Origin of the sequence: Spirosoma endbachense (assembly GCF_010233585.1) — a bacterium.
In the GTDB taxonomy this organism is placed as follows: domain Bacteria; phylum Bacteroidota; class Bacteroidia; order Cytophagales; family Spirosomataceae; genus Spirosoma; species Spirosoma endbachense.
Genome location: NZ_CP045997.1, coordinates 6,556,689 through 6,614,359, shown reverse-complemented (window position 1 = coordinate 6,614,359; position 57,671 = coordinate 6,556,689). Strand labels below are relative to the sequence as shown.

General features: G+C 47.6%; 40 protein-coding genes and 1 tRNA gene (2 of these 41 cut by a window edge). 18 read left to right on the top strand and 23 right to left on the bottom strand.

Annotation, left to right across the window (positions count from 1 at the left end):
* Together GJR95_RS27005 and GJR95_RS27000 are read left to right on the top strand one after the other, a co-directional pair.
* Nucleotides 1-276 carry the end of a TonB-dependent receptor gene (locus GJR95_RS27005; protein ID WP_162388813.1) on the top strand. The gene continues 2,742 nt to the left of window position 1, outside the view, so 276 of the gene's 3,018 nt are visible here — the last part of the coding sequence; its start codon lies off the left edge, out of view; the stop codon is at nt 274-276.
* Between the two features lie 260 nt (nt 277-536).
* Complete coding sequence (locus GJR95_RS27000) at nt 537-1,967, top strand: APC family permease (protein WP_232540875.1); 1,431 nt, start codon at nt 537-539, stop codon at nt 1,965-1,967.
* Here GJR95_RS27000 and GJR95_RS26995 read toward each other — a convergent pair.
* Both GJR95_RS26995 and GJR95_RS26990 read right to left on the bottom strand, forming a co-directional pair.
* The gene (locus GJR95_RS26995) at nt 1,936-4,482 is read right to left on the bottom strand and encodes a GEVED domain-containing protein (protein ID WP_162388812.1); all 2,547 of its coding nucleotides are present in this window, start codon (nt 4,480-4,482) and stop codon (nt 1,936-1,938) included. The genes GJR95_RS27000 and GJR95_RS26995 overlap by 32 nt on opposite strands.
* Nucleotides 4,483-4,737: 255 nt before the next feature.
* Nucleotides 4,738-7,695 carry an FAD-binding and (Fe-S)-binding domain-containing protein gene (locus GJR95_RS26990; RefSeq protein ID WP_162388811.1) on the bottom strand — a complete coding sequence of 986 codons (2,958 nt, stop codon included), beginning with the start codon at nt 7,693-7,695 and terminating at the stop codon, nt 4,738-4,740.
* Between the two features lie 474 nt (nt 7,696-8,169).
* Between GJR95_RS26990 and GJR95_RS26985 the strand changes: the two genes are divergently transcribed.
* The 7 genes from GJR95_RS26985 to GJR95_RS26955 all read left to right on the top strand — a co-directional run bounded on the left by GJR95_RS26985 (nt 8,170) and on the right by GJR95_RS26955 (nt 24,525).
* On the top strand, nt 8,170-11,235 hold the full coding sequence (locus GJR95_RS26985) for a SusC/RagA family TonB-linked outer membrane protein (RefSeq protein WP_162388810.1): 3,066 nt from the start codon (nt 8,170-8,172) through the stop codon (nt 11,233-11,235).
* 105 nt (nt 11,236-11,340) lie between these two features.
* Nucleotides 11,341-12,906 carry a RagB/SusD family nutrient uptake outer membrane protein gene (locus GJR95_RS26980; protein ID WP_162388809.1) on the top strand — a complete coding sequence of 522 codons (1,566 nt, stop codon included), beginning with the start codon at nt 11,341-11,343 and terminating at the stop codon, nt 12,904-12,906.
* Nucleotides 12,907-13,327: 421 nt separating this feature from the next.
* Nucleotides 13,328-16,687: a VCBS repeat-containing protein gene (locus tag GJR95_RS26975; RefSeq protein WP_162388808.1), complete on the top strand. Its 3,360-nt coding sequence runs from the start codon at nt 13,328-13,330 to the stop codon at nt 16,685-16,687.
* Nucleotides 16,684-20,034 (top strand): VCBS repeat-containing protein, encoded by a 3,351-nt coding sequence (locus GJR95_RS26970; RefSeq protein ID WP_162388807.1) that lies wholly within the window; start codon nt 16,684-16,686, stop codon nt 20,032-20,034. The genes GJR95_RS26975 and GJR95_RS26970 overlap by 4 nt, the downstream gene beginning before the upstream one ends.
* 111 nt (nt 20,035-20,145) lie before the next feature.
* A complete protein-coding gene (locus GJR95_RS26965; protein ID WP_162388806.1) occupies nt 20,146-21,501 on the top strand; it encodes a vanadium-dependent haloperoxidase in 1,356 nt (451 codons plus the stop codon).
* Between the two features lie 95 nt (nt 21,502-21,596).
* Entirely contained in the window at nt 21,597-22,262 is a 666-nt protein-coding gene (locus GJR95_RS26960; protein ID WP_232540874.1) for a hypothetical protein, read from the top strand.
* Between the two features lie 208 nt (nt 22,263-22,470).
* Entirely contained in the window at nt 22,471-24,525 is a 2,055-nt protein-coding gene (locus GJR95_RS26955) for a glycoside hydrolase family 65 protein (RefSeq protein ID WP_162388805.1), read from the top strand.
* Nucleotides 24,526-24,607: 82 nt separating this feature from the next.
* On the opposite strand, the gene GJR95_RS26950 is transcribed toward GJR95_RS26955, so the two are convergent.
* The 3 genes from GJR95_RS26950 to fabD all read right to left on the bottom strand — a co-directional run bounded on the left by GJR95_RS26950 (nt 24,608) and on the right by fabD (nt 26,723).
* Nucleotides 24,608-25,285, bottom strand: coding sequence for a TetR/AcrR family transcriptional regulator (locus tag GJR95_RS26950; protein WP_162388804.1), 678 nt, complete (start codon nt 25,283-25,285; stop codon nt 24,608-24,610).
* Between the two features lie 375 nt (nt 25,286-25,660).
* Nucleotides 25,661-25,731: transfer RNA gene (locus tag GJR95_RS26945), tRNA-Gln, on the bottom strand.
* A gap of 116 nt (nt 25,732-25,847) precedes the next feature.
* Complete coding sequence (fabD, locus tag GJR95_RS26940) at nt 25,848-26,723, bottom strand: ACP S-malonyltransferase (protein ID WP_162388803.1); 876 nt, start codon at nt 26,721-26,723, stop codon at nt 25,848-25,850.
* A 415-nt stretch (nt 26,724-27,138) separates the two neighbouring features.
* On the opposite strand from fabD, the gene GJR95_RS26935 reads away from it, so the two are divergent.
* The 3 genes from GJR95_RS26935 (at nt 27,139) to GJR95_RS26925 (ending at nt 30,708) form a co-directional block, all read left to right on the top strand.
* Nucleotides 27,139-27,834 carry a succinate dehydrogenase cytochrome b subunit gene (locus GJR95_RS26935; RefSeq protein WP_162388802.1) on the top strand — a complete coding sequence of 232 codons (696 nt, stop codon included), beginning with the start codon at nt 27,139-27,141 and terminating at the stop codon, nt 27,832-27,834.
* A gap of 93 nt (nt 27,835-27,927) precedes the next feature.
* Nucleotides 27,928-29,865: a fumarate reductase/succinate dehydrogenase flavoprotein subunit gene (locus tag GJR95_RS26930; RefSeq protein ID WP_162388801.1), complete on the top strand. Its 1,938-nt coding sequence runs from the start codon at nt 27,928-27,930 to the stop codon at nt 29,863-29,865.
* A gap of 90 nt (nt 29,866-29,955) precedes the next feature.
* On the top strand, nt 29,956-30,708 hold the full coding sequence (locus GJR95_RS26925; RefSeq protein WP_162388800.1) for a succinate dehydrogenase/fumarate reductase iron-sulfur subunit: 753 nt from the start codon (nt 29,956-29,958) through the stop codon (nt 30,706-30,708).
* A 116-nt stretch (nt 30,709-30,824) separates the two neighbouring features.
* Here GJR95_RS26925 and GJR95_RS26920 read toward each other — a convergent pair whose 3' ends face one another.
* The 11 genes from GJR95_RS26920 to prfA form a co-directional block, all read right to left on the bottom strand.
* The gene (locus tag GJR95_RS26920) at nt 30,825-32,129 is read right to left on the bottom strand and encodes an enolase C-terminal domain-like protein (protein WP_162388799.1); all 1,305 of its coding nucleotides are present in this window, start codon (nt 32,127-32,129) and stop codon (nt 30,825-30,827) included.
* Between the two features lie 14 nt (nt 32,130-32,143).
* Nucleotides 32,144-33,259, bottom strand: coding sequence for a mannonate dehydratase (locus tag GJR95_RS26915; RefSeq protein WP_162391881.1), 1,116 nt, complete (start codon nt 33,257-33,259; stop codon nt 32,144-32,146).
* Between the two features lie 135 nt (nt 33,260-33,394).
* Nucleotides 33,395-34,261 carry a 2-hydroxy-3-oxopropionate reductase gene (locus GJR95_RS26910; RefSeq protein WP_162391880.1) on the bottom strand — a complete coding sequence of 289 codons (867 nt, stop codon included), beginning with the start codon at nt 34,259-34,261 and terminating at the stop codon, nt 33,395-33,397.
* A gap of 82 nt (nt 34,262-34,343) precedes the next feature.
* On the bottom strand, nt 34,344-35,789 hold the full coding sequence (locus GJR95_RS26905; RefSeq protein WP_162388798.1) for a GntP family permease: 1,446 nt from the start codon (nt 35,787-35,789) through the stop codon (nt 34,344-34,346).
* Between the two features lie 71 nt (nt 35,790-35,860).
* Nucleotides 35,861-36,640, bottom strand: coding sequence for an HpcH/HpaI aldolase family protein (locus GJR95_RS26900; protein WP_162388797.1), 780 nt, complete (start codon nt 36,638-36,640; stop codon nt 35,861-35,863).
* A 116-nt stretch (nt 36,641-36,756) separates the two neighbouring features.
* Nucleotides 36,757-38,286, bottom strand: coding sequence for a SusD/RagB family nutrient-binding outer membrane lipoprotein (locus GJR95_RS26895; RefSeq protein ID WP_162388796.1), 1,530 nt, complete (start codon nt 38,284-38,286; stop codon nt 36,757-36,759).
* Between the two features lie 44 nt (nt 38,287-38,330).
* Nucleotides 38,331-41,828: a SusC/RagA family TonB-linked outer membrane protein gene (locus GJR95_RS26890; RefSeq protein ID WP_162388795.1), complete on the bottom strand. Its 3,498-nt coding sequence runs from the start codon at nt 41,826-41,828 to the stop codon at nt 38,331-38,333.
* 136 nt (nt 41,829-41,964) lie between these two features.
* Entirely contained in the window at nt 41,965-43,095 is a 1,131-nt protein-coding gene (locus GJR95_RS26885) for a FecR family protein (RefSeq protein WP_162388794.1), read from the bottom strand.
* 24 nt (nt 43,096-43,119) lie between these two features.
* Complete coding sequence (locus GJR95_RS26880; protein ID WP_162388793.1) at nt 43,120-43,719, bottom strand: RNA polymerase sigma factor; 600 nt, start codon at nt 43,717-43,719, stop codon at nt 43,120-43,122.
* Nucleotides 43,720-44,011: 292 nt separating this feature from the next.
* Nucleotides 44,012-44,194: a hypothetical protein gene (locus tag GJR95_RS26875; protein WP_162383930.1), complete on the bottom strand. Its 183-nt coding sequence runs from the start codon at nt 44,192-44,194 to the stop codon at nt 44,012-44,014.
* 92 nt (nt 44,195-44,286) lie between these two features.
* A complete protein-coding gene (prfA, locus tag GJR95_RS26870; protein ID WP_162388792.1) occupies nt 44,287-45,360 on the bottom strand; it encodes a peptide chain release factor 1 in 1,074 nt (357 codons plus the stop codon).
* A gap of 207 nt (nt 45,361-45,567) precedes the next feature.
* Between prfA and GJR95_RS26865 the strand changes: the two genes are divergently transcribed.
* Nucleotides 45,568-46,149, top strand: a complete 582-nt coding sequence (locus GJR95_RS26865) for a hypothetical protein (protein WP_174260235.1) — start codon at nt 45,568-45,570, stop codon at nt 46,147-46,149.
* Nucleotide 46,150: 1 nt separating this feature from the next.
* Here GJR95_RS26865 and mnmH read toward each other — a convergent pair whose 3' ends face one another.
* Nucleotides 46,151-47,179, bottom strand: a complete 1,029-nt coding sequence (mnmH, locus tag GJR95_RS26860; protein WP_162388790.1) for a tRNA 2-selenouridine(34) synthase MnmH — start codon at nt 47,177-47,179, stop codon at nt 46,151-46,153.
* 102 nt (nt 47,180-47,281) lie between these two features.
* Nucleotides 47,282-48,019, bottom strand: coding sequence for a pyridoxine 5'-phosphate synthase (locus GJR95_RS26855; RefSeq protein WP_162388789.1), 738 nt, complete (start codon nt 48,017-48,019; stop codon nt 47,282-47,284).
* Between the two features lie 144 nt (nt 48,020-48,163).
* On the opposite strand from GJR95_RS26855, the gene GJR95_RS26850 reads away from it, so the two are divergent.
* The 4 genes from GJR95_RS26850 to GJR95_RS26835 all read left to right on the top strand — a co-directional run bounded on the left by GJR95_RS26850 (nt 48,164) and on the right by GJR95_RS26835 (nt 52,013).
* Nucleotides 48,164-48,613 carry a GatB/YqeY domain-containing protein gene (locus GJR95_RS26850; protein ID WP_162388788.1) on the top strand — a complete coding sequence of 150 codons (450 nt, stop codon included), beginning with the start codon at nt 48,164-48,166 and terminating at the stop codon, nt 48,611-48,613.
* Between the two features lie 98 nt (nt 48,614-48,711).
* On the top strand, nt 48,712-49,221 hold the full coding sequence (locus tag GJR95_RS26845; RefSeq protein WP_162391879.1) for a CvpA family protein: 510 nt from the start codon (nt 48,712-48,714) through the stop codon (nt 49,219-49,221).
* 99 nt (nt 49,222-49,320) lie between these two features.
* A complete protein-coding gene (gene rlmN, locus GJR95_RS26840; protein ID WP_162388787.1) occupies nt 49,321-50,370 on the top strand; it encodes a 23S rRNA (adenine(2503)-C(2))-methyltransferase RlmN in 1,050 nt (349 codons plus the stop codon).
* A 221-nt stretch (nt 50,371-50,591) separates the two neighbouring features.
* A complete protein-coding gene (locus GJR95_RS26835) occupies nt 50,592-52,013 on the top strand; it encodes an inorganic phosphate transporter (protein WP_162388786.1) in 1,422 nt (473 codons plus the stop codon).
* A 92-nt stretch (nt 52,014-52,105) separates the two neighbouring features.
* Here GJR95_RS26835 and GJR95_RS26830 read toward each other — a convergent pair whose 3' ends face one another.
* Both GJR95_RS26830 and GJR95_RS26825 read right to left on the bottom strand, forming a co-directional pair.
* On the bottom strand, nt 52,106-52,909 hold the full coding sequence (locus GJR95_RS26830) for a lysophospholipid acyltransferase family protein (protein WP_162391878.1): 804 nt from the start codon (nt 52,907-52,909) through the stop codon (nt 52,106-52,108).
* A 210-nt stretch (nt 52,910-53,119) separates the two neighbouring features.
* Nucleotides 53,120-53,902, bottom strand: coding sequence for a DUF3050 domain-containing protein (locus GJR95_RS26825; protein ID WP_162388785.1), 783 nt, complete (start codon nt 53,900-53,902; stop codon nt 53,120-53,122).
* A gap of 155 nt (nt 53,903-54,057) precedes the next feature.
* Here GJR95_RS26825 and GJR95_RS26820 point away from each other — a divergent pair, with 155 nt between their 5' ends.
* Entirely contained in the window at nt 54,058-54,756 is a 699-nt protein-coding gene (locus GJR95_RS26820; RefSeq protein ID WP_162388784.1) for a porin family protein, read from the top strand.
* Nucleotides 54,757-54,889: 133 nt separating this feature from the next.
* Here GJR95_RS26820 and GJR95_RS26815 read toward each other — a convergent pair whose 3' ends face one another.
* The 3 genes from GJR95_RS26815 to GJR95_RS26805 all read right to left on the bottom strand — a co-directional run.
* On the bottom strand, nt 54,890-55,636 hold the full coding sequence (locus GJR95_RS26815; protein WP_162388783.1) for an RluA family pseudouridine synthase: 747 nt from the start codon (nt 55,634-55,636) through the stop codon (nt 54,890-54,892).
* A 71-nt stretch (nt 55,637-55,707) separates the two neighbouring features.
* Nucleotides 55,708-56,526 carry a 3-methyl-2-oxobutanoate hydroxymethyltransferase gene (gene panB, locus GJR95_RS26810; protein ID WP_162388782.1) on the bottom strand — a complete coding sequence of 273 codons (819 nt, stop codon included), beginning with the start codon at nt 56,524-56,526 and terminating at the stop codon, nt 55,708-55,710.
* A gap of 90 nt (nt 56,527-56,616) precedes the next feature.
* On the bottom strand, nt 56,617-57,671 hold the 3' portion of the coding sequence (locus GJR95_RS26805) for a murein hydrolase activator EnvC family protein (RefSeq protein WP_162388781.1). 367 nt of this gene lie beyond the right edge of the window; 1,055 of the gene's 1,422 nt are visible here — the last part of the coding sequence; its start codon lies beyond the right edge, outside the window — the gene reads right to left on this strand; the stop codon is at nt 56,617-56,619.

Sequence of the window (57,671 nt, the reverse complement as noted above, 5' to 3'; positions counted from 1 at the left end):
AGTAACTTCGGATTTAACGTTGTATGGCGGGCACAGGATTCATTCCGGTGGGAGTCAAGCTTTGCCAATACTGAAGCTACAGGCCGTCAGCAGACAATTATACCGGCATACAGTACGCTGGATGCTCAGATTAGCAAAAAAATACCTGGTGTTAAGTCTATTCTGAAAATTGGAGGCACCAACCTCATCGGGAAGCTGTATCAGCAGTCATGGGGTAATCCAAGTGTTGGTTCGATGTACTACATCAGCCTAACCTTTGATCAACTGATGAATTAAACCGGGTAAACGCTAAAAAAGCGTCGCTGCCATAAGATCTGGCAGCGACGCTTTTTTGTTTTATGTGGTTTCCATACTAATTGGCTGGCATTATAAAGATTGTATGCCCTTTATTGATGGATCAACGGGCCTCGCTTGAACTCATTTACGAGTTATCCGGACACAAGCTCCCAAAAATACGGGTGAGAAATCGAACTTTTACGCTTCGAATGACCGTTGCCTGATCGTTTGGTAGATCATTCTCTTTTTCCATTACGCTATTGATTGATTCTACACCTTCCAATCCTTCAGAGCCACCGGTACCCCCATTATCGGATACGGATTCAGCGTTACCACGCCGACTAAATCTGCTTCAGGGCACAGCCCTGAACATGATTGATATGGTCGGAATCGGCCCGTTTGTCGTGTTACCTCTGGTTATTAAAACGCTGGGTGGGCCTCAGTTTCTGTGGGCCTGGATATTAGGAGCGTTCGTTTCGGTGATCGATGCGTTTGTCTGGGCAGAATTGGGCGCTGCGTTTCCGCAGGCGGGGGGAAGCTATAATTTTCTGAAAATTTCGTACGGCGAAAAACGCTGGGGGCGTTTGCTATCCTTTTTATATGTCTGGCAAACACTCATTCAGGCTCCTTTAGTAATGGCTTCTGGTGCGATTGGTTTTGCGCAGTATATGTCTTACCTGATGCCGCTGGAAGAGTGGCAGCGTAAAGCGGTTTCTGGCGGAGTTGTCCTGGTTATTATCGTATTACTATACCGGAAAATCGACTCGATTGGGAAAATCGGGTTGATTATGTGGGGAGCAGTGCTGGTAACCCTGGGCTGGATTATTATCGGCGGATTAAGCAATGCCAGAATTCCGTTGTCCGACACGTTTGAGTCGATGAGTTCAGTTAGTGGTGGATTGCTGGCAGCTGGTCTTGGTCATGCGTCCGTGAAAACAATTTATTGCTATCTGGGCTATTATAACGTTTGCCATTTAGGTGGTGAAATTCAGCGGCCAACTCGTAATATTCCTGCCAGTATGTTTATTTCCATTGCTGGGATTGCTGCTCTTTACTTACTCATGAATCTCAGCGTAGTCAGTGTGGTGCCTTGGCAGGAAGCCCAAAACAGTGATTTCATCGTTAGCCTCTTTATCGAAACGCTCTATGGACCAAAAGTGGCTCAATTTGCTACAATCTTGGTGTTGCTAGTGGCTTTTTCGTCTTTATTTGCGGTCTTACTCGGATACTCACGGGTGCCTTATGCCGCTGCTGTTGATGGGCAGTTTTTTCCGATCTTCGCCCGTTTACACCCGACCCGCCAATTCCCTTATGTTTCGTTGCTGTTTTTGGGCGGATTAGGTTTCGTCTTTAGCTTACTTTTTCGCCTTGGTGATGTTATTACGGCCATTCTGGCTATGCGGATCATTGTGCAGTTTGTCGGACAGGCCATTGGTTTATTACTCCTCCACCGCCGACGGGCAATTACCGAATTTCCGTTTCGGATGCCGCTTTATCCATTGCCGGTGCTTTTAGCGATCAGCGTATGGCTCTTTATTTTCTTTTCAACGGGCCTGACATTCATGCTCTCCGGGCTCATTGTCATTAGTGTCGGCATAGTAGCGTTCCTGATCTCAGCCGGTTTGCGTCAGCAATGGCCGTTCAATCGGAGCGATACGGCTATGGGACTACACGAAGATCAATCCAGCTAACATCGTCTTCCCCATTGAGGTTATTGCCGGTAGGATTTGCTGACCCTGGCGTTGAGTCAGGATCCAGCGTAGAAACTGACCAGATCTGAGCCGCGTTCATAATAGAACCGGTTGTATTGGGTATTGCTGTAAACACCATCTGGGCCGATCCGCCTGCGGATAGTGAATTGATCGTTCCTTCGATAATTGTGTAGTTAGCTCCTGTTGCTACTACAATAGCGCCTGTGGGCGAATTGGTTAGGGTCAGCCCTCGTAATGTATCGCGTACCACAATAGTATTCGCTGATAATCCCCCGGCATTTGTAACTGTGACGGTAAACGTAACTGGCTGACCATTTGCTGGAGTACGGGTATTCACGCTCATAAGCACAGACAGATCAGCTTTTGCGGGGTCAGGAGTTGGCTGACCGGAAATAACGGTAGGGAGAGGTGTCTGATTCGGATTGGGCGAAGCATACACTATTGAGCTGCTGAGTGAGGTACGAATATCTACTGTTGCTGCATCGTCCTGGCCGTCACCGGTTCCTGATCCCGGTTGTGAATTAGGGTCGTATAGACTGCTGGTTACTATCTGGGCCGAATTGACATAGACACCCGGTTGAGTAGGCATTAACTGATACACAAATGTAGCCGAGGCCCCACTGTTGAGCGCTATGCCGCTGCCACTTACGGCTGTGCCCGAACTTGATACACCAGCATCACTACTGACAAAGCTAAGATTGGGCGGCAGCTTGTTTTGCCAGCTAATGCCTGTTGCATTAGAAGGACCTCTATTCTGTAGAGTTACCGAAAAGCTGACCGGTTGATTCGTGGCTGGCGTTCGGGTATTCGTTTGCATACTTAACCTAAGGTCTGCCGAAGGTAGAGCAACAACTTGTATCTGATAATCTTCCGTTTCGCCGTAGAGATAGATTCCGCACGGATCGGTAGGAATGGTATTGTATGCGTCAACTACTCGTAACGCCAAATTACCGCCCGTTAAATTGGCCGGGAATGTGATGCTTCCCGAAAATTGCCCTGTAAGTATGGCAGGCGTCTGGTAGAGGAGTTCGTTACTTTCATACGAACCATTCCGGTTCAAATCTGCCCATATTGTAACTCCCTGCTTATAGTTTGACGGTATTAACGTCACGGTGAATGATGACGATTGCCCGGCCACTATCGTTGTAGAAACTACTGTGCTGGAGTTATACCCTCCTAATGAACAACCAGAATTTTGGCTCAGTATACTGCTATTCAGTACAAAACCATTTAAGCCGTCACCTTCTGTGCAGGTATAGGAACTGTAGATCGGATGGCAGGTCGGCGTCGTAACACTGGCCGTTGGGCTGATTCCCTGCGTAGTGGCGTTTGATGGTTTGATACGATAATAATAGGTGGTTAAAGGGGCCGTTTTTGTGTCTGTGTAACTGGTACTGTTGGGAGCTACACCGCCAATGGACACGAAACCAGTGTTAGGCAAGGTAGACCGTTCAATGAAATAGCCCATTTCATTGGCTCCATTATCCTGCCAGGCTATAAATACGTTACCATTATTGATAGTAGCCACGACGTTACTGGGTGCTGAAACGCTCGTAGGCGGGCAATCCAGTGAATAAGCGGTGTGTGTTTGGCGCAATGCCAGCCCTGCCTGCATTCGATCATACTGCCCCTGCGTGAAATCATGCGTGCAGGGAAAGTAGTACGACATAATGTTAGTCGTTGATGGTGCAAAAGAAGCCCCTTGCGAATCTTTAGCGGTGCCATTATACGTTTCGCAGCCATTGATATAAATTGTGGTTGCACCCGGTAAGCCATACGGGTCGGCAGGGGTGTCGCACAACTCGTCGCCCGCCAATGCGCAGTTAGCGCCTGCACCTCTGGTTACCAATTCGTCGGTACCAGTGCTCAGGTTGCCAAACGTATGAAATAAACCAAAATTATGGCCAAGCTCGTGCGGAAGTAAGCGGTTACCCAGATCGACCTCATCCGACTCATTCAAAATAAATGAACGCGTTGCCTGAATTGTGTTGTCCGGGAAATACGCATAGCCTCCTAATCCACTCTGGCTAAAGGCATTGACATAATATTGATTTAAGGCATTGGTAGCATCGTGTCCATTAACGGATGTTTCATTAAAGGCCGGGAAGCTGTTATAGAGATTATCGTTATCTATATATTCGGGTGAAGTGCCGCAAAAATAAAATTGAATGCCACTACCATTGAGCAGGTAGTAGCTATTCGTAGTAGCTATAATATTATTCATTTTGGCCAGCGTTATGCCACCAGTACCATCGCTACGGCGGTAAATGTGAGGGCGAATTGGCACATAGGTAAGGCTGGCCAGCGGCTGGCCCGAAGCCTGCTTCATACTTAAAGCGAATGCTGCCAGACTAGTAAGTGTATGGCGTTCTTTGGCAGATAAATCGGGTGTAGCACACACTAGCGAAACGCTGGACGGAGCACGTTGAGCCGACGAAAAAAATGGAAGCAGAAAGCCAAGGCAAACAGTCCATACCCGTAAATAATATACCATTCCTATGAAATCGTAGTTAGAAAGGCGGCATTTGTTTATCAAATCTCAATTATTGTAGCTCCAATAACAACAGGCCATGCTACTTTTTACTAGTGTTTTGATTATATGGGTAAATGAGCTGGGAGCGAAGGTTTAAAAGTACAAGATTTAACCTATCTAAATAATATAGTGAATAAAAAGTCCTATAGCCGACATTGAAATAGCTATACTGTCTCTGCATAGCGCTCAGTTAAGCAGAGACAGTATAGCTATTAGCTATTTCAATGCCTCAAATAAAATCTCGGCAGGGTGCTTAGCTTTACGGGCTGTACCATCTTTAATCTGGTGACGGCAGGAGGTGCCGGGGGCGGCAATAATCACATCGTCGGGCTGCTGACGAACAGCTGGGAACAGGACAAGTTCTCCAATCTGCATGGAAACCTCGTAGTGTTCAGCTTCGTATCCGAATGAACCAGCCATGCCGCAACAGCCCGAAGGAATCAGTTGTGTCGTGTAGTTCTGAGGTAATGACAACGCCTTTTTTCCGGGCACCAACGATGATACTGCTTTTTGCTGACAATGCCCATGCAGTTTAATAAGCCGTTTTTCATCCGTGAACTGCTCCGTTCGGATGCGCCCGGCGTCTGATTCGCGAGCGATAAATTCTTCAAAGGTTAACGCATTTTGAGCCAGATGCTTAGCATCGGCCACCAGTGATTCATCAACTAGATCAGGATATTCGTCGCGGAAGGTCAGAATGGCCGAAGGCTCCAGTCCAACTAATGGAGTTTCGGCTGTAACGACATCCTTCAACAATCGGATATTACGTTCGGCCAGCGTTTTTGCGTATTTAAGCATCCCTTTCGACAGGGCAGCACGACCGCTTTCGCCATGCTCAGGAATGACGACGGTATAACCCAGCCGTTCAAATAACAGAATCGCTTTCTGACCAACTTCAACGTCATTATAGTTTGTGAACTCGTCGCAGAACAAAAAGAGTTTCTGGGTTGTAACGGTTCGTTTCGGGTCTTTATCCGAGCGACCGGATGCCCAGCTCTTTAACGTTGTATTACTCAGTAAAGGCATTGTTCGGTCGGGGTGAAAACCAACCACTCTGTTGGCAATGCGCCGGAGCGATGGTGTTCCTAATACGCCGTTCCATGCCCAGGGAACAAGTGCCGCCACACTCGACAGCCGGGCAAAGTTAGCGATCAGCCTCGACCGGATGGGTACACCGTTTGTGTCGTAGTATTGTTGCAAAAATTCGGCTTTTAACTTTGCCACGTCCACATTCGATGGGCATTCGTTCTTGCAGCCTTTGCAGGACAGGCATAAGTCGTATACCTCTTTAATTTCTTCGTGATCAAAGCGATTTTCCTTCGGTGAGCGCGTCAGCATCTCCCGCAGAATATTAGCCCGCGCCCGCGTCGTATCCTTCTCATTACGGGTTGCCATGTAACTAGGACACATTGTTCCGCCAGATACCTGCGTTTTTCGACAATCGCCCGAACCATTGCACTGCTCAGCATGCTGTAGAACATTTTGGTCTTTATAGCGAAAATAAGTCTTAAACTCGGGTGTTTGCTGGCCTGCTTCATACCGCAGGAACGTGTCCATCGGGGGCGTTTCAATAATTTTGCCAGGATTAAAAATACCATCGGGGTCCCAGGTATGTTTAATCTGCCGCATTAGTTCATAATTATGCGGTCCAACCATTTGCGGGATAAATTCTCCCCGCAATCGCCCGTCGCCGTGTTCACCGGAAAGCGAACCATCGTATTTTTTTACCAGCGTTGCAATTTCTTCGGCAATCATTCGGTATTGCCGGTGTCCTTCTTCCGTTTTGAGATTGATGATCGGGCGAAGGTGTAATTCTCCCGACCCTGCGTGAGCATAGTGCACGGAATGCATGTTATGCTTTTTCAGAATCTCGTTAAAATCGTGAATGTAGTCGGGCAGATCGTGGACATCTACGGCCGTATCTTCAATGACGGCTACCGCTTTTTCGTCGCCGGGGAGGTTACCAAGCAGGCCGAGTCCGGCTTTGCGGAGTGTCCAGATCTTTTTTGTATCCTCGCCAAATAGTAAAGGGTAATGGTAGCCTAAGTTTGCCGCCCGTAGCTCAGCTTCCATTTCGGCTGCCAGCGACTCAATTTCGGCACGGGTATCGCGCGAAAGGTCTACAACCAGAATGATCGGAAAATGGTCTGTGGGTGTTTTTTGGACAAAAAAGCTGTTTTTTCGTTGTTCAGGATTAGAATCAGCCCGTTCCAGAATAATGTCATCAATTAATTCAACGGCGTAGGGCTTATAATGAAGCGATACCAGGGTAGCCCGGAGTGCCTCATCAATCGAATGACAATGGATACAGACTAACCCGCTTTCTTTAGGCGGGAGCGGAACAAGGTTTAGTTTAATTTCTGTCAGAAAACAAAGCGTTCCTTCTGAACCGGCAATGAATTTGGCCAGATTAAATGGCTCTCCACCCGGTGTAAATGGTTCCATATCGAGCAATGCGTCTAAAGCATAGCCCGTATTCCGTCGTTCGATGGTCTTTTTGGGGAAGTTCCGGCGGATTTCCACCTGATTTCCCGGATCAGACAAAATCGCGTTTGTCTTCAGTATTATGTTATCGGCCACCGTTGCGGAGCCATTCTTACGGCTTGCTTCACTGACCTGTTTTGTAAAATCCCAGCTACTCAAACTACTAAACTCTACTTCTTCTCCATCGGCCAGTAGCGCTTTTACGGATAAGGTATGCTCGCGGGTTGCCCGGTAGACGACCGAGTTCGATCCGCAGGAATTATTGCCGACCATACCACCAATCATAGCTCGGTTTGCCGTGGAGGTTTCGGGCCCAAAATATAGGCCATATGGTTTTAGAAACAGATTCAACTCGTCTCTGACAACACCTGGCTGGACACGTACCCAATGCTCTTCGGGATTGACTTCCAGAATTTTTGTAAAGTGTTTGGATACGTCGACAACGATGCCGCTGCCGACAACCTGCCCCGCCAGAGATGTTCCGGCTGTGCGTGGAATGAGCGATGTTTTATGCTGTCGGGCAAAGGCAATCAGTGTCTTTAAATCATCAATTGTTTTGGGCACAGCAACAGCCGTTGGTACTTCACGATAGGCCGACGCATCTGTCGCATAAAGTGTACGATAGGTACGGTCGTCGTAGACATTGCCGGACAGTTTTTCAGACAAACGGCGTATAACTTCTGAATCCATAATACTAAAACAGTGGCATCTGCCAGAATTTAAGCAAAATTAGCTGTTAATACGCCAAAATTATCAACCGGACCTGTGAAATTCATAAGTCTGTTTAACAGGAAATAGTTATAATAATTTGACGCATTCATATTAATTATCTACTTGATTATAAAGAAGATATATTCTAAATAAGTAATTAGTAAAATATAATCGATCAGATTCAATTCATGGTTTTTAACAATAATTATGATACAATATTGACTTTAGTTAATCCGATTTTAACTATAGTCGTTGTATTTTAAGGATGAGATTTAGTAATTTGCCATCTGGTTCAGGTATATGTTCTATAAAATCTAACCAAGTTACCAAAATAATCGAGGATGGGTGCAGCCCTGTTCGGCGGTGAGTATTTTGGGAAACGAAGCGGATAAATAGCATACCATCTTTAACCTAAATCAACATACCATATTTTAAACTTTTTACTGTAAACCTATGATGGACAAATCCTACACTAGTAGCCACTTTGGTGGTTACGTAGGTCAGGTTGGGACTACTCAACCCCAGCTATTTGCGCGGAAAACGGCTTTTGGTTTTCTGTCGATGCTGGTAATGATTATGCTACTTGGTAATTCGGTAGCATGGGCGCAGGGACGTACCGTAACAGGTAAAGTAACAGACCCTACTGGGTTTGGTTTACCAGGGGTAAGCGTTCAGTTAAAAGGGACACAGCGGGGAGCAACAACTAATGGAGATGGTGTATACTCTTTAGCGAATGTACCAGATAATGCCACACTTGTATTGAGTTTTATCGGTTACGTAACGCAAGAGGTAGCAGTAGGCGATCGTTCAACCATAGATGTAAAACTGGTTGACGATACCAAAGCTCTTCAGGAAGTGGTTGTAGTCGGCTATGGTACGCAGAAAGTAAAAGATGCTACTGGATCAGTGGCATCGTTAGGTACCAAAGACTTCAATAAAGGGGTTATATCTTCGCCAGAACAATTATTACAAGGCCGTGTGTCGGGCGTTCAGATTACCCCTTCCAGTGGTGAACCAGGTGCAGGTATCAATGTCTCAATTCGGGGTGCGGTTTCTCTGCGTGCTGGCAACAACCCATTGTTTGTTATTGATGGTGTGCCTCTCGATGGTGGTGATACGGGCGTAACGACGGATTTTGGTGGTGGTACATCGCCCCCACGTAACCCCTTGAGCTTCCTGAATCCATCTGATATCGAAAATATTTCGGTACTTAAAGATGCTTCAGCTTCCGCGATTTATGGCGCTCGAGGTGCCAATGGTGTGGTGTTGATTACAACAAAAAAAGGAAGAGTTGGTCAGAGCGACCTTACATTCTCGGCCTCGGCCAGTGTAGCCTCGGCCTACAAGCGGTATGATCTTCTGAATGCACAGCAATTTCTGGCTGGTGTAACAGCGGCTGGTGGTGATCTTAGCCAGGTTGACAAAAAAGCCTCTACGGATTGGCAGGACCAGATTTTACGGACGGGTGTTACCCAGAACTATAACGTCGGTTTTGGCGGTGGTAACGAAAATACCCGCTATCGGTTCTCTGTTGGTTATCAGGACCAGGAAGGTATAGTCAGAAATTCGGGTCAGAAGCGGATAACCGGCCGTATCAATGCCAGTCATGACTTGTTTGATCACAAAGTAACGCTGGCATTAAATGCAACGACTTCGAACCTTCAGGACCAGTATGTTCTGAATACCACGAATGCGGGTGCTCAGGGGAATTTGATTGGAGCAGCCATTCAGGCTAACCCAACCTATCCGGTTACCAACCCTGATGGGACATTCTATCAACCTGGTGGTGACTTCCGTAATCCGGCTGCTATTCTTGCCTATGATCGCGACCGGGGCGAAACCAACCGGACGCTGGCAAACGCGAGTTTAACCTGGCAGATCCTGGAAGGATTACAGTTCAAAGCTAACTTTGGTATTGATAATGCAACCGCAGTACGTCGTACGGAACTCGATTCGCGTCTGGGAGGTAACTTTAACCTGGCGATCAGTAATAACCAGGTTTCCGTTCAGGGCAATGGGGCTGCTATTATCAATAATAAGTACCGCACCTCAAAGCTGGTTGAATACACACTGAATTATAATACGAAGATAGCTGGAAATAGCCTGGAAGCTCTGGCTGGCTTTTCATATCAGAAATTCAACAACCAGCAAAACACAGCCCTGGCTAGCTATTTTGGCTATAACCTGGATGTAATTAGCTATACAGACAATCTGGGCGGAGCGAACGGACTAACCTATAAGGCATTTGGTGCAACATCCGATCACTCGCAGAATGATCTCCAGTCCTATTTTGGCCGTGTTAACTATAGCATTCAGGATAAATACCTGATAACCGCTACGTTACGGGCTGATGGTTCGTCCCGGTTTGGGATAAATAATAAATATGGGTATTTCCCCTCACTGGCAGGAGCGTGGCGTTTGTCGCAGGAAAGCTTTGTGCCAAAGAGTATTTTTGATGACCTCAAACTACGGGTTAACTACGGTGTTACGGGGAATCAGGACTTTGCAGGGGGCGTATCGAAGATCATCTTTACCCGGAACTCAGATGGGTCAACTGTGCAGGATAACAACCCGAACCCCAATATCAAGTGGGAGCAGAATACAACCTATGGCGCTGGTCTTGATTTCACCGTGTTGAAAGGTCGGTTAAGTGGTTCTGTCGATTATTTCAACAAATCGACTACCAACCTGCTATTTCAGGTGTTTTATGCACAGCCGGCTCCTGTTACTTACAAATGGGTGAACCTGCCCGGTGAAGTTATCAACAAGGGAGTTGAAGTTTCGCTGAATTTCCAGGCCGTTCAAAAACAAAAGTTCAGCTGGGAAGTCGCAGCGAATGCTACATTCCTGAAACCTGTTGTGCAGGGGATTGGCACATCTATACCAACAGGGCCAATTGACGGACAGGGCCTTTCGGGTGCTTTTGGGCAGACCATTCGGGACGGCTATGCGCCATTCTCGTTCATTATGCAGACCTATACTGGCCTCGATGCCAATGGGCTGGGTACGTATGCTGATGGTGGTGCATCGAAAATTCAGGGTGATCCATTTCCCCGGATGCGGTTTGGCTTAACGAACAATTTTACGTTTGGCAAATTCAACGCCAGTCTGTTCTTCAACAGCCAGTTTGGGGGCTATGTTTATAACAATACCGCAAACGCGCTCTTCCTGAAAGGATCTCTGAAAAACGGCCGCAATGTAACGCAGGATGTAGCCAGCAGTAGCGAAAGTCCCTTGAACTCAGGTTCAGTATCGACTCGTTTCCTTGAAAAGAGCGATTTTGTTCGGTTAGCCAATGCCTCGGTTAGCTATGCGTTTACGTTGCCACAGGGTGGTTTTGCAAAAACATTGAGCCTGTCGCTGTCTGGGCAAAATTTGTTGCTTATTACGAGCTACACAGGCCTTGATCCAGAGGTGAACACGATCAAAACGCTCAATAATATTCCGTCGCTGGCGATTGACTACACACCTTTCCCATCGCCACGTACAGTTACGCTGGGATTAAATGTTGGATTTTAAAAACTAATTGTATGAATTTTTCGTATTTCCAATACGTAAGCAAACTGGTTTTCTTGGAGATATGAAGGGCTCGAATTAGGCAAAAACCATTTAATAAAACTATTCATGGAGTTTACTAAATATCAAACAATCACGTTATTGAGCGCCACGCTGTTGCTTGGTACAGCGGGTTGTTCTAAACTGGATGATACTGTTCTGGGAAAACTATCTTCAGAAACAGCTAGTTCTACTTCCGTTCCCATCGATCCAGCCAGTTCGTTGCAGGGGGCTATTTCAGCTCTTAATGCGTTGGCTAATGGTCAGGGTGGAACTTATGCAATGGAAGAACATCCGACTGACGAAATGCAGGGCCCTACGCGGGGAACAGACTGGGATGACTTCGGTACCTGGCGCAAGCTGCATCAGCATACCTGGACACCTGAACACGTTGAGATCAACAATGCCTGGGACAATTTGAACAGCGGTGCTTTTAAGGCTACGCAGACAATTTCAGTAGCTGGGAGCGATGCCGCTATTAAAGCGCAGGCGCAGTTTTTGCGGGCGTTCTTTATGTTCTATGTCGTTGATTTATACGGACAGGTTCCGGTTCGTGAAGCAACAGATGCCGCTGATGCAAACCCTAAAGTGCTTGATCGTTCAGCAGCTACTGACTATATAGTCGCAGATTTAACAGCGGCTATACCGAATCTGCCAACTGTAACGGCAGCTACCAACAATAGAGGGTCTAAAGAAGCAGCTCAGTTCCTATTGGCTAAAATACTGCTAAACAAAGCTGTATATAAGCAACCAGCCGCTTCGCCAGCCGGTCCGTTTACGTTTGCAAAGGCTGATATGGATGCTGTCATTGCAGCCTGTAATACGGTTATTGCATCGGGTAAGTTCTCATTACAACCGAAAGGCGCGTATTTTGATAACTTCTCGCCCAGCAACTCAACAGCATCCAAAGAGAACATATATGTCATCGCGAATGACAATTCTGCTCAGCCAGGAAACGTGCGTAACCGTTATTACATGACGTTGCACTATAACCAGCAACCAAGTAGCTGGAACGGTTTCACAACACTGGCTGATTTCTATAATAGCTTTGATAAGGCTGATGAGCGTTTAGGCAAAGCTGTTACGGGCATAACGGACAGTATAGGCGTGCGGGCTGGTTTTCTGGTGGGTCAGCAATTTGATAAGAAAGGTGCCCCGCTGAAAGATCGAAGTGGTAACCCACTCGTTTTTACGCCTGATGTTAATCTCTCTTATGCGCTGGAGGCTAAAGGAATACGGGTAGTTAAATACCTCCCTCAGCCAGGCTTTCTGGACAATCCTGCGAACGACTATGTATTCTTTCGTTATGCTGATTTGCTGCTAATGAAAGCAGAAGCCATTCTGCGCGGTGGGACCGATCCATCCGGACAGACAGCTGAACAGATTGTAAACAATTTGCGCACAACGCGTGGTGTCGCTGCTAAGACGCCAATTGATGCAAAGGCTCTTTTGGCCGAGCGTGGATTTGAATTGTACTGGGAAGGCTGGCGTCGGAATGACCAGATTCGTTTTGGTACCTTCCTCGATCCGGTAGATAACCGCCCTTCGAAATCGGCTGATACGAAAGTATTATTCCCAATTCCACAACGTGCCGTTGATAGTAATCCGAATCTGAAACAGAATCCCGGATACTAGGCTATCTTAACTAGATTGATTAAACAGCAGCCTGATAGTGGGCTGCTGTTTTGTTTCTTGTCAACTGGGATACCTGACAGTTAGTAAGCCATGACTTTTGCAAAACGCCGTGCTACCGCTGGCAGACTATGGCTTTATGAAAGTCATGCAAATCAGAAAGATACACCAACGCATTCGTTAAAAACGTATTGAAACTGCTTCTACTAAAATCATTAGGGCTTTCGCTTAGATGCGTGCCACCGCAGCCGCGGACGGTCGCAACGGCGGACCGTGGTTATCAGTTCGCCATCAGTAACCACCGTCCGCGGCTGCGGTGGCACGCATCTAAGCGAAAACCCTATATCATCTAAGCAAACAATCGATGCCTTGCCGTAATAACAGGCGATTCAGTGGAATGTAACTTGATTAATTGAGTTAGATAATGACAAAAAAATTGGGTCTATTGGCTGCTAGTCTACTTGGACTATTATCGTGCCATAGCAATACTAATACCCTTTTCGAGGCATTACCCGCGAGTGAAACGGGTATAAACTTTGTAAACAGGAGCCTCGATAAAAAGGATTTTAACATTTTCAGCTATCGTAATTTCTATAATGGGGGCGGAGTTGCTATTGGAGACGTTAACAATGACGGCCTGCCTGACCTGTTTCTAACGTCCAATTTTGAAGAAAATAAGCTTTATCTCAACAAAGGCGGGATGAAGTTTGACGATATTACCCGGAAAGCAGGGATTCTGAGTAAGAAGTTCTGGTCAACGGGCATCACGTTTGCGGATGTGAACGGCGACGGACTACTCGATATTTATGTGTGTAACTCCGGTAGCCGCGATGAGCGGGGAAACCAATTATATATTAATCAGGGCGTAAGACAGGGTGTGCCTACATTTGTAGAAAAAGCGAAGGAGTATGGTCTGGTTGATGGCGGTTTCTCGACCCACGCAGCTTTTTTCGACTACGATCGTGACGGTGATCTGGATATGTACCTGCTGAATAACAGTTTCACGCCAATGGATCGCCTGGGTTACCAGAATATGCGCGACACACGCGATAAACTGGGGGGCGATAAATTGTTTCGGAACGAAGGACCTGATAAGCCATTTAAGGATGTTAGCCAACAGGCCGGTATTTATGGCAGCCTGATTGGTTTTGGGTTAGGTATTACCATTGGCGATGTTAACAACGATAACTGGCCTGATATTTATATTTCTAATGATTTTTACGAGCGGGATTATCTGTACATCAACCAGAAAAACGGTTCGTTTAAAGAGGACGTTGAAAACGAAATGGGCCACATCAGTCTTTCCTCAATGGGGGCTGATATTGCTGATGTCAATAACGACGGTAATCTTGATATTTTCGTAACCGATATGTTGCCCGACGATGATTACCGCCTTAAAACGACAACATCCTTCGAAAGCTACGAGTTGGGGCAATTGAAAGAGTCACGCGATTTTTTTTATCAGGATCCACGCAATATGCTTCACCTCAACAATGGTGATGGTACATTCTCTGAAATCGGTCGAATGGCTGGAACGGCAGCTACCGACTGGAGTTGGGGAGCCTTGTTGTTCGATATGGACATGGATGGCAAAAAAGATATTTTCGTCGCGAATGGCATCCTCAAAGATCTTACTGATCAGGATTATGTAGCCTTTCTGGCCGACAATCCCGATTTGCAGTCGATGATTGAAGGCACTAAAAAATTCGACTATAAAGAATACGTAGATAAAATGGGATCTAGTCCCCTGCCTAATTACGCATTCCGGAATGTAGGTAACGGCATGCAGTTTGAAAACAAAGCAGCCGAATGGGGGCTTGGTACCCCATCCTTCTCGAATGGCTCGGCCTATGGTGACCTGGACAATGATGGCGATCTGGACTTAGTTGTCAATAACAACAACTTACCGGTGTCAATCTATAAAAACACGGCTGTTGACAAAAACCATAAGAACTTCCTACGGGTAAAGCTTACCGGAAATGGACATAACCTGAATGCGATTGGCGCTAAAGTGTATGTCTATCAAAAATCGACTGATGGCCAGGTGCAGACCCAATACCTGCAACAAATGCCGAACCGGGGTTTTGAGTCGTCGGTGGATTTGACTATGGTATTCGGTCTGGGTGATAATCCGGCAATTGATTCCCTGACTGTCATCTGGCCCGATGATAAAAAGCAGGTTATTCGGCAATTAAAGGCCAATACAACGCTTAATCTGACGCATAAAGAGGCAGACCAGACAGCCATATTTTCTAATCAGCCAACGACTGGGCCACGCCTTTTTACGGACGTAACAGGTGTATCTGGCCTGGATTACAGGCATAAAGAAAATGAGTTCGTTGATTATAACCGCGATGGTTTATTAAAAGAAATGCTCTCGCGGGAAGGGCCTGCCTTAGCCATTGGCGATGTAAATGGGGATGGGCTCGACGATGTATTTTTGGGCGGTGCCGCCAATATGCCGCGTTCTTTGTATATGCAGCAGCCAACAGGAACGTTTAGCCTTGACAAACAGCCATTTTTGCTTGATGCGCTGTATACAGAAGATATTGGGGCAACCTTTTTTGATGCCGATGGCGACAAGGATCTGGATTTGTATATCGCTACGGGAGGAAACGAGTTTGATGAGCCCGATTATCTGGCCGATCGACTTTATCGAAATGATGGTAAAGGCAATTTTACCTGGGATAAAAGCTTACCCCGCAGCCTGGAAAATAATTCATGCGTTGTTGCGGCTGACTTTGATCGCGATGGTGATCAGGATTTGTTCGTTGGTGGGCGTATGGTGTCGGGGCAATATGGTAAAAGCCCGGATCAACTGCTACTTGTCAATGATGGCCGAGGAAACTTTCGGAAGGCAACTGCTGAATTACTACCTTTTTCGAAAGAAATCGGCATGGTAAAGGATGCTGTCTGGTCAGATATTGACAACGATCATTACCCTGATCTAATTTTGGTTGGCGACTGGATGCCAATTACGATCCTGAAAAATAAACAGGGTAAAGGGTTCGAGCGGTTCGATAACGAAACGTTGGCTGCTACGGGTGGCTGGTGGAACGCCATTCGGGCGGCTGATCTTGATCAGGATGGCGATATTGATTTTGTCGTTGGTAATCTTGGTTTGAACAGCCGTATGGTTGCCTCAAAAGAAGAACCAGCTCATTTATACAGCAATGATTTCGATCGTAACGGATCTTACGAGCAGGTAGTTACCTGTTTTCGCCCTGTTTCAGATGGAGAACGTCGCGAGTGCGTCATGGTTCAGAAACCTGATCTGCAAAAGCGTATTCCGTCAATAAAAACGAAATACATTAAGCACTCCGACTATGCCAGGGCTAGTTATGAGGATATTTTTTCAGCTCAGCAGCGGGAAGGAACGAGCATTAAAATGGTTCAGGAAGCCGAAACGTCGGTAATGATTAATGATGGTAAAGGCAATTTTACCCTTAAAGCGCTTCCTATACAGGCTCAGACGTCGCCGATTCATGCCATTCTGACGGATGACTACGACAATGATGGTAAAATGGACATTCTACTGGCTGGCAATTTCTTCGATGTGCTGACTGAGTTAGGGCGTTACGATGCTAACTATGGACTCTTGTTAACAGGTAATGGTAAAGGCGAGTTTACGGCGAGGAAGCCCAGGGATACGGGCTTTTTTGTTCGCGGACAAGTGCGTAGAATGCAGACTGGACATGGAGCTAATGGAAAACCGTTCATCATCCTGGCCAAAAATAACGATCGGGCGCAGGTCTTTTCGCTAACGAAAGGACCCCGGCAATGAGGGTTTTATTGGGGCTTTTTATAGTGGTAACAGGCTTATTAACCGGTTGCTCGGGAAACCAGCCTGCCGCCGAGAAGCCATTGTTTCAATTACTTGATTCGACGAAAACCGGCATTGGCTTTGTCAATCAGCTGCACAATACCGACAGCCTATCCATTTTGGATTATCTATACTTCTACAATGGTGGCGGTGTAGCGGCTGGCGATTTGAATAACGACGGCCTGACTGATCTTTATTTTATTTCCAATCAGGAAACCAACAAACTGTACCTGAACAAAGGGAATTTTACATTCGCAGACGCGACAGCTAAAGCTGGTATGGCTGGTCAGGCAGATTGGCAGACTGGTGTTACGATGGCCGATGTTAATAGCGATGGCTTGCTGGATGTATATGTTTGTGCAGTTAGCAAATTCAACGGTCTACGAGGCCATAATGAATTGTACATCAACAATGGCCCTGGTTCAGATGGTGTGCCAACGTTTACGGAGCGAGCAACTGAATATGGACTTTCGTTTTCCGGGTTCTCGACCCAGGCCGCTTTTTTCGACTATGATCATGACGGCGATTTAGACTGTTTTCTACTGAATCATGCTGTTCATACGTCCCGAAGCTTTGATCGTGTAACGACTCGTAACGACCGAAACCAGGAGTCGGGCGATTACCTGTTTCGAAACGACAAAGGGCACTTTATTGATGTTAGTGAACAGGCTGGCATTTTTGGGGCTGCAATGGGTTATGGGCTAGGTATCTCGATCGCCGACCTGAATGCCGACGGTTGGGAAGATTTATACGTCTCTAATGATTTTCACGAAGATGACTATTACTACGTTAATAACCACAAAGGCGGTTTTGTAGAAAGTATCCGGCAGGCGTTCCAGCATACCAGCCGCTTTTCGATGGGCAACGACATTGCGGATGTAAACAACGACGGGTATCCTGATGTAATGACACTGGACATGTACCCCGCCGACGAAGCGGTCGAAAAAGCCTCACAGGGCGAAGATCCACTGGATATTTACCGGTATAAACTCTCATACGGTTACATGAATCAATACAGCCGTAATTGTTTGCAGATTAGCCTGTCGGGGCAAAAATTCATGGATGTAGGCGTAATGGCAGGTGTAGCAGCTACCGACTGGAGCTGGTCGCCCTTGTTGGCCGATTATGACAATGATGGTATCAAAGACCTCTTCGTTGCGAATGGAATTGCCCGACGGCCTAACAACCTGGACTACGTCAAATATATTTCTAATGAGTCGTTACAGAGTGAGCTTGGTGCATCGTCGAAACTCGATGAAAAGGCCATTCAGTCCATGCCTGAAGGCAAAATAGCGAACTATCTGTATCGGGGAACCGCCAGACTCCAGTTCGATGATAAATCGGCCGCCTGGGGTTTTTCGCAACCAACGCTGTCGTGCGGGGCCGTATACGCTGATCTGGACAATGACGGCGATCTGGATATAGTAACCAATAATGTCAATGATCCTGCCGGGCTGTACCGCAATGAAGCCAATTCACTATTTCCTGACAACAAATACCTGACGGTTAAATTGAAAGGTGATTCTCCGAATACGTTTGGGATTGGTGCGAAGGTCATTTTGAAATATAGAGATTCGCAGCAGGGAAACGCTCTGCAGATGCAGCAGCTGATGCCAACACGGGGTTTTGAGTCGTCAGTAGCTCCTGAATTATTATTTGGTCTTGGCCATCATGACAGCATTGACTCGCTGATCGTGATCTGGCCAACTCAGCGCATGGAAGTTCGCAAAAACGTGAAAAGCAACCAGCCGATCATTCTGAATCAAGCCGATGCGAAACTCGATGGAACAACCTTTCGGTATACAGCGCCCGCTATGCAAGCACGCTTTGCCGATGTTACAAAAGTAGATTCAATTCCCTATCGTCATCTCGAAAATAGTGACTATTTCGATTTCGTCCGCGAGTCATTAATGCCATTTAAAGTATCGACGGAAGGGCCGCATCTGGCCATTGGTGATGTAAATGGCGATGGTTTAGCTGATGTATATGCAGGCGGAGCCAAATGGCAGGCGGGAAGTTTATTGGTCCAGCAACCTAGTGGTCGATTTATTCCATCGAATCAACCGGACTTTATTCGTGACTCAACGTACGAAGACGTAGATGCCGTTTTCTTCGATGCCGATGGCGACAAAGACCTGGATTTATATGTCGTATCGGGAGGAAACGAGTTCTACGGCCAGATGACCGAGCAGTTTGATCGACTTTATCTGAACGATGGGCGGGGGCGTTTCAGCCGTTCGGCCAATGCGTTACCGACCATGTACGATAATAAAAGTTGTGTTCGGCCATTTGATATTGACCGCGATGGTGATCTGGACTTGTTTGTTGGCGGGCGAGTTGTGGGATTCAATTACGGGAAATCACCTGGTTCGTATCTGCTCATTAATGATGGGAAAGGTAAGTTTTCAGATCAGACCGATAAGCTTGCTACCGGATTGCGTAAAGCCGGAATGATTACGGATGCTGTTTGGGCCGATTACGACGGCGATAAAGATCAGGATCTGATTTTGGCCGGTGACTGGATGCCTATCCGCATTTTTGCCAATGACAAAGGCAGGTTTTCTGAAGTCAAACCGATCACGACAGACGAGATTCCCTTAAACGGATTCTACCAGCGAGTCATTGCTGCGGATTTTGATCGCGATGGCGATATTGATCTGATGGCGGGTAATCTTGGAACGAATACCAAATTTCGAAAGGCGCCCGATTCGCAGTTACGCATGTGGGTGAAAGATATAGACGGAAATCAAAGTACGGAGCAAATCATAGCCTATAATCGTGGAAAGGACTGGTATCCATTGGCGTTTAAAGATGAGTTGGGTAAGCAGATGCCCGGCATTATTAATAAGCGATTCACCGATTATGTGTCATTTGCGGGCAAGACCCTGGATAATGTCTTGAAAGCCGATGATTTAAAAGGGGCTGAGGAGTATTCCGTTAATCAATTCGCGTCGATTTATCTGGAAAACCAAAATGGTAAGTTTATTATCCATGAACTACCCTTGATGGCGCAGGTATCGAAGCTATTTGCGCTACAGGCTATAGATATTGACAACGACGGCGATCTCGACGTGTTAGGCGGTGGGAACTTCTATGGTGTTAGTATGTATCAGGGGCGTTACGATGCGAGTTATGGATTAGTATTGAAGAACGATGGAAAAGGGAATTTTATCGCGTTGTCGCCTGTAGATTCTGGATTTCTGCTCAATGGTGAAATTCGCGATATTCGCCCCATTCAGACCCCAAAAGGGTTACTGATTGCCGTTGCTCGGAATGGAATGGGAATACAGCTCTTCAAACCGTTGTAATTAGGCAGAATCAGTAGTTAACTCCGTTTTGTCCGATATTTTCCCTTAATTTTGTAACAATTGGTTAATCAATAACTGAGCTGATTCCGTATTAACTTGTCAAACTAGAGTATGAACTTTTCGCGTCGATTCAGTCTTCTACTGGCCATCCTGCTGGTAACAGTTGCCAGTTGTCAGAAGCCTGCTTCTCCAGCCGAATACAAGGCCAGGGCTGCTAATCCAGAAAACTATAATGTGGCATTAAACAAACTGACACAGGTCATTATTCACGATATCTTTTCACCACCAGTTGCCAGTCGGATTTATGCGTATGCCAACCTGGCGGGTTATGAAGCACTTGTGCCTGACGATGCTCAATATGAGTCATTAGGTGGGAAATTGAAACGATTTCAGGCAAGCCCGAAGCCCCAGGCTGGGAAGGAGTATTGTTTTCCACTCGCCAGTATACATGCATTACTGACCGTTGCGCGTGCACTCACGTTCACTGTTGAATACTATGACGAATTTGAAAAGCCATTTTACCAACAGTATAAAAAAGATGGCCTTCCTGATGACGTTTACGATCGTTCGATGGCTTACGGAGAAACGATTGCCAAGCATATTCTGGATTATGCAGCGAAGGATAACTACAAGCAAACCCGCGGTTTTAAGCATACCGTTACCAACGAAGAAGGAACTTGGGTACCAACGCCCCCAGCCTATATGGATGCTGCCGAACCGCAATGGAACAAAATACGCTGTTGGGCAATGGATACCTGCAATCAGTTCATGCCACCACGCCCTTTACCGTATAGTTTAAAAAAGGGAAGTCCTTATGAAAAAGAACTGGATGAAGTGTATCAAACCGGAAAAACCCTCGATAAACAGAAGCAGGACATTGCCTATTTCTGGGACGATAATGCCTTTGTAATGAATGTAGCTGGCCATGTTATGTATGCCAGTAAGAAAATGACTCCCGGCGGCCATTGGCTGGGAATTGCCCAAACTGTGGCCCGGCAGAAAAAGCTGACTATGATACAAACTGTTGAGGCATATGCTCTTACTTCATTTGCGTTGACCGATGGTTTCATTTCCTGCTGGGACGAAAAATACCGGAGTAAAACGGTTCGGCCCGAAACAGTTATCAACAAGTCTATTGACCCTAAATGGACGCCCTTTCTTCAAACACCGCCCTTTCCCGAATATCCCAGCGGCCACAGTGTGATTTCAACCGCAGCGGCTACGGTATTGACAAGCCTCATGGGCGACAATGTTGCCTTTACTGACTCAACCGAGTTTCAATATGGGCATGGTGTCCGGTCGTTTAAGTCGTTCCGGGATGCTGCCGATGAAGCGTCGATTAGCCGGATGTATGGTGGCATTCACTATAGATCGGCACTAGTGAATGGACAGATTGAAGGGGAGCAGGTCGGCAAGTGGGTTATCCAAAAAATTCATACCAGGAGATCGGCCGTAGCCAGTCGGTAGCAATTAAAAGATGCTTAAAAAAGAACCGCTCGTTAAAGGCGGTTCTTTTTTTTAGTAATTGGCAAGTTATACGCTCATAACGCACTTTGTCTGCTATGGTAATACGTTTTCTGGCATTGTTTAGCATCATTTTATCGGCGCAGACAACAAAACTGCAAGCGCAGTCATCAGCAGATTCGACAAAAACGCGAGCCGATCAAAATAGAGATACTTATCGTACCCTTAGCCGTTCGCCGGAAGATTCAACGCGCTCGGTTTTTAATTTTAAAGCAGCTCCATGGTATGTGCGTTCTTCGCCATTTTTGATTTATACAGGGGCCGGAAAGCCCAAAGATCGTATTGCACAGAGTATTGAGATTGGTAAAACATTCAATGTAATTGACCTGGGTATTGTTTTTGGGCGAAATTCACTGCGTCCGGATTCTACGCTGTTCGTTGAAGGCCGGGTAACGATGGATGTTGCCAATTACGGTGTCTTTGCCAATGAGATGACAATTGGAGCTGGCCGGGTCTTCGATCAGCAGGGAAGCCTGATGCTGGAGCTTACCTACAATATTATCGCTCAGGTTGCCCCTCGCCTGGGAATTGGCCTGACAACAGGCTACTACGACTTTAGCAACGAAACCACCGACGCATCGAAAACATTCTACGGAATTTGCATCCGTTATGGACTGATGCGTACCGATTCCGGGGCGCTAATTCGTGTGGGTAGACCTCGGGTAGGCCGAACCGGCCGATCGGGACATGCGCACGGCCGATAAGCGAATAAGCCGAGATTATTGCTGGAAATTCGGTCTTTTATCAACTTAAGTGTCCTTCGAAAGATGAACGAAATCCTGGTCAACGATTTCGGCATTGTCCATCGGAAATATCCGTAGCGAATTGACCTTAACGTTCGAATTCTCCGAAGCCGATCGAATAAGCCATTTATCCTGAAAAATGGTATTATTTTTAGCTATTATTTAATTGATGGCATTTATGGATAGAAAACTAATTGTGAGCGGCTTCCTGCTGGCAGCTTATACGCTTTCTCTAACGGCAACTGCGCAAGTCGACAATGCGGGCTGGCAGATTGTAGGTCAGAATATCAATCCTGCTAACTATTACGGCATAACAGTGGCCAATGGAATGATTGGCCTTGTGTCGTCGCCGGAGCCAATGAAAGTGAAAGACGTGGTATTAAATGGCGCTTTTGATACCTATGGCCGTGGTCGTGTCTCGAATATCCTGAAAGTGTTCAATTTTGCCAATATGAACCTCGATGTAGATGGGCAGCGGCTTGGGTCGAAAGACATCAGTAATTACCGCCAAACGCTTGATATGCAGAAGGCGGCCTTAACAACTACGTTTGATTTTAAAGATAAAGTAAGTGTTCGGCAAACGATGATGGCATTGCGTCATCTGCCATTTTCGCAATTGACAATGGTCGAAATTACGGCCAGAAAAGATTGTGAAATTAGCCCGATGAGTGTGATCGAAACCCCCGAGAACCTTAAAGAAGTAAAGAATTTTTATTCGGAGATCGACCGCTCACACGTCACGATTCGGTTACTGACCTCAGTGGCTAAAAGCCCTTCCGGACGGCATACCGTTGCTGCTTCCAATAGCTTCATTTTTGAGGAGCCTCATGGCCAGGAACCCGATGTGATTCATGAAGACTGGGATTACAACATGCATCTGGCCAAGTTCAAAAAACGCCTGAAAGCCGGAACAACGTATCGGTTCAGTGTAGTGGGTTCTGTATCATCGACGGCACACACCGCCGATCCGCATAACGAAGCGGAAAGGCTTACGCTCTTTGCCGCTCTGGAACGTACGGAGCGATTGCTTATTCGTCACAACGCAGAATGGGCTAAGCTCTGGCGAAGCGACATTATTATAGACGGTGATCCGGATGCCCAGCGCGCTGTTCGCTCAGCACTGTATCACCTGTATTCATTTGTCCGGGAGGGAACCGGTTATAGCCTGTCGCCAATGGGGTTATCGGGGCTTGGCTATAATGGTCACGTCTTCTGGGATACGGAATTGTGGATGTATCCGCCCATTTTAACCCTAAAGCCCGAAATCGCGAGATCAATGCTGGAATATCGCTTTGAACGGATGTCGATGGCCAGGCAAAATGCATTCAGTCATGGCTATGCGGGCGTTATGTTCCCCTGGGAGTCGGATACTGATGGGCAGGAAGCTACGCCCGTATGGGCGCTGACAGGCCCCTTTCAGCAACATATTACGGGTTGTGTTGGCTGGTCTTTCTGGAAGTATTACCAGGTAACGAAAGACAAAGAATGGCTTCGTACGCGTGGCTACCCAATGCTAAAAGAAGTGGCAGCTTTCTGGAGTAGCCGTGTAGAGCGTGAAGGCCCAGGCAAGTTTCACATTAACAACGTCATTGGCGCAAATGAGTGGCAGGAAAACATCGACGACAACGCGTTCACGAACGGTATGGCTAAAACGTCGCTGGAGTATGCCATACAAGCGGCTCAGGAGTTAGGAGTAACGCCGGATCCAGACTGGAAACTTGTTGCCGACAATCTACCAATTCTGAAATTTCCGGATGGTGTAACGAAGGAAAATCGCACGTACGACGGAGTTATGATCAAACAGGCTGATGTCAATCTGCTGGCTTATCCGCTTCATATCATAGCCGATGAAAATTCGATTAAAAAAGATCTTGCCTACTATGAACCCCGCTATTCACCCGATGGTCCGGCTATGGGCTGGTCGGTTTTATCGACGCTACACGCTCGTCTTGGTAATCCCGATAAAGCTTATGATTGGTTTGTGAAGAGCTATAAACCGAATGAAGTACCACCGTTTAATGTATTGGCCGAAACCGCTGGTGGAACAAACCCTTATTTTGCAACAGGAGCGGGTGGTATGCTGCAAGCGGTGCTGAATGGGTTTGGTGGGCTTGAAATTTCAGACAGCGGTATTACACAACTTAAAACAAAGTTGCCAAAAAAATGGAAATCGCTAACGATAAAAGGAATTGGGCCTGACTTAAAAACTGTACAGGTGCAGTAAATCGTTTTAAACAAGTTGAGCTTTCAAGTTACAGATTAGTGCTAATCTGTAACTTGAAAGCTCAACTTGTTTAAACTAAAACTTACCACTGAGCCATTGGCAGATGAGCCGACTGTAACTCCAGATTAACCTCTTTTGATTGAATCGCCATTTTATTCAGAGCGATATAAATGGTTTTAACGGCATTTTCGATGCGTTTCCATCCTTCTTCGCTCCGAAGATCAATACTGATCATGGTACGATCGTTCTGAGCCATGATCGTTAGGTAGGTCATAGCACCAAGAACAATTGCCGAAATGGCTTGTGTATCGGCCCCCTTAACGAATGAAAGCTGCTCGACAAGACGTGTCATTTCTTCGTCTTGTGCTCTTGCTGTTGTTTCTGCAATCGAATCATTTTCGATAACAGTTGCTTTCAGGATTTCACGGGCTGCTTTAAACGTACGGAAGTAACGGTAGGTCTGGATAACCTGGCGATACCAGATACGAGCCACATCAGACTCTTGTAAAGGACGAATTTGGTCTAAGACAGCTGGATTGAATACTGGGAATAATTTGCCCATTTTTACATAGTATTCCAGAAGCCCTTCCATACCGCCGAAGTAGCGATAAATCAGCACTTTACTGACATTAGCCTTTTCTGCAACCCGATTGACTCCAACTCCTTCCAGACCCCGCTCTGCAATGACTTCTTCTAACGCTTCTACGATGCGCTGAGTTGTTTTAGCGCGGTTGCGTCTGACCTTCTCGTCCTTCTCCATGTATCTAAAATGCATTAAAATTCAAAACATTATATCAATCTGACGTAAACAGAAAGGCACGGTCACATTGAGATTGTGTGTACGGCAAAATTGTAACGATAAATTATCAGTATTAACACGAATTATATCACCTATTATTCTGTATGAACAAAACGAATTTTGTTAAATGATCTTATAATCAATTATAAATTCGCTTTGTTACAAACCAGCAGCTATTGTCACTTCTGGTTACTACCTTGGCAATAATAATCATTTCTTGCACAATTAGCAAATTAAATAGTATTTATAATGCAACAAATTGAAGTATCCATTTTTGGTTTTTTGACAACTAATAAATGAAAAAAGCCGCCTAATTTACATTAAGCGGCTTTTTTGTTGCCCGAGAAGGATTCGAACCTCCACAAACAGAACCAAAATCTGTCGTCCTACCCTTAGACGATCGGGCAATTGCGAGTGCAAAGATAACAGGCTGAATGTGTCAAAAACAAGTACCTGCCTCAAAAAAATCTGATTTTTGCTTCGCTCTCCCGGCTTTGTGCTGACTATCAGCCAGTATTTTTGCTTATATGGATGCTACTGCGGCAGTTGATACTATTTTTTTTATTAGTCCCTGTAAAACTTTTCCCGGACCGCATTCAATAAATTCAGTTGCGCCATCGGCTGCCATTTGTTCAACCGACTGGGTCCACCGGACCGGCGCCGTTAACTGGGCAATCAGGTTCGCTTTTATTGTGCTCGGATCTTTCGTTGGCTGAGCGTTTACGTTCTGATAAACTGGGCAGCTGGCCTCGCTAAATGACATCGCTTCGACGGCGTTTGCAAATTCTTCGCGGGCGGGCTCCATAAAGGGAGAATGAAATGCGCCACCTACTGCCAGGGGTAAAACACGTTTAGCCCCGGCGGCCTTAAGTTGCTCAGCGGCCAGTTCAATACCCGCAATACTGCCCGAAATCACAACCTGTCCGGGACAGTTGTAATTGGCAGGTACTATAATTTCACTGGTAATTCCAGCACAAATTTGCTCTATCACATCATCGGCTAAACCCAATACGGCGGCCATGCTGGACGGCGCCAGTTCACAGGCTTTCTGCATGGCCGTTGCCCGAATAGAAGCCAGTTTCAGGCCATTTTCGAACGATAATGCACCAGCCGCCGTCAGGGCAGATAGTTCACCAAGTGAGTGCCCTGCTACCATGTCAGGAGCAAACGATTCCGCAGTAAGGGCCAACACAACGCCATGAAGTAACACTGCTGGCTGTGTGTAAATGGTTTGTTTTAGCTCTTCGTCTGTTCCTTCGAACATAATCCGGGTCAAATCATAGCCCAATAGTTGATTCGCCTGGTCGAAGAGTTTACGAGCTGCTTCGGAGTTTTGGTAGATGTCGCGACCCATACCCCGAAACTGGGAGCCCTGGCCAGGAAATACGTATGCTTTCATAAGATAGGAGACAAACTAATGACAGGTGATTGCGTGAAAAATGGCTGTTAATTAGTACCCATGTGATCGGCAAAATAACATGACTTCCTGCGTTTATTCAAGAAATAGACTCTTCTTGCGAATAAACGATTGATTATCAGTAGTCTCGGCTGTTGGCACTAATAGTCTGTTTAATGGATAGGATACATTCGACTCATTCGCCTGTTTTTCGCCTGTGGAAGCAAACAAAAATTTGGCACACTCTGTTATGAAAGTAGCCCGTTTGTCTAATTTTTACCGGCTCTATATTAGACAGAAGTTCGTTGAAAATGGGCCGTAAAGTTGTTTGCATGGGGTTTGTGCTTTAGCTTTGATGCGCCGTTTAAATCGGCTTTTTTTCAATAGTTTACCACTAAATTTTCGTGTCATTTACCATATGGCTTGGGTAATACAAACACTATCCAGCTCCCTCGGCCGAAAGGTTATCATGTCGCTGACGGGGCTTTTTCTCAGTACCTTTCTGATAGTTCACATGGCTGGTAATTTACAGCTTTTCAAAGGGGATAATGGACGGGCTTTTAATGAGTACACGTACTTCATGACCCACAATCCGCTTATCCTTACTGTCTCTTATCTGCTGTATACGTCCATTCTGGTACACGCACTTATGGCCTGGATACTAACCCGCCATAATCAGGCATCGCGACCGGTGAAATATGCATACAGTAAGCCCGAATCGAACAGTGACTGGTCGTCACGTAACATGGGTATTCTGGGCACAATCCTGTTGCTGTTTATTATCATTCACATGCGGACATTCTGGTACGAGATGCACTTTGGATCTGTTCCGATGGCCGAATATGATGGTAAGCAGTACAAAGACTTGTATGCAGTTGTGAAAGTAGCTTTTAGCCAGTGGTGGTACGTACTCCTCTATGTCGTTTGCATGGTTGCCATAGGCTATCACCTGGCGCACGGTTTTCAGAGCGGCTTTCAAACGCTTGGTCTTCGGCATAAGAAATACACCCCCCTGATTGAATTTGTGGGCAAATACTTTTTTGCGATAATCATTCCTGCCGCTTTTGCAGCGATGCCGATCTACGTGTTTTTACAGGTTCATGGAATTATTTAATGAGTGAAAGAGCGAATGAGCGAAAGGGCGACCGGTAATCTTCCAGTCATCCTTCCACTCTTCCACTCTTTCGCCTTTTACTTTTTAGAAGGAATGAAACTGGAGTCTAAAATTCCCGAAGGCCCTTTAGCCGAAAAGTGGGCACGGCAGAAATTCGGCTTGAAACTGGTAAATCCGGCCAACAAGCGGAAATACGATATTATTGTCGTTGGTACAGGTCTGGCAGGCGCATCGGCTGCTGCATCGCTGGCCGAACTAGGTTATAATGTTAAAGCATTTTGCTTTCAGGATAGTCCGCGCCGGGCGCACTCTATTGCGGCTCAGGGCGGTATAAATGCCGCTAAGAACTACCAGAATGATGGTGATAGCGTGTTTCGGCTGTTTTATGATACGATTAAAGGGGGCGACTACCGCGCTCGCGAAGGAAACGTCCATCGGCTTGCCGAAGTCAGTGTCAATATTATTGATCAGTGCGTAGCTCAGGGAGTGCCGTTTGCCCGAGAGTACGGCGGTCTACTGGCAAACCGGTCATTCGGGGGCTCGCAGGTGTCTCGTACGTTCTACGCTCGTGGCCAGACCGGGCAGCAGTTGCTGTTAGGTGCCTACTCGGCCTTGAGCCGTCAGGTGGCCAATGGGAAGGTGAAATTGTTTCCCCGTACCGAAATGCTTGACCTTGTCGTTGAAGGCGGCAAAGCGAGAGGCATTATCACCCGGAACCTGATTACTGGTAAAATTGAGTCACATTCGGGCCACGCCGTTCTCCTTTGCACAGGAGGCTATGGCAACGTATTCTACCTGTCGACCAATGCGATGGGGTCGAATGCCACGGCTGCATGGCGTGCTCACAAAAAAGGAGCTCTGTTCGGTAATCCTTGTTTCACACAGATTCACCCAACCTGTATTCCGGTATCGGGCCATTATCAGTCGAAACTGACGCTGATGTCGGAGTCGCTACGGAATGATGGTCGGGTTTGGGCACCCAAATCAAAAGAAGACGCGCAAAAAATTCAGAAAGGTCAGCTAAAAGCCACTGATCTGGCAGAAGATGCCCGTGATTACTTCCTCGAACGCCGTTATCCTTCATTCGGTAACCTCGTGCCGCGCGATGTCGCATCGCGTAATGCCAAATACGTCTGTGATGAAGGCCGTGGCGTGAGTAAAACCGGTTTGGCAGTATACCTGGACTTTGCCGATGCGATCAAACGCGATGGCCAAAAGACCATTGAAGCCAAATACGGCAACCTCTTCGAGATGTACGAAAAAATCACTGGCGAAAACCCGTACGAAACGCCGATGATGATCTATCCGGCCGTTCACTACACGATGGGTGGCTTGTGGGTAGATTATAACTTAATGACCACGATTCCTGGCCTATATGCACTTGGTGAGGCAAACTTCTCCGATCACGGTGCGAACCGACTAGGCGCTTCAGCATTGATGCAGGGGCTGGCCGATGGTTATTTCGTGATTCCCTACACTGTCGGTGATTATCTGGCGACGATCGGTCCTGCCGACAAACTGCCTGTTGATGCGCCAGTCTTTAAGGAAGCGGAAAAGAAAATACATGACCAGATCGATCGCTTATTAGCTATCAAAGGTGAGCGGCCTGTTGATGATTTGCATAAGGAGCTGGGCCACATCATGTGGGAGTACTGCGGAATGGGGCGTACTGCCGAAGGACTGACAATAGCCCGTGAGAAAATCAAGGCGCTCAAAAAAGAATTCTGGACGAATGTAAAAGTGCTGGGCGAGTCGCAGGAAATGAACCAGGCTCTGGAGCAGGCATCACGCGTAGCAGACTTTATCGAATTAGGCGCATTAATGGTTGAGGATGCTCTCAATCGGAATGAGTCCTGTGGTGGACACTTCCGCGAGGAATACCAGACCCCCGATGGTGAAGCCCTCCGCGATGATGCCAATTATGCCTATGTTGCTGCCTGGGAATATCAGGGAGACGACAAGCCTGAAGTGCTTAACAAAGAAGAACTGGTGTTCGAGAACGTGAAACTGACCCAGCGGAGTTATAAATAAGTTTTCAGCGACGAGTTTTCAGCTTTCAGTTAGCGGTTGGCGTAATGACCAACTGAAAACTGAAAACTGAAAACGGAAGACTCTCAAACAATGAAAATTAACCTAAAAGTCTGGAGACAGAAAAATAGCAATACAGAAGGTAAACTAGTCGAATACCATCTCGATAATGTATCGGAAGATATGTCGTTTCTGGAAATGTTCGACGTATTGAACGATTCCCTTACCCGAAAAGGTGAAGACCCCGTAACGTTCGATCACGACTGTCGCGAAGGTATCTGCGGCACCTGTTCCATGTACATCAACGGGCGCGCACATGGTCCACAGACGGGGGCAACAACCTGCCAGCTGCACATGCGTTCGTTCAACGATGGCGATACGATTGTGGTGGAACCCTGGCGGGCGCGGGCATTCCCGGTAATCAAAGACCTGATGGTCGATCGCTCGGCATTTGACCGGATCATTCAATCGGGTGGCTATGTATCGGTTAACACAGGATCGGCGCGTGATGCGAATGAGATTCTTATTCCCCGGACTATTGCCGATGAAGCGATGGATGCCGCTGCCTGTATTGGTTGTGGAGCCTGTGTAGCTGCCTGCAAAAATGCATCGGCTATGCTATTTGTTTCGGCTAAAGTATCGCAGTTGGCCATCCTGCCACAGGGGCAGGCAGAACATAAAGAGCGGGCCGAGCGTATGGTTGCGCAAATGGACGCCGAAGGTTTTGGCGCGTGTTCGTTTACAGGTGCCTGCTCGGTAGAGTGTCCCAAATCAATTTCGCTTGATCACATTGCCCGCATGAATCGCGAGTATCTTGGCGCGAAACTGACCTCGAACAACGCCTAGTAAACGTATAATCGGTATCTATAAAAAGTCCGGACTTTTTCGTGGAAGTCCGGACATTTTCATTTAATAGCAACGGCACAGCTGTATTTTGTGGGTTTTTAGTCAAATTGACTGGATTACCAGCGTACCGATTTAAATGTCCAGCCCGGTTGTACTTTCTGCATTTCCACCTGATCATCACGTTTCGTCAATCCACAGTCCAGATAATTCTGGTGAAGTTTTGCCAGTGCGTCCCGGTCCAATTCAACACCCAGACCTGGCTCCTGCGGAACCGCTACCGACCCATCTTCGAATTTAAAACGGCCTGAGGTAACGATTTCATCGGATTGCCAGGGGTAGTGTGTATCCAGCGCGTAAGGTACATCGCGCAGGGCACCACCCAGATGGACCATAGCCGCTAATGAAATTCCTAGATGGCTATTGGAGTGCATCGACAATCCTCGCCCAAACGTTTCGCATATACCCGCCAGGGTGATGGATGCCCGCAAACCGCCCCAAAAATGGTGATCGCTTAGAATGATGTCTTCCGATCCAATAGCAATACTGTTCGGAATGTCTTCAAACGAGGTCGTACACATGTTTGTAGCCAGTGGCGTTTTAATCGCTTTTCTAACCTTTGCCATGTTTTCCTGGCCTCGGGTCGGATCTTCCAGGTATTCAAGAATTGGCTCCATCTGTCGGCCATATTGAATAGAGGTTTCGACCGTCCAGAGTGCATTTGGATCAACCCGTAACGGTACGCCGGGGCCAAAAGCTTCGTGTAACGCAAACATCGCATCGACCTCCTGCTGGGGTTCAAAGACACCACCTTTCAGCTTGATCGACTGGAAGCCAAACTCGGCACACATGGCTTTGGCCTGGGCCACAATTTCGGCAGGATTCAGAGCACTGGCTTGCCGGGCGGCTGCCCATCCCTGCGCAGCCGGATCAGTTTTGAACGCCAGTTCTCCACCAGCCCCTTCGTATTTATAAAACAGATAAGCCGAAAAAGGAACCCGATCACGCATTTTTCCACCCAAAAGATCAACAACCGGGCGACCCGTAACTTTCCCGATAATATCGAGACAGGCGACTTCAATGGCACTAAAAATATGAACCAGTTTTCGTTGATCCCAGGGTGTTTCTCCCCGGTCTGCTGCGGTTTCGATTCCAAACTGATTGACCAGCACCTGCCTGATGTCATTAAGCTGGAATACGTCTTTCCCAATCAGCAAACTTCTGGATGCTTCGAGCGCGGCATCGATATCTTTGTTGCCCGGAATTTCACTGATGCCCGAAATGTTGTCATCCGTTACCAGTTCGACTATTGTGCGCAAGGCATAGGGCGCATGTAAACCCGCAGCATTCAGCAGGGGAGGGTCAACAATGGCAATGGGAGTAATGTGGATTTGAGCAATTCGGGGCCCTGTTTTGTACTGCATAGTGGTTTTATTGCTTATGATACTTCGTCTGCTACCGTCTGAAGAAGGCCTTTTATATAACCATAGCAGAACGAAAAGGCTTGTAAATCAGCGGCACTATCGGCATGGTGTGGCACATGATCAGGCATAACCATGCCCGAATAGCCAACATCGCGTAAAGCCCTGACAACATGCAGAAAATTCATGTCGCCGTTATCGGGATAAACCTCCTGGAAATTGTTCCAGCCACCCTTAATGTTGCGCAAATGAACGTTAAAAATCTGGTTTCGCTCGCCAACCCATTTGATGATCGGCATAATTTCCGTTTTGGGGTCATTCAGCCCTTCGGCAATTGATCCGATGCAAAAATTGAAACCATGATATTCACTATCGTAGAGCTTGGCAAATCGCTGAATACCCTTAAAAACATCCGGGCTATTCCACCGGGTTATTCCCCGAAACCCAACGGGCGTTGGGGGATCGGCAATGTGATTGGCTAGCTTGACCTTATACTCTTTGGCAACCGGAAGAATTCGGTCGAGGAGGTAAGTAATGCGCTCAAACATCTGCTCGATCGATACATCCCCTGCTATGGTTTTGGGCGCATTTTGTTTGACGGCCTCTTCGTAATTCCAGGTGCTATAGATGGCATTGCCGCGTTTTGGGTCGACTGTTTTTCCCGTCCGTAAAACCGGGAGAATTGTTGTGTTGTAATTCAGTACCTTAATGCCTGATTTCCCGGCAACCTGAATCATCTGCTGAAGGATCTCGATTTCACGATCGCGTTCCGGACTCTTTCCAAGCATTACATTCGGATATTCGGCCTTATCGATTCCAGAGGAAGCTAAGGGAAAGTGGTAGGCGTCAAGACTAATGCCGTATTTTTCACAGGCTTCTTTCTTTCTCAGCGAATCGTCCAGATCCCAGCCTTTGCCGGGAATCGTTTTAGGAGCACCTCCATCCAGATTATACACCCCATGTCGGGCTTTGAACTCCAGATTTTCGGTTGATGTGCCGCCCGATTGACAGCCCACTTTCATGAGTACTTTTTTGGGTTTGGCCTTGCTGTTGGCTTTTGCCAGCTCGGGGCTCCACGCGGCTGCTCCCACGGAACCAGCGGCAATGACTCTAATAAAATTCTTACGTTTCATCATGTTAAGGTTCGTTAAGGGTTTTGGTTTTAAAGCATTCATTGAGCCAGGATTTTCGAAAAAAACAGACTAGGCCTTAAATTGGTACAGGATGAATATGGGTCTGGTTTTAACGAAAATCCTGAGTACGATAAACTATTGGTCGTCACTTAGCAGTAACACGAGCGAACTATGGTCTAATTCGCCGTTTCCCTGAGCTACGGCAGCCTCCATTTGAGCGGCTACCAGAGCAGTACCTTTGAGAGGTACCGAAAATTCTTCGCCAGCCTGTAGGGCAATGCCCATATCTTTCTTGTGTAATTTGATCTTGAAACCCGGCTTGAAATTGTGATCGATCATGCGCTTTCCATGCAGGTCGAGAATGCGGCTTTGCGCAAAACCACCCAGCAGGACCTCCCGCATTTTTTCAAGATCTACGCCCGCTTTTTGAGCCAGTGCAAACGCTTCGGCAACGGCCTGAATCGTAATGCCAACAATCATCTGGTTGCAGGTTTTGGTCGTTTGTCCGGCCCCTGGTTCGCCGATGTGAACAATGTTTTTCCCCATTGCCTGAAATAGAGGCAGGGCACGCTGAAAGGCAGATTCACTACCGCCCACCATAATAGACAGCGATGCGGCTTCGGCACCTACCTGACCTCCCGAAACCGGCGCGTCCAGAGCATCGGCTCCTTTTTCCTGCATTAAGCCGTAAATGTTCCGCGCGGTTGAGGGCGCAATGGTCGACATGTCAATAAATAAGGCTCCTGCCTGAATACCTTCGAGCACCCCGTCAGGACCAGACACTACCTGTTCGACGTCGGGCGAATCGGGCAGCATCGTAATGATAATATCATTCTGTTGAGCCAGTTCTTTACTCGTCGCGAACGATTGTGCACCCGCTTCAATTAGTTCGCTGGCTGCTTTACTTTGACCCAGTACCGAAAGCGAATAGCCAGCCTTAATCAAGTTCAACGCCATGGGCTTGCCCATGATACCCAAACCAATAAATCCTACTTTTTCCATTTTATAGAGGTATTTTTCCTGCAAATACGGACCGTATCGGCGAGAAACAAATGTCATTTAATAACAATGTCGTTTCAGCGCATTAAACCAGTGGGAATAATTGAGCCGCAATCATGATAACGACCAGACCTGTCAGACCCATCACCACCAGTAAGGGTGAAATGGTTTTAAGGGCCTCACGTTCCGTTAAGTTGCTTAGTTTGCAAATGATCCAGAACCCTGCATCATTCATCCAGGGCACTAATTTTGACCCGCAGCCAATCGCCAGACCCAAATACAGTGGGTGAAATTCCAGGTGTGCATTGCTGGCCATTCCCGATAGAATGCCCGAAGCCGTGATCAGCGCTACCGTGGCAGAGCCCTGGGCGGTTCGGACAACGGCGGCAATGAAAAACGCCATCGGAATCAAGGCCATCTGGTAATCCTTCGTCATGTCGGCAATACGCGCGCTAATGCCGGTTTGCTGTAACATACCGCCGAAAGCGCCACCCGCTGCCGTGATCAGAATAATACCTCCTCCGCTCATCAGAGCCGCCTGCACGAACGGGGTTAGCCCTTCTTTGCTGCCCTTTTTTTCTTTGGCCAGTACAAGCAGTGCCGCAATACCACCCGTAACGATCGCGATATTCTTATCGCCAAAGAACTTGATCAGGCTTATCAGCTTCCCTAAAAAAGGCGACTGAGTAAGCGGTGTACCGGGCGTAGCCATCGCTGTGAGGGCTGTATCCGCACAGATAAAGACCAGAGGAATCAAAACGGGCAAAAGCGACAGTCCCAGCGCGGGAAGATGAATGGTCTCTTTGGCGGCTATTAGTTTGATGTCTTCCAGTTTTGCATCCAGCGAATCGCGCAGCGGAATCGGCCATTTCCGATTGGCCCAAAGGGCAAAAAAATACCCGGCCGTTATGGTAAAAAGCCCAACAATAGTGCCACCTATCATCATCATTCCAATGGGAATATGCATTTCGCCCACCAGAAATAGGGGTCCGGGCGCGGGTGGAACCAGCGAGTTGGCCATAGCTGCTCCGGCCATGATGCAGAGTACCAGCAGGAGGTAGTTTTTGCCGATTCGCAGAGTCATGGCCTTCGCCAGCGGCATCATCAGAAAAATGACCGTATCGAAAAATACGGGTATTCCCAAAAAGAAACTGCTGACCAGAAACGCAATGGGCGCTTTTTCGATGCCTGTCAACCGCAGCATAGAGCGTATAATTCGTTCGGCGGCTCCACTCTCCAGCATGCATTTTCCAATGATTGCGGCCATTGCAATCAGGATGCCTATTTTGCCGCATGTATTCCCGAATTCAGTGGCAATTCGTTCGCCGATTCCCTTTTTCGCCAGGGCCAGGGCAGCGGCCGGTGCCGTGCCTTTCGATAAAGCAAATTGTTCGATGGCAGAAGCTGGTGTCATTAATGCTACCACAAAAGCGCCAAGTAACAAGGCCAGAAATGGATGCAGCTTCAGGCCAATTATGCCACCTACTACGATAACTACGCCTACAGCTAAGATTATGAGCGGATCAGTCATTAAACAAAGGTTTATGAGAATAGTGAGTGGGCAGTCTGCTAGCACGAACAGACGAGGATAGACTTTATTGGTTAGCTGGTTTTTGAGACTGATCTAAATGCATCCAGTTTGTTCGCCAGGTTTCGGGCACCATCGGCAACAAACGTGGCATCGGCCCCGCAGGCAATCAGCCGGATGCCGAGGTCATGGTAGGTTTTATAATCATCGGGATTAAAGAACAGAATGCCAGTAGCCTTCCCCGCTTTTTGGGCCGCATTGATCGTTTCTTTTAAGGCTTCTTTAAATCGGGGATGGTCAAATTGCCCGAAAATGCCCAGTTCCATAGATAGATCGGCGGGGCCAATAAATAACACATCGACACCGTCGATAGCTGCTACTTCGTCGAGGTGATTGAGGACTTCAACGGTTTCGATCTGAACTACGCCCAAAATCGTATCTCTGGATTCCTGATAATACTGGTTGAAATTCTGAGCGAAGCCAGTAGCCCGTACCATCTTGGCAACGCCCCGGCTGCCATGCGGAGGATAATGTAAGCCGTTTACAACCTTCTGGGCATCTGCCGGATTGGTAATTTTGGGGCACATGATTCCTTCGGCTCCCATGTCGAGCACCCGGTGAATACGTTGACTTTCGGCACTTTCTACCCGTACGATAGCGCCAGCAGACGTATGTTCGAGAGCCTGTAACTGATACAGCACATCTTTCTCCGATCCGGCACCATGTTCGAGATCAATCAGCACCCAGTCGAATCCAGCCTGGCCAACAATCTCGGCTGTAAGTGAACTCCCAAGGTTTAACCAACACCCGTTGAGTGTATCGCCTTGCTTAAGTCGTTTTTTTAGATTCTTCATTTAAAAGAAAGGTGGAATAAGGAAGGCTTTACTTTATCAGGATTTTGTTAAAAGCCATGCCGGGTTTCTGACCATGTGCTTACTAACCGTGGCACGGCTCTTAACAAAACGCCTTTCTATTTTTTATCCCACCAGATTCGGGTATCGAGCAGATTAGGGCCCTGTCGGCCAATCGCCTGTTGTACATTGGTTTTATTAACGTTCAGCTCGGCATCCGTATAGGTCAATCGACGAATAAACGGCTCTGTTTTCAGATCACTGCCCGGATACGGGTTCGGCGTCAATACCGGAAACCCAGACCGGCGGAAGTTAGCCCATGTTTCTGGGCCCATCAGAAATGAAGCGACCCAGTATTGCGTATTGATTTGTTCCAGCTCTTTACCAGCAGCCAACGGATTGGCCTGTAAATAAGTCGCGATGGCAGCATCAGGAACGGCAGTAGTTGTTCCATAGCTGGCCAGCTGCCGCATGTGCGAACGGACGCCATTAGCGTATAACGTAGCCGGATCGCCCGTTGTCCATTTCCGGAATGCGGCTTCGGCCAGCAAAAGCTGGGTTTGCGCGTAGGTAACCAGAAAGCTGGGGGCCAACAGGGCGGCCATTCTCGTTTTGTCGAGCTGGCTGTAATCCCACAAACTAGCGAGTTTGCTGGCGGTTACAGCCGCACTTATCGTAGTGTTATCATAGCCCAGCGGTGCGCCGATCTGAACGCCTGGAGTCCGATTGGCCTTTGACTCAATCTGTTGAGCTCCACTGGTCGCACCCACATACCGAACCGCAATGGAGGCTAGCCGTGGATCGTTGGTTTTACTCAGATAACTGACGAAATCTTCGGCCAGATAAAAGAAGGCGGATTGACCACCATTTAACTGGGAGCCAACAGGATTGGTAAAACTGGCGGTATGGCGGATAATTGCGTTGTCATCATTGGACTGCATAACACCACCTGCCACTGCCTTGCCAACGTATTCGGCTGCTTTGGTCGGGTTTGCTTTGGACAACCGCATGGCCGCCCGGAGCAAAATGGAATAGCCTAAACGCTTCCATTTAACGACATCGCCATCAAAGAGAATGTCGCTGGCTACTTTTGTTTTGGTGGCATCCAACGCAGCAGAAGCGGCATCCAATTCGGTTAACAGATCCGTATAAACGGACTCCTGCGTATCATAGACGGGTGCTACAATTCCTTCCAGATAACTTTTTCCGGCCTGCGTATATGGTATGTCGCCGTAGGTGTCAGTCAGCACCATAAACGAATAAGCCCGCCATATTCGGGTCATATTGTACAGGTTCGTACGGGCCGGATCGCTTTTTGTTTTGGCGATGACATCCGTCAATTCTTTTATAACCGATTGATAATAGGTATTCCAGTTGCCGTTCGATACCGTCCGGTTATCCTGATTAAAGTTAGCTGCCGACCCCTGACCACTAAATGGCGTGATCATTTGTTTGACGATGGTCGTTTCATAGCTTAGGTTACCATAGCCCGGTGCACTGGCTACGATGGCGGTGTTCAATTGAAAGGCGGGTTCTACGGCTGTCAGCGCAACGGGATTGACATTCATTTCGTCGAATCCTTTATCGCAGGAAGCCAGCAGGAAGAAGGCTAGTACCCAGATTGGCAGGTATTTATTGATTTTTTTCATGGTAGTCCGTTTTTGATGGGTTGACAATAGCTGTGGGAGAAATCTTAAAATTTGACGTTAAGATTAAATCCAACACTACGGGTTATTGGCAAACCGGTTGCTTCGAGGCCTATCAAATTATCGGAGGGAAAGCCGAACTGCTCAGGATGAATATTGGGCACCCATTTCTTGATGACAGCTACGTTATTGGCCACGGCGTTTAACCGAATTCCTTTGATGAACTTACTGGAAGTCGGTAGAAATTTGGTGAAGTCGTAGCCGATCGTTATCTGCCGCAACTGCCATAATCCCGCATTGTAGACAAATTCTTCAGCAATGTTCTGCGAACGAACGGTTTCATAAAAAGCCTGAACCCCCGACTTGGTCTGGTTAACTTCGCCACTCGGATTGACACCATTTCCGATCACATAGCCCTCTGCCCGCCCGGCTAAAGTGGCTTTATGCAGGCCATGCCGCCAGGCATTGTGGTTCGTTCCGGAGATCATCTTATGCCCGAGCTTGAAGTCGATCAAAAACGATAGATTAATGCCCTTGTAGGTAAAACTATTGGTGAAACCACCAACCCACTTAGGCAAAGCGCTACCGAAGCTGATCTGAGTGGCTGTTCGCAGCGGACGCCCATTGCCCGCATCAAAAACCTGACGGCCCTGTGCATCCCGCAGGTAGCCAAAACCAAACAGCTGACCCATGGGCAGACCTACTACCTGACGCAGTTCACCCGTAAAATCGCCGGTTCCGACGGTGATCATATTGTCGCTTACGCTGCTGCCCAAATCGAGAACTTTCGTTACGTTATAGGCCGCGTTAATGTTGACATCCCAGTTAAAGTCGACTCGCTTAAGGGGCGAAAACGTCAACAGCATTTCCAGACCCCGATTCTGGCTTTGACCGACATTGATTAACTGCGTCAGGTATCCACCTGCATCAGATGTCTGGGCTCGCAGAATTTGATCCGACGATAGTTTGTCGTAATAGGTTAGGTCTAATCCTATCCGATTATTGAATAGTTTCAATTCCAGCCCCACTTCTTTTTCGGAAACACGCATGGGACGCAGGTTGGCGTTGGGAACCGTTGACCCGCTAATGCTGGCTAAGGGCTGGGCAGCTCCACTTGGCGATGGAAACTGCTGGGCATTTATTCCGTAGAAAAGGTTATTGGCGTAGGGCTGTACATCGGTGTCGCTCCCTACTTCAGCATAAGCCGCTCTGATTTTTCCGAAAGAAAGCCAGCCTGGTAAGGCGCTGGCGAATGCCTGTGAAAAAACGAAACTTGCGGTTACAGAAGGGTATAAAATACTCCGGTTCTCGGGCGATAGAGTAGAAAACCAGTCGTTTCGGACGGTTCCGTTTATAAACAGAAAGTCCTTGTATGAAACCTCTGCCGACCCATAGAGCGAATTGACCTGCCGTTCCGATAATTCATAGGTAGCATCTTTTTGGCGTCCATTACCTATTGTGTATAGCCCTCGGGTATAGAAATCCTGCGCAAATACGTTGTGCCGGCTAATTCTGCGGTACATCTGGTTGCCACCAATGTTCGCATTAACGCCAAAAACGCCAAATGTATGGTTGGCTCCCAACAGGAAATCTGTATTCAATTCGCGTACCGTCCGGGAGTCCTGCACATATTGGCCATTCACAAAACCTGCGGGTGCGGCAGGCTGCCGCTGACTACCGGTAGGGAGGTTGTAATCCTGTTCACGAGCATAATAGTCCTGCCCTACCCGTGCCTGCAAAAACAGCCAGTCCGTAAAATTGTACCGCGCTGTCAGATTGCCAAACACCCGATCCGTACGCACATTCTCGAAGCGTTTCAACGCAAAATAAGGATTGGTTCGGTTGGTAAACCGCGACCAGAGTACTTCATTCCCATTCGCATCGGATGCGTATTTTTCCAGAAGGTCCAGCGGCATGGAATTGGCCATGCTAAACAATACAACCGGGCTATAATCCTGCTCAGCGATATTCGGTGGGTTTTTCCGGTACTCATTGGAATAATTCACATTGCCCGAAATGGTCAGTTTCTTCGCCAGTGTTTGGGTAAATCCCAGATTAACGGTTTTGCGGTTATAGCCCGAACCCGGCAGAATCGTTTTGTTGTCCAGATTGGAAATCGACAGGTTGAACCCCCCGAACTCGCCACCCGACGAAAGACTGATGGTATTTGTCCAGGTTTGTCCGGTGCGGTAGTACTTCGTTATTTGATTCCGTTGAGGCACATAAGGTACTTCAACGCCATCGAATAAAATCTGGGTCATGCCTGGCTGGAATTTCTCGCCGAAACTCCATTGGCCCGACGTTGGAAAGGGAGCCGTTGGGCGAACACCATTTTCACCCTGACCGTATTCATACTGGTAATCGGTGTAGTCTAGCGGGGTGTCTGTCGTAAAATTGGTGTTGTATTCTAAGCCAATACCCGATCCTGTTCCTCTGGTTTTGGTCGTAATCATGATCACCCCATCTTTAGCGCGCGAGCCGTAGAGGGCCGAAGCCGCAGCGCCTTTCAGCACGGTCATGGTTTCAATATTGTCGGGATTAATGCTGCTGAGGCCATCACCGCTATCGGACGTACGGTTGCTTCCCTTGTCGGATACGTCTCCTCGGGCACCATAGTTTGTGTTATCGATCGGCACGCCATTGACAACGATCAGGGGTGAGTTGTTGCCGCCGAAGGATGATTGGCCACGAATCCGGATTTTACTGGTTCCGGCAGGTCCTGACCCCAGCGAGGTTATATTAACACCCGGAATTTTGCCTTGTAGGGCGTTCATGAAATTAGCCGTTCGGTTAACCGTTATCTGATCTGAGGTAACCGTAGAGGTGGCATAACCGATGCTTTTGGCCTGTTTTTTTATGCCCAAAGCCGTTACAACGACTTCGTTCAGCGCTTTGCTGGCCGGAGCCAGCGAGACTCGAAACGTCGATTGATTGCCCGCCACCACTTCTTTGCTGTCGTAGCCAACAAAACTAAAAACAAGAACCGAAGCGCTTCCGTCCGGAATGTCCAGCTGAAAGCTCCCCTCCGAATTGGATGTGGTGCCTCGTTGCGATCCTTTCACGATAACACTTACGCCCGGAAGTCCAGCTCCTTTTTCGTCTGTTACCTGACCCGTTATCGGTCGTTTGGGCGCGGCTTCCGGATGGTCGATCGGTTCAACGAAGCCCGTATCGCTAGAAGCCGGTGCGCTGGCCGACAGAACGATCTTTCGGCCTACCAGTTCATAATTGACAGACAGCGGTTTGATGTACTTAATGAGTACCTCTTCCAGGGTTGAATTATTTACCTGAACGCTTATCCGTTGCTTAGGGTCGATTACCTGAGAGCTATACACAAACTGTACACCCGTTGCTTTTTCAATATCGATCAGTATCTTTTTGATCTCTTGATTTTCAGCACGTAAAGTCAATCGCTTGCTCAGGTATTCCTGGGCCTTACTCGAGTGGGCATACGACACGCCCACCAGCAGGAACATAACTAAACTTTGTGTTAGAGAAAACCGCATAAGTTTTAGCCAGAGTTGCCCGGAAAGGTGTTTTTCCATAGTTTTGGTAAGGTTTAAAGGTTCGGGTTTCGGAACTTCTTCCACTGAGCGGTTACTTTGGCGAGTCGACTCCCAGTGGATAGACCTATCGGCAGTGGCTTAGCCACTGCCCTTGTTTTTATGCATTCACCGGCACTTATCGATAGCTTTTTCGGCTAAGCACAATTTGCCCATCTATTATTTCATAAGTCGCTGACGCGGCTTTGCAGAGTAAATCCAGCTTTTCATAGAGTGACTCACTCGAAAGAGCGGCCGTAATTTTGCACCCCTCAAAGCTTTGTTCGTCGAATTGAATCGGAATACCGTAACTGGTTTCTAATTCCCGTAAAATCGCTGACAGGGCAACGTCGTCGTACACGAAGGTTATTTCTTTATCGCTTTTTCGGACAAGCGTGGGATTTGCTACCAGGGTTTTTGTCAGATTACCATCGCTTTTTTCGAAAATGGCCGCCTGGTTTGCATTCAATATCAGGCCGTTGACCTCTTTATTATGGGTAGTATGTTCGGGATTGGCCTTATACACAGACACTTTTCCGGATAGTACCTGCACCGTAATCTTTTTGTCGAGATCGAAAGCGCGTACCACAAAGCGAGTACCCAACACTTTGGTGACGGTTTCACCGGAATAGACCATAAAAGGCTGTTTCCGACGCTTAACGGAGAAACTTCCTTCTCCTTCCAGATAGACTTTTCGTACGTTTCCGACAAACTGCGAGGGATAGCGAAGGCGACTTTTTGGGCTGAGTAACACCTCTGAACTATCGCTAAGTGCAACCCTAAGCAGCTGCTTGGTATGGTTAAATGTCTCGACAAATTGGTTGGCAGAACCCTCCGGCGAATGAGTAGGACCATCGGCCTGCCTGGTAATTAACGGCGTTGAGTTGGTGTGGATAGAATACCAGCCTAGCCCAACCACGGTCAAAAGGAGTGCAGCAATGCCAGCTGCCCAACGGAAACCATACGGGAGCCTTGACGATGTTTCGGACCGAAAAATGGATGAGAAAGGCGACCGATTGGGTACTGATGAACCTGTGGCTTCAATGAATAGCTCGACTTCTTTCCTTATTTCGGCTTCGCTGATACGTTCGGGAGCAACAGTGGCGGCCCGAATGAATTGCTCTGCCTGATGAAATGCCTCCCGTCTGTCGGGGTAGTGTTGCAGAAATGATCGCCAGAAAGCCTCCCGACTGCTTCGTCCCCGAACCCAGTCTTCAAAATCTTTATCGTCAATAAAGTCGTCTACCCGATATGATTCATAATTCTTCATTGCCGTCTACTGCTTAGTCTAAAATTAGATCCTCTCCAGAAAATAAAGAAAAAGCCCTATCGTGTTGACAGACCAGTTTTTCCGGAGGCTATCCAGCGATTTATGAAGCAGATTGTAAACCGATTGACGGCCAAGATGCATGATGTCCGCAATCTGTTCGAAGCTGAGGTTCTGGTAGAAACGCAGGTAAATGAGTTCTTTCTGGCGTTCTGGTAAATGATTGATTACGTGCTCCAGTTTTCGAATCTGGTAGATTTCATTTTCTTCTTCAATGAGCCGTATATCAGCCGCGAACTCGACCGAGAACGAATATTCGTCGGAGAGTGCTGACTGGTGCGTCGCCTGTTTTTTCGACAATTCGCGCAGGATGCGGGTTTTAAGAACGACGAGTAGGTAGGAGCGGACATTGCCGACCGAATTGATCGATGCCTGCATTTTCCAGAGATTGACGAATAGCTCCTGGATACAGTCTTTTACAAATTCACGATCGCCATGCAGGCGCATTCCCCAGTGGAACAGGTCAGCATAATAACTCTGCATGATTTTGGCCAGAGCGTACATGTCGCCCGCCCGATATTCCTGCCAAAGTTGTTGCGCTTCTTCCGAAGGTAGCCGTCTGCTCATAAGTCCAGGTGCCTTTATTACATGAGCAGTTTTTAACGAAAACTTAACCTCCTATTTGAGATTATTTTCTTAAAAAATTAGAAAATACTTATGTTGATGTTAGCAATTATCGATTAATAGCGTCCTGGAAGGCCAGATATAATTGCTTTTCCCCCGATTATTTTTCGATTCCGATCAGGCGAAAAAGGCCAAAAACGCATAAAACCCGGTTTTTGCCGGGTTTTATGCGTTTGATAATTTAGGGATTTACGCGGTAAAATTGCAGATGTTACCGAGCCTTACAACGGGAAGATTACTGCTTGTTGGCTTCAAGAGCCATTACTTCCTCCAAGGTTAAGTATGGTCCTGAATGATTCGCCCACCGTTCTCCAGATTCGGCTAACTCAGCCGCTGTATGTCCATTCTTAATCGCTCTTACTCTCGGGCGGTCGGGTGTTTGAGACTTTTTGCCCTTGTTGTTGGTTGATTTGAGCATAACGGTTTCAGTTTTCTTCTTGTCCCAACGCTATGCTATTGTTGCTCTCCCCGGCATTTAATTACCAGGATTTTGTTTGACGCTACTAATTTTTAGGCAGCTGCGCCTTCCTTCAGCCGTTCGGCGTTTTCGGCAATGCGGAGTTGTTCGATAAAGTCGCCAATGTCGCCATCCATGACGGCAGGAAGGTTATAAACCGTCAGGCCAATGCGGTGATCAGTCACCCGGCTTTGTGGGTAGTTATAGGTTCTGATTTTGTCGGAACGGTCGCCACTACCCACCATTGTTTTGCGCTGCGATGCAATGGCTTCGTTGTGTTTCTGCAACTCAATTTCGTAGAGCCGTGAGCGTAGAACGGTCAATGCTTTATCGAAGTTTTTCAACTGTGAACGCTCATCCTGACACTGAACAACAAGCCCCGTTGGAATGTGGGTCAGACGAACAGCTGAATACGTTGTGTTTACTGACTGACCACCTGCACCCGATGAACAGAACGTATCTTTCCGAATGTCGTTCATGTTCAAGTCAACATCAACCTCTTCGGCTTCGGGCAGGACGGCTACACTAGCCGCCGATGTATGAATCCGGCCCTGGGTTTCGGTAGCGGGTACGCGTTGTACGCGGTGAACCCCCGACTCAAACTTCAGCTTACCGTATACATCTTCTCCCTCGATTTCGGTGATAATTTCTTTGTAGCCCCCCGATGTGCCTTCTGTATAATCGACGAGCGACATCCGCCAGCCCATTTTTTCGCAGAATCGCTGATACATCCGGAACATGTCACCGGCAAAGATAGCCGCTTCATCGCCACCAGTGCCGCCCCGGATTTCCAGAATGACGTTTTTGCTGTCGTTCGGGTCTTTAGGAATGAGCATTTCTTTCAGCGTCTCCTCCAGCGTTTCCCGACGTGGCAGCAGTTCATCTAATTCGGCTTTTGCCATTTCCCGAAAATCTTCATCTTTTTCGGTAGAAATGATTTGTTTGGCGTTTTCGATCTCTTCGAGCAGTTGCTTGTAGGCTTGATACTGCACAACGATCTTTTCCAAATCTTTATATTCTTTGCTCAGTTTCATGAACCGTTTCTGGTCCGAAACGGCCTCGGGCTGCACGATTTGCTGAGCTACTTCGTCGAAGCGTTCGCTAATGGCTTCTAACTGGTCAAGCATATATTGGGAAGACGTTAGATACTGGATACTTGGACGTTCGACAAAAAGATACCGCTAATTGATCTGATATCGACTGTCTACCGTCCTGAAAAACAAAATTACAAAAATCCCGGCAGTTAGGCTTTATGTTTGCAGGCTGCAACCAAGCCTTTTGTGGGATCGTTCTATCTGTAAATGACGAAACGTAATCGTATTAAGTTCCTGTTTATGACACGCTCAGTAATTCTTCTTGCCTTGCTAATCAGCCTTTTGCTTGCCTGTGGACCCGACCGGGTACAGTATACGAATGAATTGAAACAGGAGATGGCTGATTCGAAAATCAAGCGTATTACAGATGCGGATCTGATCGAAACAATTGATAATATGGGTGGGAAGGTCAGTGCTGTGGTCGAGAAAGAATTAGCGACAGAACTTCCAAAAACGACAGATCCCGCCGATCGCGCGAAACTCTGCCAATTGCAGAATCTGCCCCGTGTAAAGGCCATTGCCGAACGCTATGCGCTTGATATTCGCCTGCTGGGGGCTGCCGATGTGAAGAATAAGTCATTCAGCCAGAAAGAACGCGACATTCTGGACGCTTACCTCTATAATGCCAAGCAGAAATTAGCGCCTATCTCGAACATTCAGAAAATCAGCGATACACTCTTTGTTTACAATATGGCTCTCCCTACTGATAGCCCGATCTGCGAAGCCTGTTTCGGAAAGCAGGAGATACCATTTGCCGTATGGCGGCTGGCGTTCAGCAAACGGGAGGTAATTCGACGGATGAATTCGACCAAAAAGAAATAAGCTATAGGGAATTTGCCCAACTAATGAGCTGCCTCGCTGTTTCGGCCGGATTGTTTGTTTGTACCGAAAATGAATGAACCGTTGTCGAATCACGCTGCGCTAAACCATGCAAATAGGCTTTGTCATAATAATCGAGCGTCAGATCGGCAACCGTGGCGTAGTCGTGGTGAGCAAGAGCGTCCAGAGCCTCTTTTGTTACTTTACCTCCCAGGCGTTTCCGAATCCGTTCGGTTGCGGCAATGAGTAGATCATGATCAATGCCCGTATATTCGGATACCAGTCGGCAAATCCTGATTTCTTTGGGCATGTCGACAAAGGCTACCTGGGCAGCCCGCATTTGCTGCCAAAGCGCCATTGGAATAAAACAGGAGCCGATATTTCTGCTCTCATCTTCAAGCCAGATCCGCCGGTTGGGATTTAGTTGCCGCCATTTCTCGAATAAGACGTTCTCGAATTGTTCGGTAGCGGGTTGAGCCGCCTGCCCGATAGCACCGTATGTTGACCCTTTGTGATGCGCTAACGCTTCCAGATCAATAATTTGCTCACCTGCCTGTGCCAGCGCTTTCAGAATGTCGGTTTTGCCGCTGCCTGTTTTGCCGCCCAGAATAAGGAGGGGGCGGGGTTCCGCAAAAGCAGCCAGCACGGTGTTACGATAGGCTTTATAGCCCCCCGCCAGTGTAGAAGCAGTTAGTCCTGCGGTGTCGAGAAGCCAGGCAAAAGAGCCGCTGCGCATACCACCCCGCCAGCAATGGACCAGCACTTCTTTGGTTTGCGGATTTAGCTTTTTCGACTGTTTAACGAATCCTGCCAGCTTTGGGCCTACCAGATCAAGGCCTACCAGAACGGCGGCATCTTTACCTGCATTCTTGTATTTTGTACCAACCTGTGCCCGCTCGTCATTGTCGAACAATGGAATACTAATCGCTCCCGGAATATGAGCATGGTCGTATTCTCCCGGTGACCGAACATCGATGACGGGAAAAGTTTGCGCCTTATCTAAAAATTCTTCGACCGATAGCTGATGAACCATTCCTGACCAGGATTACACGGATTTAGGGATTAATCTGATTTCGCTCATTACTGTTCGTAATAGTAGTCAAAATCCAGTGAGTTGTTCAGTCAGCGTAATCAATCATGCGGGGACACCCGTCGCTTCAGACGATAGACAGCGTAAATACATCTGAATCGTATTCTCGAGCCCAAAGTAGAGCGCATCACAGACCAGGGCATGACCGATAGACACTTCTTTGAGGCCGGGTATCTGTTCGTCAAAGAAACGCAGGTTTTCCAGACTCAAATCGTGCCCGGCGTTGAGTTCAATACCCAGTTCGTTGGCTTTGCGGGCTGCCTGCACAAAGGGGGCAATGGCCGCATCGCGATTGGCGACATAATGGGCAGCATAAGGTTCGGTGTATAATTCAATCCGGTCGGTCCCGACCGCTTTGGCTCCCTCGACCATACGTTCGTCGGCATCTACGAAAATAGAAACGCGAATTCCGTCTGATTTGAAAGTGTCGACCAACCGGCGGAGATGATCGGCATGGCGAATCGTATCCCACCCGGCATTCGACGTAATGGCATCGGGCGCATCCGGAACGAGGGTTACCTGTTCGGGTTTCACCCGTTTTACCAGCTCGATAAATCGCTCGTCGGGGTTGCCTTCAATGTTGAATTCAGTTGTTACCACCTCTTTCAAATCCAGTACGTCCTGATAGCGGATATGGCGCTCGTCGGGGCGGGGGTGTACTGTAATGCCTTGGGCACCAAAACGTTCGCAGTCAAGAGCTACCTGTACAAGATTTGGATTATTGCCGCCACGTGCATTTCGAATAGTGGCAATTTTGTTGATATTAACGCTTAAACGAGTCATTTTCGCTAATGAGTGATTGGGTGAATGAGCGAATACGTGAATAAGCCTTCACAGATTTGTAACTTTGCCGAACCGATGATGGTTCATGGATGAGTAATCAATCAACCATTCTCTGCTTTACATTATCCATTATTCATTACCAAAATGGCTCTGAAACAACAAATTGACGCCGATATCAAGCAGGCTATGCTGGCCAAAAATCAGGATAAACTCCGGGCTTTGCGCGCCATTAAGTCCATGATTTTGCTTGAAGAAACCAAAGAAGGTGGCACAGGCGAACTTAAACCCGAAGAAGAAACCCGGATTCTGACCAAAGCTGTGAAGCAACGGAAAGATTCGGCCGACATCTACCGTCAGCAGAATCGGGCAGATCTGCTGGCAACGGAGGAAACCGAAATCGCCATTATCGAACAATATCTGCCGAAACAGCTTTCGGAAGACGAATTGAAGGAAAAGCTCCAGGCAATTATCACGCGCATTGGCGCTTCGGCCCCTTCGGATATGGGAAAAGTAATGGGCGTAGCGACCAAAGAACTGGCTGGTCAGACCGACGGGAAAGCTATTTCGGCAGCAGTTAAGCAACTTTTACAATAAGCAAAAGCGTGAAAGAGCGAAAAGGTGATTCAGCCTGTTTGCTCTCTCGCTCTTTAGCTCTTTCACCTTTTCACTAGTTGAATACGCTCGACCTGCTGATGATCATTCCCCTGATCTGGGGGGCTTTTAACGGTTACCGCAAGGGTCTTCTGGTGGAGATTGTTGCGGTCATTGCGTTTGTTGTGGCCATGATCGTTGGGTTTAAGTTTCTGGCCTTCGGCATAGAATTGCTGAGTCCGTACATCAGTCGCGAACTGGCACGCAAACTGTTGCCCTGGCTGGGATTTTCGGTGATTTTTTTTCCTACCGTGTTCATGATCAACCAGATGGGTTTTGCGCTCCGGCGCTCTCTGAAATATACACTTCTGGGAACGTTCGATAGTGTGGCAGGGGCAGCTGTTGGTCTTTTTACGTGGGTGTTTGGAATTAGTGTAATCCTTTGGTTGTTCAGCTATATGGGTGTCAGAATACCCCCCCGCCAGACCGAAGGTGCCTTTTTGTACGCGTACATTCGGCCAGTTGCTCCTCAAATAATGGACAAAGCTGCTGTTTGGGTACCTAAAGGGCTGGAAACAGGGAAGAAATGGCGGGCAGAAATTAATGATTGAGTCGTTGAATGATGGAATTGTTGAATGAACAATCTGTAGTTCTGGTGAATAGGGCGGCACATTCGATAATTCAATCATTCAGTCATTCAACAAGTCAAAATGGATAAACAAGACATTCGCAAACTTACAGCCGCTCAACTGAAAGACTGGCTGGCGCAACAGGGCGAACAGGGATTCAGGGCGAAGCAAGTTCATGAATGGCTCTGGAAAAAATCGGCTCAGTCGTTTGAGCAGATGACCAATCTTTCTCTGCCAACGCGGGAATTATTAAAAACTCACTTCGAAATTCGGCCTTTAACTGTCGATCAGCAACAACGTAGTAATGACGGCACCATCAAATCGTCGTTTCGACTGTTCGATGGCAATCTGGTCGAGGGCGTGCTGATTCCGGCTCTCCGTAACGATGACGTGGACCGTATGACGGCCTGTGTATCAAGTCAGGTCGGTTGTTCGCTGACGTGTAAATTCTGCGCGACGGGCTATATGGATCGCAAACGCAACCTCGATGCCGCCGAAATTTATGACCAGGTGGTGGCTATAGACCGGCAGGCGAAGGAAAATTATGATGCACCGCTGACTAACATTGTCTACATGGGCATGGGTGAACCGCTGCTAAATTATAAAAACGTGCTGGAATCGGTCGATCGAATTACATCGCCCGACGGGTTGGGTATGTCGCCCAAGCGGATCACGGTGTCGACAGCGGGAATTGCCAAAATGATCAGGCAACTCGGCGATGATGCGGTGAAATTTAATCTGGCTTTGTCGTTACACGCGGCCAATGACCAGAAGCGCGATCAGATTATGCCCATCAATGAAAGCAATACGCTTCAGGCTCTGGGTGATGCGCTGGGCTATTTTTACAAAAAAACGGGTACTCGTATTACCTTTGAATACATCCTGTTTTACAATTTTAATGATACCCTACAGGACGCACAGGAGCTTTGGAAATTTACAAAACGGGTTCCGGCAAAAATCAACATTATCGAATATAATCCCATTGCAGAGGCAAATTTCAAGAATACAGATCCGCAATCGCTGGATAAATTCGCTGGTTTTCTGGACAGTAAAGGCGTAACCGTAAATGTCCGTCGTAGCCGGGGTAAAGACATCGATGCTGCCTGTGGACAACTGGCTGGCAAAAAGTAGAATCATCAACATGCGATTTAGGTGACCAGCCGTACCACACCACATTGTCAGGAATCATAACCTGACTGAGACGTAACACGTTGCTGAACTGCAGAAGTCATACGATATTCGGTCTCTACTTAACAATTTGGTAATACTGCTATGGCCAGTTTACCTTACTTTTGTGGCAATCATCGGCTTACGGACTTGCTGTTTGCCTAATCATAGAAGATCTCCCACCCATGTTTGGATTAGAAACGGATGTTTTTATCCTCCTGTTTATCAGCTTATTCGCTGCCTGTGCTTTCGAATTTGTTAACGGTTTCCACGATACGGCCAATGCCGTTGCCACTGTCATTTATACCAATTCACTGAAGCCAACGGCAGCCGTTGTATGGTCAGGAATATGCAATTTCACCGGTGTTCTGCTGGGTGGTATTGGTGTTGCAATGGGTATTGTAAACTTGTTGCCGGTCGAATTACTGGTCGACCAGAACGTTTATCACAGTGTTGCTATGGTATTGGCCCTGTTGCTGAGTGCCATCATCTGGAACCTTGGCACCTGGTATTTCGGACTGCCAAGTTCAAGTTCCCATACCCTGATCGGATCTATTCTGGGCGTAGGTCTGGCTTTTTCTACCATGCCTGATAACAAAGCTGGATCGGCGGTAAACTGGGAAAAGGCGATTGAAACGGGCGAAGCACTGCTGTTATCTCCTCTATTGGGCTTTAGTCTGGCCATCGTATTGATGTTTGTTTTACGTCGATCGGTGCCCGAGGACGTTAAAGGTCAGCTTTTCAAGGAGCCCAAGAAAAATAGTCTTCCACCTTCCTGGATTCGTGGTGTCCTGATTGCAACCTGTTCGCTGGTTAGTTTCTTTCATGGCAGCAATGACGGTCAAAAGGGAGTGGGCCTGATCATGTTGATTCTGATCGGTATTGTCCCCTTTCATTTTGCCGTACAGCCCGATCTTGATCCGCGTCTGATGCAACCAAACATTACGGGTATCGAACAGACGATCGCAACGCTGGATTCAAATCAGCTTGCGCCCATAAACCGTGATCGCCTGGCGCGTACCCGTATTGAACTGGCCGAACTGAAGGCGATGGTCAATGCTCCGCTGGTCGATAATAAAATTCCCAAGGAAGAACGCTTGAATGTTCGGCGCGATCTGCTGCTTATCAACAGCAACATGAATAAAATTGCCGAAGATGAAGGGGCCAACCTTAGCGCGAGCCAACTGGCGGTGATGAAAAAGAGCCTGAGCGAAGAAAACGGTTTGCGTCGTTTTACCGATTATGCTCCATTGTGGGTAATTCTGATGATTGCTCTTTCGCTTGGCCTAGGTACGATGATCGGCTGGCGCCGGATTGTGGTAACCGTTGGCGAAAAAATTGGCAAGCAGCATTTAACGTATGCACAGGGCGCTTCGGCCGAACTGGTCGCTGCCAGTATGATTGGGTTAGCATCGGCGTTAAAACTGCCCGTTAGCACCACGCACGTTCTCTCTTCGGGCATTGCAGGAAGTATGGTTGCCAGCAAAGGGGTTAAAAATCTTCAGGCGGGTACCATTCGGAACATTGCTTTAGCGTGGGTATTGACGCTACCTGTTTCCATGCTATTGGCCTTCACACTTTACCTTTTATTCCGCTGGATTCTTTAACAGCGCTTTGAGCGAAAGCGAAGATCAACTCGTTGAGTCGGGCCGTAGAGCCTGAAGCAACTAACCTTTTGGGAAGTTGGTCTTTGCTTCGATTATTTCACCCATTCGGGCGCATCCTGTTCGATGGCGTGTCGAACTTTGGCCACAATATCGTCGACGGTATCGTCGGGGCTTACCAGAAGTGGCGCTTTAAACTTTACGGTTAATAATGTATTGCGCTTTTTGAACCTCAGTCCTTTCTTATCGAAGGCCCGGCGGAAACCGTTGATAACTACCGGTATTACGATTGGCTCGTTGTTTTTGATAAGATGTCCGGTCCCTTTCCGGACCGGAGCGTAGGGACTCGTTGTTCCTTGTGGGAAGCTAACCACCCAGCCATGAGCCAATGCTTTCGCGATTTTATCGTTGGCAGACGTGTCTACCGATCGCTGTACTTCGCGCCCTTCAGCACGCCAGGAGCGTTCAATCGTTAAAGCACCGCCCGCCGAAAAAATTCTGGGCACAATTCCTTTCTTCATCGTTTCTGATGCCGCCACGTAGTATTGCCGGGCTCGGGGCCCAAGAAGATACACCGGTGGTAGCATCGTATTCTGAAATCCCCATTTAACGGCGCAGAAGATATGGAAGAAGGCAATAACGTCGGCAAAATAAGTCTGGTGGTTCGACAGGAAGAGGACGTTATTGATCGGTAAGTTTTCCAGATTTTCGGTGCCCTCAATCTGAATTCGATTGACGACTGTGTAACGAGCATAGGTAAGCCAGCCAACAATACCAATCAGCATACGTCTAACCAGAAGTGAGTTGCCAAACGGATCTCGCTCAAAAATGCCGAGCAGGTCTAAAGGCATCAGAAACTTAGGCAAGTAGCTAAATTTAGTAGGCTTTATGTATTTCATCACAGGTTAAGGGGGTCGCAATTCGATTCAATACATTCGATTGAATAGCCATTGTATCGTGGCTGTTTACCAACAGAATGCGGTGAATTAGTAAAGTTACAAGTCCGCTATAATGTTTTCAAGAAAAAGTACAAACCGATGAATTATAAAGAAAATGCCCGAACAGGATTTAGGCCTGTTCGGGCATTGAGACTAGTAGAAATAAGCTGGTTAAGCCGGTTCTGCAAGAGAGATCTGTTCGTAAACACTATCCCATAAAGCAATTCGGGCAACCAGAGCCGCTTCAACGGCTAGCGTAGCCTCGTTCCAGCGTTGGGTATCAGATCCGCAAAGTTCGGCCGTCATGGCTTTAGCTAAATGCGAATGATGGTCGCCATCGACTTCAATATGTCGTTCGAGGTAATATGTGAAAAGGCCAAGCCGTTCGGGCGACTGATCTCGCAGTTGTCGGACAAGAGCAATAAACAGATCGGGTATCAGATCTTCGCGCCCAAACGTAAATACAGCTGCAATTTCATGCAATTGACCTTTTTTGATTAGATCAAACGTGAAATTGACAAATTGGCGGCTCCCTTCCGGCAAACTCACGTTTGAGAGCGCTTCGTCGATGGTTTGGCCCTGGGTTAGTTCGCTTATGAGTGCGTCGATCTGATGAGTAGGGGCACCAGCCTCATTCATAGCCTTCAGATAAAGCTCAAAATGACTGAGTCGATTGCCATCCGGATCGATGTCACTTTCTTCTCCAACAACGATTTCGTTGATCAGATATCGTGTTTCGGGATTGCCAATCGGCCTCCAGGGAACATCTACGCAGGTCAGATTACGCTGTAAGGCCTTCAACAGCGACATGAAGTCCCAGACAGCCCATACATGCGACTGCATAAATAACCGCAGATCGTCGATGGTACGCACCGAAGCATATAGCGGATGATTGGTTAGTTGTTGGCGAAGCGGCTCGACGCGATCCGACAATAAATTTAGTTGCTCATTCATAGAGGATTGTAAAATAATTTCAATTCATCATTAATCTTTTTTTCAAACGCTCTGTCCAACCATCGATTTACACAAAACGCAGACAGCCTATCGCAAACGCTTTACACAATCAAGTTCAGGTTCCTATTTTACCAATCCATTTTTTCCTTCAGACCATGAAACGTATTGTGCTTGCCCGTGTTATTGCGTTTGCCTTTACCCTATTCGCTGTTCAAACATCATTTGCTCAGGTTCAGATCGGTATCCGGGGTGGTGCCAACTGGGGCTTTGCGTCCAAGCCCGATTTTCTGGGTAGTCTTACACCAAATCTGCATCCTTCGCCCGGCCCAACCGGTGCCATTTTCTTAGATATTCCAGTTAGTGACCGCGTATCATTCCGTCCTGAAGTGGCTTATGTACAAAAAGGATTCGTTGTTAAAGAAGGACTGGATATTAATCTTGGTGGATTTACACTACCTCTGGGGGCTCGGATTGCCTATCAGTCACAAACCATCGAAATCCCTTTACTGGCTAAAATAAACCTGTCCGACGGTGCGGTTCAGCCTTATCTGATTGCTGGCCCGGCGGTGAGTTACGCCCTCGATGGCCGAGTTCGCACCCGTGCAACGGCGCTCATTACGACCCAGCCTATCGATGTCGACGTTAATTACGGTAACATGCTGAGTCGCTGGGATGTTGGCGCTGTTGGTGGCCTGGGTTTATCGATGGATGCTGGTGTTGGTAAGTTCTTCATTGAAGGCCGCTACACGCATGGGTTCACCCGGCAGGTACAAGTTCCAGTCATTAACATCAATGCGCGTAACCGGGGCGTGGCCGTATCGCTGGGCTATTCATTCCCGATCGGCGGCTATTGATCTTCGATTTCATCATTCACTACAAGATTTTATATTTTTTGTTGAATCAACCTGAATCAGTAAAGGCGGGGCTAATTAGCTCCGCCTTTCTTATTAGGACAAAAATTTGGATACTAAATGTATACAAATTTTCTTATTCGAAAATAAAATCCATGTTTTTATCTTTATAATTTTCATCATCCAGTTCCAGAAACTCTTCCCAGAAAGGATCATTAGGTAAGCCAGCCTTACAGATGATCGGTCGATCCGGCGCTCCGGCCTGTTTGACCGGATGAATGAAATACAGGCGACGGGCATGGAGATAGATTTTTTTGTCGGCAACAGCCCGATCATACCCGTATTTAACATCACCCCGAATGGGGGAGCCCATGTGCGCCAGCTGTGAGCGAATCTGATGCGGCCGACCCGTAATTGGGTTTACTTCAAGCAGATAATGCTCATTGATTTTGCCCATTACGCGATACGATAGTTCGGCTTTCTGCGAGCCCGGAACTTCATAATCATAAACCGTTACCTGGTTCTTCTGCTCATCTTTAATGAGCCAGTTAACCAGTTTATCGGTATTTTTGGGTGGCTTGTGTCGAACGACTGCCCAGTAGGTCTTTTGTACCTGCCGTTTACGGAAGATTTCGTTCATCCGTTCCAACGCTTTCGATGTCCGGGCAAACACAACCAGTCCACTTACCGGCCGGTCGAGCCGGTGTACTAAACCCAGAAATACTTCACCGGGTTTTTCGTATTTTTCTTTTACGTACTGCTTCAGTACATCCAGCAGGGTAGTATCGCCTGTGCGGTCACCCTGAACCAGAATCCCCGGCTCTTTATTAACAATCAATAGGTGATTGTCTTCGTAAATCACCTGAAATGGTTTCTTATTCATAAGTAACGCGGGTTTTCACCCGCGATATAACGTCTTCTCCGGGTTTCCACCCATGTTACTTAGTTACTAACTCAATAAGCTTCTTTCTCGTTCGGAAAGTCGTTGGCTTTTACATCGTCCACGTAATGGGCAATAGCCTTGGTTATAATCGTGTGCAAATCGGCATACCGGCGTAAGAAACGAGGCTTAAACTCATTATTGATGCCCAGCATATCGTGGAGAACCAGAATCTGACCGTCAGCATCGGGCCCAGCGCCTATACCGATGGTTGGAATAGTAAGGCTTTTAGATACTGTTTTGGTCAGTGTAGCGGGGATTTTTTCCAATACAACCCCAAAACAACCAATGTCCTCAAGCATGTGGGCATCGTCGATGAGTTTTTGCGCTTCCGCTTCTTCTTTTGCCCGGACGGCGTAAGTGCCGAATTTATAAATAGACTGGGGTGTCAAACCCAAATGGCCCATTACCGGAACGCCTGCGCTTAGTATGCGGACAATTGATTCCCGGATCTCCTGGCCACCTTCCATTTTTACGGCATGAGCGCCCGATTCTTTCATGATTCGAATCGCCGAACGCAGTGCTTCGGAGGAGTTGCCCTGGTAGGAGCCGAAAGGGAGGTCAACCACAACTAACGCCCGTTTGACACCTCGTACTACCGAACTGGCGTGGTAAATCATCTGATCGAGCGTAATTGGCAAGGTGGTTTCATGGCCCGCCATTACATTCGAGGCCGAATCGCCGACCAGAATCAGCTCAACGCCAGCCGTATCGACTACGCGCGCCATCGAATAATCGTAGGCGGTGAGGGCTGAGATCTTCTCCCCCTTATTTTTCAGTTCCTGAATGGTGTGCGTTGTAACGCGCTTGATATCGGGATTATGAACAGACATGTCAGTGGTCAGTTGCAATTCTGAGTAAGCAGTCAAATGGCTGCAAAGGTAGTGCTTTTTAGTAACTGACAACTGAAGCTTTCGAATAGCTTAATGAGGCTGGAGCCAAGACTCCGGGTTGAGTTTGGTAAACTCTTTCCAGATCTGGAATTGCATTTCAGAAACCCCATTTTTATCGGTCGCGACGGTACCAATCGATTCGCGGGCTTTTACGCGTTGCCCAACCCGTACGGAAACACTACGCAACTTGGCATAAACCGTAAAGTAGTCGCCATGCTGAATAGCCACGACATTGTTCATCCCCGGCATATTGGCCACGTCCTGTACCACACCGTCGTAGACAGATCGAACACCTTCTCCGGCATTGGTTTGAATATCAACACCCTGATTTTCAACATAAATGCCTTTTAGTACGGGGTGAGGCTTTCGCCCGAAGTGGTCAGAAATAAAGCCTTTTGTAACAGGCCAGGGGAGCCTTGACCGAGAAGCTGTAAAGGAAGAAGCCAGTGCCGACTCTTCATCGTTAAGGTTATTGTTACGGCGTTCATCTGGTTTGGCAGGAGCCGGTTCGGGCTCGGCTGGGGTCTCTGCTTTGGCTACATCGGCGGGGGCTGGTTTTTCGCCCGCTTTTTCAGCAGCAGCAATTGCTTCTTCGGCTCGTTTTCGTTCGGCGGCTTTACGGGCCGCTTCGAGTCGGGCTATGCGTTCGCGTTCGGCACGCTCGCGGGCTTCCCGCTCCGCCCGTTCTTTTGCTTCCCGCGCAATCAGCCGGGTAATCATGGATTCCAGCCGACCAACCGCCCGGCGACTTTCGGCCAGCTCAGCACGAAGTTCAACTTCTTTAACACTCAGCGCTTTGACAACCTGATTTTTTTCATCTTTCAGGTTTTCCAGCTTTTTACTTTCCTGCACTTTCGTTACCAGCGTTCCCTGTTGCTCTTTGCGTTTTCGCTGAGTGGCCTGTTGCTTCCCCTGCAACATCGTCTGGACATTATTCATCTGCCGAACCTGACTTTGCCGGGCATCAGAATATTGACGGAGATACCGGTAACGGGCAACCAACTGGTTGAAGTTATCGGATGCAAACAGAAAACCCATTGGATTGACCTGCTGACGGCGTTTATCCGCTGCGTACACCATCGAGC

Bases quoted from the DNA above. Each gene is read 5' to 3' on its own strand.
- GJR95_RS26865 (WP_174260235.1), top strand. From the start codon at position 45,568: ATGACACGCTCAGTAATTCTTCTTGCCTTGCTAATCAGCCTTTTGCTT.
- GJR95_RS26980 (WP_162388809.1), top strand. From the start codon at position 11,341: ATGGAGTTTACTAAATATCAAACAATCACGTTATTGAGCGCCACGCTG.
- GJR95_RS26880 (WP_162388793.1), bottom strand. From the start codon at position 43,719: ATGAGCAGACGGCTACCTTCGGAAGAAGCGCAACAACTTTGGCAGGAA.
- panB (WP_162388782.1), bottom strand. From the start codon at position 56,526: ATGTCTGTTCATAATCCCGATATCAAGCGCGTTACAACGCACACCATT.
- GJR95_RS26835 (WP_162388786.1), top strand. From the start codon at position 50,592: ATGTTTGGATTAGAAACGGATGTTTTTATCCTCCTGTTTATCAGCTTA.
- GJR95_RS26885 (WP_162388794.1), bottom strand. From the start codon at position 43,095: ATGAAGAATTATGAATCATATCGGGTAGACGACTTTATTGACGATAAA.
- GJR95_RS26920 (WP_162388799.1), bottom strand. From the start codon at position 32,129: ATGCAGTACAAAACAGGGCCCCGAATTGCTCAAATCCACATTACTCCC.
- GJR95_RS26915 (WP_162391881.1), bottom strand. From the start codon at position 33,259: ATGAAACGTAAGAATTTTATTAGAGTCATTGCCGCTGGTTCCGTGGGA.
- GJR95_RS26950 (WP_162388804.1), bottom strand. From the start codon at position 25,285: ATGGAGAAGGACGAGAAGGTCAGACGCAACCGCGCTAAAACAACTCAG.
- GJR95_RS26910 (WP_162391880.1), bottom strand. From the start codon at position 34,261: ATGGAAAAAGTAGGATTTATTGGTTTGGGTATCATGGGCAAGCCCATG.
- GJR95_RS26845 (WP_162391879.1), top strand. From the start codon at position 48,712: ATGATCATTCCCCTGATCTGGGGGGCTTTTAACGGTTACCGCAAGGGT.
- GJR95_RS26830 (WP_162391878.1), bottom strand. From the start codon at position 52,909: ATGAAATACATAAAGCCTACTAAATTTAGCTACTTGCCTAAGTTTCTG.
- GJR95_RS26965 (WP_162388806.1), top strand. From the start codon at position 20,146: ATGAACTTTTCGCGTCGATTCAGTCTTCTACTGGCCATCCTGCTGGTA.
- GJR95_RS26820 (WP_162388784.1), top strand. From the start codon at position 54,058: ATGAAACGTATTGTGCTTGCCCGTGTTATTGCGTTTGCCTTTACCCTA.
- GJR95_RS26955 (WP_162388805.1), top strand. From the start codon at position 22,471: ATGGCATTTATGGATAGAAAACTAATTGTGAGCGGCTTCCTGCTGGCA.
- rlmN (WP_162388787.1), top strand. From the start codon at position 49,321: ATGGATAAACAAGACATTCGCAAACTTACAGCCGCTCAACTGAAAGAC.
- GJR95_RS26890 (WP_162388795.1), bottom strand. From the start codon at position 41,828: ATGGAAAAACACCTTTCCGGGCAACTCTGGCTAAAACTTATGCGGTTT.
- GJR95_RS26960 (WP_232540874.1), top strand. From the start codon at position 21,597: ATGGTAATACGTTTTCTGGCATTGTTTAGCATCATTTTATCGGCGCAG.
- GJR95_RS26815 (WP_162388783.1), bottom strand. From the start codon at position 55,636: ATGAATAAGAAACCATTTCAGGTGATTTACGAAGACAATCACCTATTG.
- GJR95_RS26900 (WP_162388797.1), bottom strand. From the start codon at position 36,640: ATGAAGAATCTAAAAAAACGACTTAAGCAAGGCGATACACTCAACGGG.
- GJR95_RS26985 (WP_162388810.1), top strand. From the start codon at position 8,170: ATGATGGACAAATCCTACACTAGTAGCCACTTTGGTGGTTACGTAGGT.
- GJR95_RS26875 (WP_162383930.1), bottom strand. From the start codon at position 44,194: ATGCTCAAATCAACCAACAACAAGGGCAAAAAGTCTCAAACACCCGAC.
- GJR95_RS26970 (WP_162388807.1), top strand. From the start codon at position 16,684: ATGAGGGTTTTATTGGGGCTTTTTATAGTGGTAACAGGCTTATTAACC.
- GJR95_RS26895 (WP_162388796.1), bottom strand. From the start codon at position 38,286: ATGAAAAAAATCAATAAATACCTGCCAATCTGGGTACTAGCCTTCTTC.
- GJR95_RS26995 (WP_162388812.1), bottom strand. From the start codon at position 4,482: ATGGTATATTATTTACGGGTATGGACTGTTTGCCTTGGCTTTCTGCTT.
- GJR95_RS26855 (WP_162388789.1), bottom strand. From the start codon at position 48,019: ATGACTCGTTTAAGCGTTAATATCAACAAAATTGCCACTATTCGAAAT.
- mnmH (WP_162388790.1), bottom strand. From the start codon at position 47,179: ATGGTTCATCAGCTATCGGTCGAAGAATTTTTAGATAAGGCGCAAACT.
- fabD (WP_162388803.1), bottom strand. From the start codon at position 26,723: ATGAAAGCATACGTATTTCCTGGCCAGGGCTCCCAGTTTCGGGGTATG.
- GJR95_RS26975 (WP_162388808.1), top strand. From the start codon at position 13,328: ATGACAAAAAAATTGGGTCTATTGGCTGCTAGTCTACTTGGACTATTA.
- GJR95_RS26925 (WP_162388800.1), top strand. From the start codon at position 29,956: ATGAAAATTAACCTAAAAGTCTGGAGACAGAAAAATAGCAATACAGAA.
- GJR95_RS26935 (WP_162388802.1), top strand. From the start codon at position 27,139: ATGGCTTGGGTAATACAAACACTATCCAGCTCCCTCGGCCGAAAGGTT.
- GJR95_RS26930 (WP_162388801.1), top strand. From the start codon at position 27,928: ATGAAACTGGAGTCTAAAATTCCCGAAGGCCCTTTAGCCGAAAAGTGG.
- GJR95_RS26990 (WP_162388811.1), bottom strand. From the start codon at position 7,695: ATGGATTCAGAAGTTATACGCCGTTTGTCTGAAAAACTGTCCGGCAAT.
- GJR95_RS26850 (WP_162388788.1), top strand. From the start codon at position 48,164: ATGGCTCTGAAACAACAAATTGACGCCGATATCAAGCAGGCTATGCTG.
- GJR95_RS26825 (WP_162388785.1), bottom strand. From the start codon at position 53,902: ATGAATGAGCAACTAAATTTATTGTCGGATCGCGTCGAGCCGCTTCGC.
- prfA (WP_162388792.1), bottom strand. From the start codon at position 45,360: ATGCTTGACCAGTTAGAAGCCATTAGCGAACGCTTCGACGAAGTAGCT.
- GJR95_RS26905 (WP_162388798.1), bottom strand. From the start codon at position 35,789: ATGACTGATCCGCTCATAATCTTAGCTGTAGGCGTAGTTATCGTAGTA.